Annotated in this window: 57 protein-coding genes, 1 pseudogene and 2 riboswitches (1 of these 60 cut by a window edge); of the genes and pseudogenes, 31 read left to right on the top strand and 27 right to left on the bottom strand. The window is 48.4% G+C overall.

Features of this window, described 5'->3' with window-relative positions; all coding sequences use genetic code 11:
* From ABCW45_RS08070 to ABCW45_RS08050, 5 genes are all read right to left on the bottom strand, one after another.
* On the bottom strand, window positions 1-705 hold the 5' portion of the coding sequence (locus tag ABCW45_RS08070; RefSeq protein WP_054705769.1) for a DUF1266 domain-containing protein. Its footprint begins 222 nt before the window's first position; only the first 705 of its 927 coding nucleotides appear in the window; the start codon lies at window positions 703-705; the stop codon falls past the left edge of the window.
* A 32-nt stretch (window positions 706-737) separates the two neighbouring features.
* Window positions 738-1,628: a DUF3137 domain-containing protein gene (locus ABCW45_RS08065; protein ID WP_242849615.1), complete on the bottom strand. Its 891-nt coding sequence runs from the start codon at window positions 1,626-1,628 to the stop codon at window positions 738-740.
* A gap of 116 nt (window positions 1,629-1,744) precedes the next feature.
* A complete protein-coding gene (locus ABCW45_RS08060; protein ID WP_195633617.1) occupies window positions 1,745-2,488 on the bottom strand; it encodes a LemA family protein in 744 nt (247 codons plus the stop codon).
* Between the two features lie 123 nt (window positions 2,489-2,611).
* Window positions 2,612-2,935, bottom strand: a complete 324-nt coding sequence (locus ABCW45_RS08055; protein ID WP_054705774.1) for a winged helix-turn-helix transcriptional regulator — start codon at window positions 2,933-2,935, stop codon at window positions 2,612-2,614.
* Window positions 2,936-3,118, bottom strand: a complete 183-nt coding sequence (locus tag ABCW45_RS08050; RefSeq protein WP_009260699.1) for a hypothetical protein — start codon at window positions 3,116-3,118, stop codon at window positions 2,936-2,938. It abuts the gene before it with no gap.
* Window positions 3,119-3,650: 532 nt separating this feature from the next.
* Here ABCW45_RS08050 and ABCW45_RS08045 point away from each other — a divergent pair.
* Window positions 3,651-4,466 carry a helix-turn-helix domain-containing protein gene (locus ABCW45_RS08045; RefSeq protein WP_054705780.1) on the top strand — a complete coding sequence of 272 codons (816 nt, stop codon included), beginning with the start codon at window positions 3,651-3,653 and terminating at the stop codon, window positions 4,464-4,466.
* A gap of 162 nt (window positions 4,467-4,628) precedes the next feature.
* Here ABCW45_RS08045 and ABCW45_RS08040 read toward each other — a convergent pair whose 3' ends face one another.
* The 9 genes and pseudogenes from ABCW45_RS08040 to ABCW45_RS17920 form a co-directional block, all read right to left on the bottom strand.
* The gene (locus ABCW45_RS08040) at window positions 4,629-4,874 is read right to left on the bottom strand and encodes a helix-turn-helix domain-containing protein (RefSeq protein ID WP_054705783.1); all 246 of its coding nucleotides are present in this window, start codon (window positions 4,872-4,874) and stop codon (window positions 4,629-4,631) included.
* A 139-nt stretch (window positions 4,875-5,013) separates the two neighbouring features.
* A pseudogene (locus tag ABCW45_RS08035) lies at window positions 5,014-5,166 on the bottom strand (Maff2 family mobile element protein); the annotation flags it as partial.
* A gap of 95 nt (window positions 5,167-5,261) precedes the next feature.
* A complete protein-coding gene (locus ABCW45_RS08030) occupies window positions 5,262-7,097 on the bottom strand; it encodes a VirD4-like conjugal transfer protein, CD1115 family (RefSeq protein ID WP_117461865.1) in 1,836 nt (611 codons plus the stop codon).
* Window positions 7,084-7,473 (bottom strand): PcfB family protein, encoded by a 390-nt coding sequence (locus ABCW45_RS08025; RefSeq protein ID WP_179964669.1) that lies wholly within the window; start codon window positions 7,471-7,473, stop codon window positions 7,084-7,086. Before ABCW45_RS08025 ends, ABCW45_RS08030 begins: the two co-directional genes overlap by 14 nt.
* A gap of 133 nt (window positions 7,474-7,606) precedes the next feature.
* Window positions 7,607-8,320, bottom strand: coding sequence for an antirestriction protein ArdA (locus ABCW45_RS08020; RefSeq protein WP_117461867.1), 714 nt, complete (start codon window positions 8,318-8,320; stop codon window positions 7,607-7,609).
* Window positions 8,320-8,661: a DUF7768 domain-containing protein gene (locus tag ABCW45_RS08015; RefSeq protein ID WP_003020223.1), complete on the bottom strand. Its 342-nt coding sequence runs from the start codon at window positions 8,659-8,661 to the stop codon at window positions 8,320-8,322. Before ABCW45_RS08015 ends, ABCW45_RS08020 begins: the two co-directional genes overlap by 1 nt.
* 282 nt (window positions 8,662-8,943) lie before the next feature.
* Window positions 8,944-10,389: a ParB/RepB/Spo0J family partition protein gene (locus ABCW45_RS08010; protein ID WP_117461868.1), complete on the bottom strand. Its 1,446-nt coding sequence runs from the start codon at window positions 10,387-10,389 to the stop codon at window positions 8,944-8,946.
* Between the two features lie 324 nt (window positions 10,390-10,713).
* Window positions 10,714-11,055: a hypothetical protein gene (locus ABCW45_RS08005; RefSeq protein WP_117471253.1), complete on the bottom strand. Its 342-nt coding sequence runs from the start codon at window positions 11,053-11,055 to the stop codon at window positions 10,714-10,716.
* A gap of 358 nt (window positions 11,056-11,413) precedes the next feature.
* Entirely contained in the window at window positions 11,414-11,557 is a 144-nt protein-coding gene (locus ABCW45_RS17920; RefSeq protein ID WP_425518598.1) for a Ppx/GppA phosphatase family protein, read from the bottom strand.
* A gap of 199 nt (window positions 11,558-11,756) precedes the next feature.
* Here ABCW45_RS17920 and ABCW45_RS08000 point away from each other — a divergent pair, with 199 nt between their 5' ends.
* From ABCW45_RS08000 to ABCW45_RS07955, 10 genes are all read left to right on the top strand, one after another.
* Window positions 11,757-13,097 (top strand): MATE family efflux transporter, encoded by a 1,341-nt coding sequence (locus ABCW45_RS08000; protein WP_343220625.1) that lies wholly within the window; start codon window positions 11,757-11,759, stop codon window positions 13,095-13,097.
* A gap of 112 nt (window positions 13,098-13,209) precedes the next feature.
* Window positions 13,210-14,469 (top strand): DNA polymerase Y family protein, encoded by a 1,260-nt coding sequence (locus tag ABCW45_RS07995; RefSeq protein ID WP_343220624.1) that lies wholly within the window; start codon window positions 13,210-13,212, stop codon window positions 14,467-14,469.
* A gap of 46 nt (window positions 14,470-14,515) precedes the next feature.
* Window positions 14,516-14,622, top strand: a riboswitch (TPP riboswitch).
* Between the two features lie 465 nt (window positions 14,623-15,087).
* Window positions 15,088-15,606, top strand: coding sequence for an energy coupling factor transporter S component ThiW (thiW, locus tag ABCW45_RS07990; RefSeq protein WP_118297772.1), 519 nt, complete (start codon window positions 15,088-15,090; stop codon window positions 15,604-15,606).
* Between the two features lie 11 nt (window positions 15,607-15,617).
* Complete coding sequence (gene thiM / locus ABCW45_RS07985) at window positions 15,618-16,439, top strand: hydroxyethylthiazole kinase (RefSeq protein WP_343220623.1); 822 nt, start codon at window positions 15,618-15,620, stop codon at window positions 16,437-16,439.
* A 67-nt stretch (window positions 16,440-16,506) separates the two neighbouring features.
* The gene (locus ABCW45_RS07980; protein ID WP_118515504.1) at window positions 16,507-17,052 is read left to right on the top strand and encodes an RNA polymerase sigma factor; all 546 of its coding nucleotides are present in this window, start codon (window positions 16,507-16,509) and stop codon (window positions 17,050-17,052) included.
* Window positions 17,042-17,410: a DUF4179 domain-containing protein gene (locus ABCW45_RS07975; protein ID WP_343220622.1), complete on the top strand. Its 369-nt coding sequence runs from the start codon at window positions 17,042-17,044 to the stop codon at window positions 17,408-17,410. The genes ABCW45_RS07980 and ABCW45_RS07975 overlap by 11 nt, the downstream gene beginning before the upstream one ends.
* Window positions 17,394-18,020, top strand: a complete 627-nt coding sequence (locus ABCW45_RS07970; protein WP_343220621.1) for a histidine kinase — start codon at window positions 17,394-17,396, stop codon at window positions 18,018-18,020. Before ABCW45_RS07975 ends, ABCW45_RS07970 begins: the two co-directional genes overlap by 17 nt.
* Window positions 18,017-18,640: a PrsW family glutamic-type intramembrane protease gene (locus ABCW45_RS07965; RefSeq protein ID WP_343220620.1), complete on the top strand. Its 624-nt coding sequence runs from the start codon at window positions 18,017-18,019 to the stop codon at window positions 18,638-18,640. The genes ABCW45_RS07970 and ABCW45_RS07965 overlap by 4 nt, the downstream gene beginning before the upstream one ends.
* A 154-nt stretch (window positions 18,641-18,794) precedes the next feature.
* Window positions 18,795-19,094: a hypothetical protein gene (locus ABCW45_RS07960; RefSeq protein WP_343220619.1), complete on the top strand. Its 300-nt coding sequence runs from the start codon at window positions 18,795-18,797 to the stop codon at window positions 19,092-19,094.
* Window positions 19,095-19,110: 16 nt separating this feature from the next.
* A complete protein-coding gene (locus tag ABCW45_RS07955; protein ID WP_343220618.1) occupies window positions 19,111-21,702 on the top strand; it encodes an S-layer homology domain-containing protein in 2,592 nt (863 codons plus the stop codon).
* 252 nt (window positions 21,703-21,954) lie between these two features.
* On the opposite strand, the gene phnE is transcribed toward ABCW45_RS07955, so the two are convergent.
* The 3 genes from phnE to ABCW45_RS07940 form a co-directional block, all read right to left on the bottom strand.
* A complete protein-coding gene (phnE, locus tag ABCW45_RS07950) occupies window positions 21,955-23,517 on the bottom strand; it encodes a phosphonate ABC transporter, permease protein PhnE (RefSeq protein WP_343220617.1) in 1,563 nt (520 codons plus the stop codon).
* An 87-nt stretch (window positions 23,518-23,604) separates the two neighbouring features.
* A complete protein-coding gene (gene phnC / locus ABCW45_RS07945) occupies window positions 23,605-24,363 on the bottom strand; it encodes a phosphonate ABC transporter ATP-binding protein (RefSeq protein WP_343220616.1) in 759 nt (252 codons plus the stop codon).
* 49 nt (window positions 24,364-24,412) lie between these two features.
* The gene (locus ABCW45_RS07940) at window positions 24,413-25,513 is read right to left on the bottom strand and encodes a phosphate/phosphite/phosphonate ABC transporter substrate-binding protein (protein ID WP_118607036.1); all 1,101 of its coding nucleotides are present in this window, start codon (window positions 25,511-25,513) and stop codon (window positions 24,413-24,415) included.
* A gap of 634 nt (window positions 25,514-26,147) precedes the next feature.
* A riboswitch (TPP riboswitch) is annotated at window positions 26,148-26,255 on the top strand.
* A 358-nt stretch (window positions 26,256-26,613) separates the two neighbouring features.
* On the opposite strand from ABCW45_RS07940, the gene thiE reads away from it, so the two are divergent.
* The 11 genes from thiE (at window position 26,614) to fliB (ending at window position 38,067) form a co-directional block, all read left to right on the top strand.
* Window positions 26,614-27,249 (top strand): thiamine phosphate synthase, encoded by a 636-nt coding sequence (gene thiE, locus ABCW45_RS07935; RefSeq protein ID WP_343220615.1) that lies wholly within the window; start codon window positions 26,614-26,616, stop codon window positions 27,247-27,249.
* A 375-nt stretch (window positions 27,250-27,624) separates the two neighbouring features.
* Window positions 27,625-28,434: a bifunctional hydroxymethylpyrimidine kinase/phosphomethylpyrimidine kinase gene (thiD, locus tag ABCW45_RS07930; protein ID WP_015554066.1), complete on the top strand. Its 810-nt coding sequence runs from the start codon at window positions 27,625-27,627 to the stop codon at window positions 28,432-28,434.
* The gene (gene tenA, locus ABCW45_RS07925) at window positions 28,431-29,093 is read left to right on the top strand and encodes a thiaminase II (RefSeq protein WP_117485368.1); all 663 of its coding nucleotides are present in this window, start codon (window positions 28,431-28,433) and stop codon (window positions 29,091-29,093) included. Before thiD ends, tenA begins: the two co-directional genes overlap by 4 nt.
* Before the next feature lies 1 nt (window position 29,094).
* Window positions 29,095-29,847, top strand: coding sequence for an ABC transporter ATP-binding protein (locus ABCW45_RS07920; protein ID WP_343220614.1), 753 nt, complete (start codon window positions 29,095-29,097; stop codon window positions 29,845-29,847).
* 68 nt (window positions 29,848-29,915) lie between these two features.
* Window positions 29,916-30,656 carry an ABC transporter permease gene (locus tag ABCW45_RS07915; RefSeq protein ID WP_117485407.1) on the top strand — a complete coding sequence of 247 codons (741 nt, stop codon included), beginning with the start codon at window positions 29,916-29,918 and terminating at the stop codon, window positions 30,654-30,656.
* 73 nt (window positions 30,657-30,729) lie between these two features.
* Window positions 30,730-31,809, top strand: a complete 1,080-nt coding sequence (locus ABCW45_RS07910) for an ABC transporter substrate-binding protein (RefSeq protein ID WP_343220613.1) — start codon at window positions 30,730-30,732, stop codon at window positions 31,807-31,809.
* Window positions 31,810-32,367: 558 nt separating this feature from the next.
* Window positions 32,368-33,591 carry a hypothetical protein gene (locus ABCW45_RS07905; RefSeq protein WP_343220612.1) on the top strand — a complete coding sequence of 408 codons (1,224 nt, stop codon included), beginning with the start codon at window positions 32,368-32,370 and terminating at the stop codon, window positions 33,589-33,591.
* A gap of 128 nt (window positions 33,592-33,719) precedes the next feature.
* The gene (locus ABCW45_RS07900) at window positions 33,720-34,256 is read left to right on the top strand and encodes a methylated-DNA--[protein]-cysteine S-methyltransferase (protein WP_343220611.1); all 537 of its coding nucleotides are present in this window, start codon (window positions 33,720-33,722) and stop codon (window positions 34,254-34,256) included.
* Between the two features lie 152 nt (window positions 34,257-34,408).
* Window positions 34,409-36,121: an AAA family ATPase gene (locus tag ABCW45_RS07895; RefSeq protein WP_343220610.1), complete on the top strand. Its 1,713-nt coding sequence runs from the start codon at window positions 34,409-34,411 to the stop codon at window positions 36,119-36,121.
* Window positions 36,122-36,302: 181 nt separating this feature from the next.
* Complete coding sequence (locus tag ABCW45_RS07890) at window positions 36,303-36,818, top strand: hypothetical protein (RefSeq protein WP_343220609.1); 516 nt, start codon at window positions 36,303-36,305, stop codon at window positions 36,816-36,818.
* Between the two features lie 73 nt (window positions 36,819-36,891).
* Window positions 36,892-38,067 carry a flagellin lysine-N-methylase gene (fliB, locus tag ABCW45_RS07885; protein ID WP_343220608.1) on the top strand — a complete coding sequence of 392 codons (1,176 nt, stop codon included), beginning with the start codon at window positions 36,892-36,894 and terminating at the stop codon, window positions 38,065-38,067.
* Window positions 38,068-38,450: 383 nt separating this feature from the next.
* Here fliB and ABCW45_RS07880 read toward each other — a convergent pair whose 3' ends face one another.
* Window positions 38,451-38,852 (bottom strand): MerR family transcriptional regulator, encoded by a 402-nt coding sequence (locus ABCW45_RS07880; protein WP_343220607.1) that lies wholly within the window; start codon window positions 38,850-38,852, stop codon window positions 38,451-38,453.
* A gap of 141 nt (window positions 38,853-38,993) precedes the next feature.
* Between ABCW45_RS07880 and ABCW45_RS07875 the strand changes: the two genes are divergently transcribed.
* From ABCW45_RS07875 to tnpC, 8 genes are all read left to right on the top strand, one after another.
* Window positions 38,994-39,836 carry an aldo/keto reductase gene (locus ABCW45_RS07875; RefSeq protein ID WP_343220637.1) on the top strand — a complete coding sequence of 281 codons (843 nt, stop codon included), beginning with the start codon at window positions 38,994-38,996 and terminating at the stop codon, window positions 39,834-39,836.
* A 103-nt stretch (window positions 39,837-39,939) separates the two neighbouring features.
* The gene (locus tag ABCW45_RS07870; RefSeq protein ID WP_117471233.1) at window positions 39,940-40,749 is read left to right on the top strand and encodes an epoxyqueuosine reductase; all 810 of its coding nucleotides are present in this window, start codon (window positions 39,940-39,942) and stop codon (window positions 40,747-40,749) included.
* Window positions 40,750-40,911: 162 nt separating this feature from the next.
* Window positions 40,912-41,196 (top strand): class I SAM-dependent methyltransferase, encoded by a 285-nt coding sequence (locus ABCW45_RS07865; RefSeq protein ID WP_117471232.1) that lies wholly within the window; start codon window positions 40,912-40,914, stop codon window positions 41,194-41,196.
* Window positions 41,197-41,368: 172 nt separating this feature from the next.
* A complete protein-coding gene (locus ABCW45_RS07860) occupies window positions 41,369-42,166 on the top strand; it encodes a hypothetical protein (protein ID WP_117504723.1) in 798 nt (265 codons plus the stop codon).
* A 233-nt stretch (window positions 42,167-42,399) separates the two neighbouring features.
* Entirely contained in the window at window positions 42,400-42,690 is a 291-nt protein-coding gene (locus ABCW45_RS07855; RefSeq protein WP_147324218.1) for a hypothetical protein, read from the top strand.
* 674 nt (window positions 42,691-43,364) lie between these two features.
* Complete coding sequence (tnpA, locus tag ABCW45_RS07850; RefSeq protein ID WP_118600186.1) at window positions 43,365-43,733, top strand: IS66 family insertion sequence element accessory protein TnpA; 369 nt, start codon at window positions 43,365-43,367, stop codon at window positions 43,731-43,733.
* Entirely contained in the window at window positions 43,723-44,085 is a 363-nt protein-coding gene (gene tnpB, locus ABCW45_RS07845) for an IS66 family insertion sequence element accessory protein TnpB (RefSeq protein ID WP_343220606.1), read from the top strand. The genes tnpA and tnpB overlap by 11 nt, the downstream gene beginning before the upstream one ends.
* A 298-nt stretch (window positions 44,086-44,383) precedes the next feature.
* Entirely contained in the window at window positions 44,384-46,015 is a 1,632-nt protein-coding gene (gene tnpC, locus ABCW45_RS07840) for an IS66 family transposase (RefSeq protein WP_343220605.1), read from the top strand.
* Window positions 46,016-46,323: 308 nt separating this feature from the next.
* On the opposite strand, the gene ABCW45_RS07835 is transcribed toward tnpC, so the two are convergent.
* The 7 genes from ABCW45_RS07835 to ABCW45_RS07800 all read right to left on the bottom strand — a co-directional run bounded on the left by ABCW45_RS07835 (window position 46,324) and on the right by ABCW45_RS07800 (window position 53,398).
* Window positions 46,324-46,959 (bottom strand): hypothetical protein, encoded by a 636-nt coding sequence (locus ABCW45_RS07835; RefSeq protein ID WP_343220604.1) that lies wholly within the window; start codon window positions 46,957-46,959, stop codon window positions 46,324-46,326.
* A gap of 16 nt (window positions 46,960-46,975) precedes the next feature.
* A complete protein-coding gene (locus ABCW45_RS07830) occupies window positions 46,976-47,347 on the bottom strand; it encodes a DUF2500 domain-containing protein (RefSeq protein ID WP_343220603.1) in 372 nt (123 codons plus the stop codon).
* A 290-nt stretch (window positions 47,348-47,637) separates the two neighbouring features.
* Window positions 47,638-48,138 carry a hypothetical protein gene (locus ABCW45_RS07825; protein WP_139009366.1) on the bottom strand — a complete coding sequence of 167 codons (501 nt, stop codon included), beginning with the start codon at window positions 48,136-48,138 and terminating at the stop codon, window positions 47,638-47,640.
* Between the two features lie 62 nt (window positions 48,139-48,200).
* A complete protein-coding gene (locus tag ABCW45_RS07820) occupies window positions 48,201-48,629 on the bottom strand; it encodes a hypothetical protein (RefSeq protein ID WP_343220602.1) in 429 nt (142 codons plus the stop codon).
* 614 nt (window positions 48,630-49,243) lie between these two features.
* Entirely contained in the window at window positions 49,244-51,148 is a 1,905-nt protein-coding gene (locus ABCW45_RS07810; protein WP_343220601.1) for an ABC transporter ATP-binding protein, read from the bottom strand.
* The gene (locus ABCW45_RS07805) at window positions 51,145-52,878 is read right to left on the bottom strand and encodes an ABC transporter ATP-binding protein (RefSeq protein WP_343220600.1); all 1,734 of its coding nucleotides are present in this window, start codon (window positions 52,876-52,878) and stop codon (window positions 51,145-51,147) included. The genes ABCW45_RS07810 and ABCW45_RS07805 overlap by 4 nt, the downstream gene beginning before the upstream one ends.
* A gap of 97 nt (window positions 52,879-52,975) precedes the next feature.
* On the bottom strand, window positions 52,976-53,398 hold the full coding sequence (locus ABCW45_RS07800) for a MarR family winged helix-turn-helix transcriptional regulator (RefSeq protein WP_117504714.1): 423 nt from the start codon (window positions 53,396-53,398) through the stop codon (window positions 52,976-52,978).
* Between the two features lie 594 nt (window positions 53,399-53,992).
* Here ABCW45_RS07800 and ABCW45_RS07795 point away from each other — a divergent pair.
* Window positions 53,993-54,475: a DUF2798 domain-containing protein gene (locus ABCW45_RS07795; protein WP_117513903.1), complete on the top strand. Its 483-nt coding sequence runs from the start codon at window positions 53,993-53,995 to the stop codon at window positions 54,473-54,475.
* Window positions 54,476-54,785: 310 nt separating this feature from the next.
* Here ABCW45_RS07795 and ABCW45_RS07790 read toward each other — a convergent pair whose 3' ends face one another.
* Window positions 54,786-55,472, bottom strand: a complete 687-nt coding sequence (locus tag ABCW45_RS07790) for a DUF6198 family protein (protein WP_343220599.1) — start codon at window positions 55,470-55,472, stop codon at window positions 54,786-54,788.
* Between the two features lie 480 nt (window positions 55,473-55,952).
* A complete protein-coding gene (locus ABCW45_RS07785; protein ID WP_343220598.1) occupies window positions 55,953-56,522 on the bottom strand; it encodes a GNAT family N-acetyltransferase in 570 nt (189 codons plus the stop codon).
* Window positions 56,523-56,663 lie beyond the last annotated feature (141 nt).

The raw sequence follows: 56,663 nt of genomic DNA, 5'->3' as shown, positions 1-56,663 counted from the left end.
GCTCTCCATCATTTCTTCCCAGTTCTGAAAAAAAGCCTGCGCCTTTGTCCCGGCATCTACACACAAATCCAACATTTCCTTCATATTGATGTAGCCTGCCAGATAGCAACATTGCGTGATATATGCGCAGCGTCCCATATCCCAGCCTAACAGGGCATTTTCCCCATAACGCCGCCATGCTGTCAGCATTTTCGGCAGATAGCTAGCTTCATCGGCTTTTGGATTAGTTTTGCGGGCCTCCTCAATGAGCTGGACTTCTGTAGCATCCTTATATTTATGCGACAAGAGTTCCATTTTCCTCCGATAGCTGGCACGCATTCCCTCGTCGATCAGGCTGCGCATTTCCTTTATAGCTGTCTCATGTCCTTGAATGCCCCAATAATCCCACAGCATTGTTTTAATACTTTCCCGGTCAAATTCGTTATTGTACCGCCAGCCAGCCAGTAGATGAAAATTTGTATGTTGACTTGCGGCAATCAGGATCGACCCTGCGGCATTCATCCAGCGCAATGTAGGGGATAGGGGATTATACTTCTCCATCCGTCTTTGCTTCGATTTATAGATATGATACAGAATACCGGCAAGACCAAGCCCTATGACTAAAGTAGCAGCCAGGGCGATAAAAGCCGTCATATCCCCCGTCAAAAAGCAGAGGATGCCTATTCCAATAACAAGCAGGATAACGAACACAATCGTACATCCCATATGATACCTACCTCCTTTCAGGGACTGACTTCTTATTTCGGACTGCTTTGTCCGGCTCTAATGAGAATTTCCTTTGCGCTGCGGAGAATCGCCGTATCGCCGGCAATCTTTTGACGCTGTTCTTCAACAGGAATATCTATGTAAATATGAAAAGGATTGCGAAGCTGGCTGCAAGTTACATACAGGGATTTTTCAGAAAAGGAAAGATAAACGTTTCCTTCCATAGCTTCCTGAAAAGCTGTAATCTGCTCCATCACCTGGGGTGTCAGGATGTAAAAAGCATTCTGCTCGTTCTCTGCAAACACCGCAAAATTTTCATTGAATACACTGTTTTCTGTCTGAATTGGCAACGGGACTCTGGTTTCCCTGAGTTTAGACAGAGCTTTTTTGGAAAACACCTGAACAAAACCCTCACTGATCTTCCGATTATCAAAATAGGAAAAAACAATAACCTGTCCCTCAAATAGAATTTTGGGGGTAGAACTTCTTGCGGAAGCTTTTTCGCCAGTGCAGACATTGACAGCCCGGAAGGGGACTCCATCCAACTTGCCGGACAGTTCATCCGACGATTGATAAAAGACCGACTGGCCTCCGGGGATTAACTTTAAACGGTTCATTTCCTCATAAGAAAGACCGCCTCCGGCATTGTAGCGCAGTTCGGAAAAATCCGGCAGTTGTCGGAGAGTGTCCAACACATATTTGTTTTTGAAATTGATACAAAAGAGGTCATAAGCTTTTTTATAGACCAGCATATAGTAAAAAACAAAAACAGCACCCGCAAAAATCACACTGAGCATCATGCCTCCGATCAGACCCCAAAAGGCCCCCTGAGTTGCTGGGTCTCCAAAGCCATATTCGCTGATGGAGACAAACAAAAATCGGTTTTTTACCAGTGTCAATCCTATAAATAAAATCAGGCACACCGGGAGCAGCTTCCGCAGAATCTTATGCTTTTTAACAGCGTTCTGCCGCAACTGTTCCAGCTTGACACCGCTGATATTTTGTTCCACCATTTTCATACATCTTTTTTCCTTTCTTCTCAAAACTGCACCTTAAAGTCTTTTTTCTTTTCTTCCACAGTATAAAACTTCGCTTCTTTCATACCATGAAGTTTTGCTAAAAGCAGATAAGGAAATGTGTTAATTCTCTGGTTATACAAAGATACATTAGAGTTGTACAACCGTCTCGCCGCTTGTAAGTGTTCTTCTGCGTCAAAAATATCCTGCTGAAAATGCTGCATGGACGCATAGGAATAAAGAGTTGGGTATTGCTCAGCCAGTGCATTGATGGCAGAGTTGACCCCGGTGAGTCCCTGCTGGGCGGAAGCAAGCAAGCCAAGTTTCCGATCCAGACTTACCTGATGTCCGATCAGCCCGTCGCCTCCCATACCCGGTGTTTCCGCTCCAAGAGAGTTATCTTGCCCTCGCTGCTGATCCAACTGCTGTCGGATTGTTTCCATCTGCTTTTGCTGTTCGGTAATCGTCTCGCTGATTGCTTTGACCGCTTCCTCAGACAGTTGTTTCTTTTCCTGAAATATGCTTTCGTTCAGTTTTTTTCCCGCGCGGGTAGATGTGACTTCTGTGTAGATTTGATACTCATGTGCCAGATACTTTTTTACTGCTTCAATTTCTTCTGACAGCATATCGTAGCGTTTCTCCAAAGCAACATCAATGCCTGCGCTGCCTTCCTGCACCTTGACGGAAAGCCGCCGCAAACGGTTATAGAATTTAATGTAAAGAATGAGTAGTACTGCGATGACTGCCACTAAAATAAATATCCACATTATGAACCCTCCCGTACATTGAAATGTTTTAATTAAACGCTCAATTTCATGTGTTTATTATAACAAACCTGAGATCTTTTGTAAAACGGTTTTGGGCGGCTTATTCTTCTGTTTTTCAACGGTTTAGCTTCTTGGAATGAGGACATAAATCCGGTTCGGCGCTCCAATCTCCCGGCGCACCCGTAGGAGCAATCCGGCGTCCTCCAATTCCCGCAAGGTTCGCTTGCAAGTCTGCGCGCTGCGCCCCAGCGCCGCCGCCAGTTCCACAATGGGAAATTGAACAAATAAAATTCCGTTGATGTCCTCCGTCCCCGCCGTATAAATCTCCCCCAGCAGACGGGCATACATAACCTTGGCGGTGCTGCTCACCGGCAGCCCCAGCATGGCCCCCGGCAGGGGCAGACAGGGCGGCAGGTTGGTGTCGGCGGTCATAAATTCCGTATTCATTCAGGTGTCCTCCTTTCCCTTGGCCCGCTTGGAATGGTAGTGGGGGCAGAGGATCACAATGGCCCGGAAGCTCTGTTTGCAGGCGTGGCGGCATTTCCGGCAAAGGCTGTTGTACGCCACCCGCCCGCGCTCGTTGAGGAAAAAGGATAGCTCCAGCTTCCTCTTTTTTGACATTCTTGGCATATTGGCTCCTTCATCAAAAAATCCGCCCATTTCAGCCGTAACAGCCTGAGTGGACGGACAGCAGGTTTTTGTGTTGCATTTCGGGGCGATTTTCAAGGAAAAAACAGCCGTAGAGCCGTTCTGAAATCCCCCGCAGTAGTACGGATAGGGTAAACTATGCCCTATCGGATTGTTGTGTTTCGGTATCAATTCGGTGTCCATATTTGCCGGTTCTCCCTAATGTCGTTCCTGCCCCTGGCTTTTTCAGCGGCGTTTCGCCCCCGTTGGTACGCTCGCTGCGGTCAAGGTTCCTCCACTTCCTCGCCGCAGGTCGCCGCGCTACATCGCCGGGGGGCATATCCCATACAGGCCGGTCATTCGATTGGATTTGATCCATCGATGAACTACCCATATCATAGACCATTTTTGTCCCCCCGCCCGTATGTCCATAAAGTAGGAAATCGACTCCAAAAACGAAAAATTCCACGATTGCGGAATGGTATGCTATAATGGAAGAAAACGGCGGCGCACAGGCGCAGGAAGGGGTGGCGATATGAAAACCCGCATTTCCGTACAGGAACGGTTGAAGGATTTAAGGGTGGAGAAAGGCTTGAAGCTGGAAGAACTGGCGGAACAGGTCGGCCTTTCAAAATCCGCCCTCGGCAGCTATGAGAATGACGAGGACAAGGAGATCAACCATGGCAGCCTCCTAAAACTGGCCGGATTTTATCAGGTGACGGTGGACTACCTGCTGGGTCTGACCGACAACCGAGCGCATGAAAACACGCCCCTTGCGGAGCTGCACCTGACGGATGAAGCGGTGGCCCTCCTGAAAAGCGGGCGGGTCAATAACCGGCTGCTGTGTGAGATCGTCGCCCATGACAAATTTGCGGAGCTGCTGGCAGACGCGGAAATTTATGTGGATGGGATGGCGACCATGCGCTTTCACGATATGAACACCGCTTTGGCCGCTGTGCGGGCTATGATACTGGAAGCCCATCCCGAAGCCGCCGCAGACCGCTATCTGAAAATCTTGGAAGCCGGACAGATACAAGAGGAAGATTTTTTCTGCCATGTGACGCACAAAACATGGGACGCCATTCTGCAAGACATTCGCAAAGCCCATGAGAATGACAGCGAAAGCGCCCCGGATACCACGCCCGCCGATGAGCTGATCCGGGAAGTCCAAAAGGCCATGCAATCGCCGGGGGACAGGGTGCAGCAATTTACGGAGCTGTTCTGCAAGGCGTTCCAGCTCAAATATAAGCGGCTCTCGGAAGAAGAACGCACCACCTTGAAAAAGCTGTTCCGCAAGTCCCCGCTTATCAAGCACTCCGGCATGAATTTCCGGCGCAGGGGGTGGAAATAAAAAAGCAGGGAACCGAAGTTTCCTGCTTGGGTGGATCTGTATTCTGTTGCCGCCGCCCGCTGGCGGGACAAAGTGTCCAGAGGTTTGGGGTGGGCGGTCATGCCTCCAGCTTTGGGACAAAGTGTCCCAGCAGGGGGTGCGTCTATGGCTGGCCGCTTCGGGTCAGGCTGGCCCGGAGTTACCGCGCCGCCCCAGCTCCGGGGCCTCGTCCCGCTCCAAAGCAATTACATCGGAAATGTCGCAGTCCAGCGTTCCGCAGATACGCAGCAGCGTTTTCATGCTGATATGCTCCCCCTTGCCCATGTTGGCGATCATATTGGTGGTAAGACCGGCGGCCAGCCGCAAATCCTCTTTCCTCATGCCGCGCTCTTTCAGGGTGTCCCATAGCGGCTGATAGCTAATGTGCATAGGCTCCCGCCTCCTTCTCTATTACCAAGTGTTCTCCATCATTATAGCAGAAACCTTGTGTTTCCACAATATTTCTTGACCGTACCGCTGGTTCCGTCTGGATTGTGCTTTTCCTTTCTTGATTTTGTTACATCTACTTCGCCATAAACTGCTTCATGCCCTGGGACTTGGAGCCCGGGTTATCCGAGCCGTAGCCCTCCAGCAGATTAACCACGCCCCACACGCCAAGGCCAGCACCGAGAGCAATAACGAGGGTCTGTAAAGTGTCGATTGCAGATGAGAAAAATGCCATATAAGCCTCCATTTCTCCGGGATTTTCCCGGTAACAAAAAAGCCGCCCATGCAGGCGGCAGGTTACAAACTTCGGGACACTTTGTCTCGAAGCATTTATGCAAAGGCGTCTGGATCGTCGATGTCATCATAGTTGAGGATGTCCTCGTCCTCTTCCGTGAGTGCATCGTCCGGCACAGTCACCTCATACATCGTACACGCCTCGTTCAGACCGGGCCGCCTGCGGCGGTTAATGAGCCTGTCGAGGTCAAAAGCGTTTTTCTGTTTATCGGCCTCCGCCGTATAGCGGTAGTTCGGATGCCGTTTCAGATCATACTTGGGAGAGAAGAACGGGGGCAGGCCCCGAAGCTGCAAAATACATTTATCTCCCGGCATGGTTGCAAGTTCGGCTGGGGTCATCAGTTCCCGGCCCAGCCGCTGGGTATTTTGACTGTAGCTTTCCGACTGACCACGGGAGCGGCTGTCGGTCTGCATACTGATTGTGGCTTTTCCCAGCCAGTTCTCGGATATTTCCTTGATGGTGCTGGCTTCGCGGCCACCAAGGAACACCACGCTGTCCATGTTGCCGAGGATTGTCTCGGCGTGCTTATCGTAAATGGCCTTGCACTGTGCCAACTGCTGATACAGCAGGCAAAGACTCACCTCGCGGGAGCGGATAACCGCGACCAGCTTTTCGAGCTGGGGCACCTGTCCCGTGTTGGCTGCCTCGTCCCACAGCACCCGTACATGGTGCGGCAGGCGGCCACCGTGAACATTGTCCGCCCGTTCACACAGGAGGTTGAACATCTGCGAAAATGCAAGTGCCACTAAAAAGTTGTAGGTCTGCGTGGTATCGGAAATGATGAAGAATACCGCCGTTTTCCGATCTCCGATGCGGTCAAGCTCCAATTCGTCATAGGCCATGACTTCACGAAGCTGCGGGATGTCAAAGGGAGCCAGCCGCGCACCGCAGGAAATTAAAATGCTTTTTGCCGTCTTGCCGCTGGCCAATTTGTACTTTTTATACTGTTTGACCGCAAAGCAATCCGGCTTGCGCTTTTCAAGCCCGGCAAACATATAGTCCACCGCGTTCATAAAGTCCTCGTCATCCTCCTTGACCTCCATGCCGGAAATCATATCCACAAGGGTATTCATGTTCCGATCCTCGGCAGGCCCCTCGAAAATGATGTAGGCAATCAGGGCGCAGTATAAAAGCGTTTCCGATTTCGTCCAGAATGGATCGCCTTCCTTGCCTTCGCCCTTGGTGTTGGAAATCAGGGCATCCACGAATTTCAGAATATCGGCCTCGTTGCGGATATACGCCAGCGGGTTATAGTGCATGGATTTTGAAAAATCTATGCTGTTGAATACCTTGATTTTGTACCCGCGTTTTTGCAGGAAAGCTCCGACCTGTCCCAGCACACCGCCTTTGGGATCGACCACCACATAAGAGGAATGAGCCTGTAAAAGCTGGGGCGTGAGCCAGAAGCGGGTTTTGCCGGAGCCGGATGAGCCGATAATGCAGCAATTCAGGTTTCGGGCATTTGCGGGGATTTTAGGGCGGGTGTTCATCGTGAGAAACTCCGTCCCGGTCAAAATCACGTTGTTTTCAAACTTCGGATCGACAAACGGTTTGATGTCTTTTTCCGTTCCCCATCGAGCGCTGCCGTATTCTGCATCCCGCCGAAACTTCTTAGCGTTCTTGCTTTTGAAATAGATCAGCAGCCGGAAACCAACTGCGCCTACAATACCGACAAGCCAATCCAGCGGGGCAAGACCGGGTGCAAAGTCAGCAAAGGCCGGGCCAATCGTCTGGCCCAGTCCGATGAGCTTATGTGCAAAATCGTTACCCGCTGCCAGCCGGTAGGCCGTTCCCAGCTTGAGGAACGCCCACAGGATGAACAGATAGGGAATGTTCGGAATGAGATATTTTCTGATCTTATCTGTCCTCATGGGCCACCTCCTTTGCACGTTCTTTCTGCTTCGGCTTTTCTTTGGAAAGCTGATCTGCCGCCTGTTGCAGTTGTTCCCGGAGGGGAACACGGTTCGATTTTGCTTTGCTTAACACCTTCCGGGAATACTCAGAAAAGCAGGCGGTCATTGCGTCTGCCTGTCCAGCCTTGAAAAACAGCAGGTATTTGTCCGGCCCGGTTTTATAGAACGCATAGTCTACATTCCATTTCCGGGCCACGCGGTCAAAGGACTTGGCATCCCCGGATAGCTCAATGCTGTTGGTGGCTGTACCGTGGGCCATGAGCTTTCGCACACTTTGTTTTCCATGCGGTACTTGCCGCCCACGGTATGCCTTGCGGATCTTCCGGCCCACCATGCCCAGCACATACGCCAGTCCCCGCGCCGTCAGCTTGGTTGTTTTTACGGATATGGCTATCGTGCGCCGGGAAATATCTTCATCAATCAGTTACACCGCCTCCTTCCTTGGGACAATTTGTCTCGAAGTGCCATCATCGATCCCCACGGTCTTTTTTCTGCATTTGACGGTAGCCCTCCAAAGAAGAACCGTCTATGATTTCCTGATAAGCGGCCATTTGCTCCCGGATAGAGAGCTTCGGGAAAGAGAATACCTTATGCTCCTTGGGAATATCCTGCAAGCCGTGATACACTTCCACGAAATGATCGCTTTCTTTGACAACATAGCCGCCCGGGGCAAAATGGCCGTTTTCGTGGATGCAGGCATCCCGGCCATACGCCTCATAATCGAAATACGGTTTTACCTGATCCGGCACATCCAACATTTCCAGATCGTCCACATAAATACGCCCCAGCGTTTCCTCATCGGATACGCCGGGGTAAAAGCCGTAACAGTCCAGATTTTGTGTCAGATTGATGATGTCCCGCACCGAAGAACAGTGATCGCCGCTGTCGAGGACGGCCTCCAGTGTTTCCAGCTCCGATGAGGTAAGCCCGGAAAGCAGGCAGGCCAGATGATTAAGCTCGTCCAGATTTTCATACTCGCTCAAATGGTCATAGAGCCCCAGCACATCCCCATCGAAAGAGGTAATAAAAATTTCCTGATAGCGGACGCCATCCACGCCGATCCGTTTCAAGAGAGCCTCCACCTCCTGGGCGGTTGTGGGAAATTTCAGTGTTTCACCCACAAGCTGGCCCTCGCTGTACTTTCCGACGTTGGTAACGTAGGCTTCAAACAGGGTTGCCATTAGCGGCGGCCCTGTCCCTTGACGGTCAGGATGCCCTCAAGGGTTGTTGCCGTAATTCCCAGCCGCTGGGCCACGGCAATATCATTTTTCATGGCTTCGGTCATACTGTGCCCGCAAACAACCAGCACATGAGAACGGCGGAGCAGGTCACGGCTCATGTCGATGCCGCTTTTATGCTCCTCGGGAACAGCATCATTGAGAAACAAGGGCAAGTACAGGGGCGGGCAAATAGGAGAAAAGCCTGCCTCATACACGGTGCGGCAATACTGCGCCGCCAGTTCTGCGTTTTCGCTATCGCCGCCGAGCCATGCAGCGGTGATATAAGCAAGGGGTCGTTTCATCGTTCATACCTCCGATATTTTAATAAGAAAGTTCAACCCAAACCCCACGCCCTTTCCCAGTCTTGGGAAAGGGGGCGGCTCTGGAGGATATACCCCCGCCGCTTGCCGGGGAAATAGCACAGCCGGGGCAGACCGTCAAGGGCGAGCCGCCGAAAACGGCGGTGCGCTGCACCCTTGACGGCCCACTCCCGGCTGTACTAAAAAACAGGCGGCGACGGGTATATATACCACCAGAGCCTCTGCGCGAGGGCGGGGCCCTCGGGACAAAGTGTCTCGAAGTTGTTACTTGTCAAGTTCCTGCTTTTTCGGGGCTTTTGCCAGCTCCGGCGGCTGTTTTTCTTTCCAGTCATCCAGCAGGGACATAATCTGTTCTTTCATTTTGGCGGGAGTGACCTCCTTGCCAAAATACTTTTCCAGTTCCGCAGTAGAAATAATCACGCCTCGATCCTCCTTTTTCTGTTCTGATAAGATACCGTCAATGACATCGCCATTGAGTTTGCCTTCCTTATCCAGCTCCCGGAGCCGTTTAGCCTGGGCCAGTGAGGGCGATGCCTGCTCCCCGTCAATGGAAACAGCGATAAGCCTCTGATTTTTCGGTTTGATGTAGGACAGCTCCACGGCAGGCATGAAGCCCATCTTTTTATCGTCTACCTTGTCCAGAAGCTCCGGCACAAGGGAGTTGAGCCGCAAGTAGCGCATGACCTTTTTATAGTTCATTTCATGCGCCTCGCCCACAATCTCAACCGAGCGTTTCCCGACATCGCCTTCCGCAACGCCTTTCAGCCGCCCGCCCTGGTGCTTGATGTCCTCCACTTCCAGCTCCAGCAGGGCGGCCAGTTCGCTGGGGAGCGTCTGATCCCTCTGCTTGTTGCTGTCCTTCATGGCCTGAACCGCTTCGTGGTCGGTCATTTCACGGACGATAAAGGGCATTTCATCCAACCCGGCCAGTTCACTGCCGTGGGTACGGCGATGACCCGCTACAATTTCATAGCCGTTTCCATCTTTCTCCGGGCGGGCAAGACCGGGAACCATTACACCATTTACGCGGATAGAAGCAACGATTTCCTGCATCTTCGCATCGTCCCGTACCTTAAAGGGGTGCGGACGGAATGTGTGAAACGGATGAACCTCGGAAAGTTTCAGATAAACCAGCTTGCCTTCCTCAACCGGGCGGGGCGGTGTAGTCGGCTCGGGAGCTGTCTGTTCCGCAACAGTCTCCTTCGGTGCCGTATCTTGTGCGGGCTTAATGGGCTCCTTGGCATCCGGAGCCTTTCCATCACTTCGGGACACTTTGTCTCGTTTGGACGGCTTGGGCTTGTCAGGGGCCGCCTTATCCGCCTTGGGTGGGCGGCCCTTGCGGGCCCCAGCCGATTTCTCCGCTTTCTGATTTTCAGTCGCAGCCTTTTCCGCTTTCGGCGGACGGCCACGGCGCGGCTTTTTCGGTTCCTCCGTATTGGCGGGCTGCGGTGTTTCTCCGGGGGCTGCCGCCTCTGGCGTTTCGGGGGTTTCCGCCTTTTCGACTTCGGCGCGGGCATTCTGCCTCTTTTCCGCCATAAGCTCATTGATTTTGTCAAAGGACACAACCACATCGCCGGACTCAGGTATGGCAGGCCCGGTCTGTTCCTGCCGGGGCTCAGACGCTGCGGCCTGTTCGGGTGTGGTGATAGGCCCGGCGGCCTCCGGGGAAGTATTCTCCGCAGGGCCTGTGTTCAGTTTTTCATCGGCCATTTACGATCCTCCTTTTCGTTAAAGTTGCACAAATTTGAACGCTAAAATTTTGTAGTTATTTTTGTGCCTCCTTTCCGTCTATCCACGCAAAAAAGCCGCCCGTTTTTCATGCCGGACGGCTTTTTGCGTAATGTGATAGATCAAATATTATTTTTTCTGATTTGTAGGCTCCGAAAAGCCTTGTATTTACAGTGTTCCTAATAGGAAGTAATCATACGTTGATTATAATCATGTTCGTCCACACAGTTATAATGGTTATCGAACCCCATATGAAGCAAGGACGGCAGCATAAATTGATAAGCACTATTTTTTTAGCCACAAGTGTTACAAAAAAGCTTGACCACAACAATAAATATTTTCCATATTACTAAGAATAGTTGATATAGTAGTACGTGCATCTCCTTTTTTTGTCTCATTTAAAATAAAAGTAACAATAGCTGTAACTATATTTAGTAACCGAAAAAGTATATTTTTGCCTGTTTTATGTTTTAATTGGCTAAAACTTAATATTTTTGCTTTATTGAAACGCGAAGAAAGAGCATATTCTGAACCAAAATGGCCTATATGGTTATAAAATATAATGTGATTAGATTGCTTTAAATTATTGTCCACATATTCAATAAACTGTGCTTGTGAAGTGCATAGAGCATCCCATTCTCTCTTCATATTTTTCTATTTCTCCAATATATCTATAAAAATTTCTGCACTATCTTTCAAATTTTGCTTTTAATTATTTATCCGTTTCCCGCTAATTCTATGGATAACACCAAATTATTCATTCCATACCAATTTCATTTCCGACGGATAACCTTTGATTATCCATTCCTTAATTCGCCAATCTAAACCCAGCGGATAACACCAAAATATCCACCCCATAATTCCTAATTATCGTTACCATATTAAAAAATGAAAATTTTTTCGGCAGCCCACTTTACCTAGCGGCAAATTAGGTGAAGGGGTTTTCTTTTGTCTAAAAATATTCCACTGTTACTTTGCCGCGTAAAATAAGGCTTTGCGGGCATTATTAATGTTTCAGCACCCCCTCACACAAATACCCCTCCCGCACGCCATACTTGCTGACGATCATCTGCTGTGCCTGAAAGAGATGGAAGACGTGCTGCTGGACTAAATGTCCTGGGATCAGGGTGTGGATACGGTCGGCTTCCAGCTGGAGGATCAGAGGTCACTGGAGGCTTTTTTCCTGCTGCAGAGAAACTCGCAGAGAGCGTCAAGCTGTTCGGTGGTGATGCTGTGGCAGCTGTCGGAGATATTGTAATGAAATTTTTATAGATGAAATTCTGCAGGAAACCATGTATAATAGGGATACTGGATCAGCGAAAAATAAAACGAATGAGGGAATTTGGGGTATGGAAGGAAATTTAACAAAGGGACCTATCATGAAGACCCTGGTGAAGCTCGCTGTCCCGATCATGGCATCGGCATTTCTGGGGACGCTTTACAACATTACGGACATGGCATGGATCGGCCTTCTGGGATCAAAGGCAGTAGCGGGAGTCGGCGTCGGGGGAATGTTTACCTGGCTTTCGCAGGGGCTGGCGTCCATGGCGAGAATGGGCGGACAGGTTCAGGTGGCACAATGTATCGGGCGAGGGGACAGGGAAAAAGCCCACGGATTTGCCCAGGCTGCAGTGCAGCTTTCAGCGGCAATGGGAATCGCGTATGCGGTCTTCTGTCTCATATTTGTCAATCAGATGGTGGGATTTTTCAGACTTGAGGATGCGGAGGCCCAGGCGGCAGCGCTGGCTTACACAAAGATCGCCTGCGGACTGATCGTATTTTCATTTTTGACATTGACACTCACGGGACTCTATACGGCTCAGGGAGACTCAAAAACGCCGTTTATGGCAAATCTTATCGGACTTGTGACAAACATGATCCTGGATCCGGTCCTGATCCTCGGACCGGGACCATTTCCGAGACTTGGTGTGACTGGGGCAGCGATCGCTACGGTGACGGCCCAGGCGATCGTGATGAGTATCATGATCCTTGGGATCATTGCGCGGAAGAAGGAGAATGTGTTAAAAGGAACCCGGCTCTTTGCGAAGATCCCTGCTGAGTTTTTAAGGGGGATCTGCAGGATCGGAATTCCAACCGCGATTCAGGGCATGGCGTACTGCGGAATTTCCATGATCTTAACGCGAATGGTGTCCGGATACGGTGCGGAGGCAGTGGCAACGCAGAGGGTCGGCGGTCAGATCGAATCGATCTCCTGGAATACGGCTGATGGCTTTGCAGCTGCGTTAAACGCGTTTGTGGCCCAGAACTATGGGGCCGGGGAGAGAGAACGCGTCCGGAAAGGATATCAGGTATCCCTGTGGACGGTCGGAATCTGGGGAGTGCTGGTCTCTGCCGTATTTATCTGTTTCCCAAATGCGATCGCGGATATCTTCTTTCATGAGCCGAAGGCGGTTGCGACAGCTGTGGGCTATCTCGTGATCATTGGATTCAGCGAGGCATTTATGTGCGTGGAGCTGACGACGATCGGAGCACTGTCGGGACTCGGAAGAACGAGACTCTGCAGCGTGATCAGTATTGTGCTCACGGGGGCCAGAATACCGCTTGCCATCGTTCTTAGCGGTATCATGGGGCTTGATGGAATCTGGTGGGCACTTACGTCCACGTCGATCGTAAAGGGAATTATATTTACATGTACGTTTTTCTGGATCATGAGAGAAAAAAGCGTGTGAGCAGGCAGTGCGGCAGGATGATCTGAGACATGATATAGAAAGGTTTCCTTTGCAGTGCCTGACCGAATGAGGAGACGGAAGTCCTGGAAAGTTCTGGTATGAGGAAAACAGTATGGAACGGTTGATATTTCATGTGGATGTGAACAGCGCCTTCCTCTCCTGGGAGGCGGCGAAGCGCGTAAAGGAGGGGCTGCCGGATCTTCGGGAGATCCCGTCCTGTATCGGTGGGGATCCGAAGTTAAGGCGCAGCATCGTTGTGGCGAAATCGATCCCGGCGAAAAAATATGGGGTGACGACAGGGGAACCTGTGGCTCTGGCGTTGCGGAAATGTCCGGATCTCGTGTGCGTACCGGGTGATTTTGCGCTGTATCAGAGGTGTTCCCGGGCGTTTAAGGAAATCTGCGCATCCTATGCGCCTGCGATGGAATCGTTTTCGATCGACGAGGTGTTTCTCGATATGACCGGTACCCATCTGATCTATCCGGATCCGGTGGCGGTGGCCCACGAGATCAAGGATAAGATCCGGGATGAGCTGGGCTTTACGGTGAATGTCGGGATCGGAACGAATAAGCTGTTGGCGAAGATGGCATCGGATTTTGAAAAACCGGATAAGGTACATACATTGTTTCCGTCTGAGATCCCGGAAAAGCTGTGGTCACTTCCGGTGCGGGATCTTCTGTTTCTTGGAAAGGCGTCGGAGCAGAGACTTTTACAGGAAGGGATCAGGAGCATCGGAGATATGGCGCGGAGCGGGGAAGCTGAGCTTAAGCGGATCCTGGGAGAAAAGGCCGGGCATCAGCTTTACCGGTATGCCAACGGCATCGACGATTCCCCGGTGCGTGCGGAGCGGGAGGAAGCGAAAGGCTACAGCGCGGAGACGACCGTGGAAGAGGATCTTGTGACGTATGAGCAGGCACTGGCGCTTCTGCTTGCCCAGTGTGATGTGGTGGCTGCAAGGATGCGCAGAGATGGGAAAAAGTGCAGCTGTGTGGCGGTGACCTATCGGACACTGGATTTTAAGACGAGGTCACATCAGAGAGCGTTTGAGGATCCCACGGACGTGACGGAGGAGATCTTTGCGCAGGTGAAAAAGCTGTTATATGAATGTTGGAAGTGTGAGCCTTTGCGGCTGATTGGAATGGCGTTGACGGATCTTACAACGGATGACTTCAGACAGATCTCCCTGTTTGAGAATCCCAAGGAGCGGGAAAAACAGAAGAAAGCAGATGAGGCGTTCGACGATATCCGCAGGCGTTTTGGGAATGGAATGATCGTCCGGGGCAGTACGATGAGTACGGCTGGGAAGGTTGCGAGAAAGGCGAAAGCGCAGATGGATCAGGATGTGCGGATAAAGAAGGAAAAAGAAAAATAGAAAATTCTTTACTTGCAAATTTTCAAAGATGCGCTATAATAAGTCTTACAAAAAACAGGGGAGCTCGTTGGCGGGCTGAGAGGAAGTGCTCAAACTTCGACCCTTTAACCTGATGCGGATAATGCCGCCGTAGGAAGTCATGATATGAATTTTTACAGGGGACGTGCCGCTAGGGGTGTCCCCTGTTTTGCTGTCATCTGACTTAAAAAGTCAGGAGCAGTGTGTTTCCGAAACAGGTGGCAGAAAAAACCAGTTACTGTTCAAGCCCTGCGCAAACAGTAACGAAAACCATACTTTGAGAAAGGAGGAAACGGGATCCGCCAGCAGGCGGCGGGCCGAGGGGGAGCGCCTTGGGCCATGTATGAGATCAGCGATGGGAAGCCGTGTTCCGGCGTGAGAGGATGCCAGTAAGCATCGACCGCCTTCCATACAGTGATCCGGAGAGGGGAACTGTACATTTTTATGTGGAGTACATGGTACTTCGCCTGTGGAAGCGCTGTTGTCGTACAGACGTTTCCTAAAAATGCGGCTGCACAGGGAAGCTTTGCGGCTGCGGAAAATTTTCAAAGGAGGAATGTGTGACGGTCCGAAGGAAGGACCGGTCACGCGGAATAAGACATGAAACAGACAAATACGAAAAAATTAGCGGTAGCAGCCGTTTTCTGTGCTGTCGCAGTGGCAGGAAGCTTATTTTCATTTCCGGTATTCGGAAGCAAGTGTTCTCCGGTACAGCATATGGTGAATATTCTCTGTGCAGTCCTCTTAGGACCGGGGTACGGACTGGGTGCGGCATTCGCGGCGGCGCTGATCCGGAATCTTCTGGGACTTGGAAGCCTGATGGCATTTCCGGGCAGTATGTTCGGCGCGCTGATCTGCGGACTTGTGTATCAGAAGACGCAGAACATTCCAGCGACACTGATCGGTGAGGTATTTGGAACCTCTGTTCTTGGCGGACTCACGGCCTATCCGGTAGCGATCTTCCTTATGGGAAAGAGTGCGGCAGGTCTGGCATTTTACGCATATGTGATCCCGTTCCTTGTTTCAACTGCCGGAGGTGCAGTGATCAGCGGTGTGCTGATCTACAGCTTAAAGAAAGCCAATATCCTTGCAGGTATGCAGGAAGCAATGGGACAGTAGAGGAGAGAAGCATGTTAAAACAGATGTTTGATCAGGTGCGGGAGAAGAACCCGCTGATCCATAATATTACGAACTATGTGACGGTCAATGACTGCGCGAATATGGTTCTGGCCTGCGGGGCATCCCCAATCATGGCGGACGACAAGGAGGAGGTCGCGGAGATCCAGACGATCTGCGCAGGCCTCAATATCAATATCGGTACGCTGAACAGCCGCACCATCGAGTCCATGAAGATCGCGGGAAAGCGGGCCAATGAGCTGGGACACCCGGCAGTGCTGGATCCGGTGGGCGTCGGGGCATCGATACTCCGGACATCGACAGCTAACGAACTCTTAAAAACGGTAAAATTCACCGTGATCCGCGGAAATATCTCTGAGATCAAGACGCTTGTGGTGGGAACAGGGACCACAAAGGGTGTGGATGCGGATATCGCAGACCGTGTAACCGAAGAGAACCTTGACGAGGCGGTGGCATTCGTGAAGAAATTTGCGGAGAGGACAGGGTCAGTGATCGCGGTCACAGGCGCTATTGATATCGTGGCGGACGCAAAAAAAGCGTACTGCATCTACAATGGCCATCCGATGATGTCCTCCATCACGGGAACCGGCTGCCAGCTCTCAGCGCTCACAGCAGCATTTGTGACTGCGAATCAGGATCATCCGCTTGAGGCGGCAGCGGCGGCAGTCTGTGCCATGGGACTCGCGGGGGAGATCGCCCATAAACGGCTGACACCACAGGATGGGAACGCAACATATCGGAATTATATTATTGACGCGATCTATCATATGGATGGGGATGAGCTGGAGCGCGGGGCGAAGTTCGAAGTAAAATAGGACTTGAAATTATGCCGATGCCCACATATACTGTGTATAGTATTTCAGACAGAAGGAAATGAACAGCATGGTCATTGATGAAGAACTTTACAGACAGTATCTGCGCGGCGATGAAGCAGGGCTTGAGGCTTTAATGAGAAAATACGGTAACCCGTTGACCCTATACATCAATGGCTATCTGCATGATGTCCACGAAGCGGAGGACCTGATGATCGAAGTCTTTTCCTATCTGTTCACAAAAAAGCCACGCATCCGGGACGGTGGTCTTAAGGCTTACCTGTATAAAGCAGCGCGGCACATGGCTCTGCGCCATAAAAGCAGACATCGGCTTTTCTTCAGCCTCGATGACTTGACGGAAGAGCCGGATGGAAAGACGTTGGTGGAAGAGGTCATTCGGACAAAGGAACGGGATCAGATCCTGCATATCTGTATGGATGAGCTGAAGGCGGATTACCGGGAAGCTCTTTATCTGACCTATTTTGAGGGGATGAGCTATCAGCAGGCCGCCGAGGTTATGGGAAAAAGCGAGAAGCAGATCACCAATATGGTATACCGGGGAAAAGCGCGTCTGCGTGGATTGCTGGAGCGGGAGGGAATTACCAATGCGAAGTAATGAGGAACGGATCGCGGAAGTAAAACGTCGTATTGCGGAAAAAGAATACAAAAAAAGACTGCGGAGAGAATGGGCTGCAGCAGTTTGCTGCGTGGCCGCATGTCTTGCGGTGATCGTAGGTGTTTCCCTTTCCATGCCTGATACTGTCAGCCGGATTGAGATGGGAACTTCCTCTGGCTTTGAAACAGCGGCGACGATGTTGGGCGGCAGCACCGCACTTGGATATATCGTGGTCGGACTGCTCGCTTTTGTTCTCGGCGTGTGCGTGACGGTGTTATGTTTCCGCATCCGTAGACTGAACGAAGAAGAACAGACAGGGGAGCAAAAGGGGGAAAATGCAGATGGAAGTCATCAGTAACCTCTTGCAAGCCGCGGTTACCCTGTTAGGCTTTTTCCTGGGCGGTATCCGGTATCTGAAAAGCCGGAAACAGGAGTATTTCCTGCTGACCTGCTTTTATGGCTGTTTCTTCCTTGGATCCTTCTACTGGACGATGTATCTGCTCTTATTTTCCAAAACACCGCAGGTCTTTTATGTGTCAGAGTTCGGCTGGGTAGCAAGTGTCATTTTCCTTTCCATGCTGCAATACGCGCTTTCTTCGGCAGAAGAAAGGAGATTTCCGTGCAGGAAGGCCCTGAGTGCCGTCCTGATCGGTGTTCCACTGTGTATGTTTTACTGCACATTTGGAGATATCCTCTCCAATCTGCTCTGGTGCGGTATGATGATCATTGTTTCCTGTTTTTCTATCCGGGGACTTGCCTATGCCAGAAGGCAGAGAGGAACTGCAAATAGTATGAAATATTTTCATATTTGGGTCCTTTGCTATGCGGCATTAGAATATGCCCTCTGGACTTCTGGCTGCTTCTGGCCGGGAGATTCCATTTTCAGCCCATACTGCTGGTTTGATCTTCTGCTGGCAGGCTGCTTGTTCGCTTTGCTGCCGGCAATGGGAAAGGCGGTGCAGGAATGACGTATATTGAAAATGTTTTTATCTGTATGGCATCGCCGTTACTGATCGCCGCCCTGTGCATGGGAAAACAACAGACAAAATTCTTTCTGTTCTGCCTTGCAGGAATGGGGGCGTGTCTGCTTTCCGCTTATATCAATACCTTTTTTGCCGCGCTTTATGGTGCGGATAACCTTGCCGCCACTGCGGAGATTGCCCCGGTGGTGGAGGAGGTCATGAAGCTTCTGCCTCTGCTCTTTTATCTTCTGATATTTGAGCCAAAGACGGAACAGATCAAAATCTCCGCTGTGATCACAGCTCTTTCCTTTGCCACCTTTGAAAATATCTGCTACCTGATCCAAAATGGAGCCGGACATTTTTCCTTTATTTTTTTCCGGGGGATCGGAACAGGAGCGATGCATGTGATCTGCGGAGCCATTGTAGGCGGAGGAATTGCGTATGTGTGGCAGCGGACCTGGCTGAAGATTGCCGGAACCTGCGGTCTGCTGGGAGCAGCCATCACGTTTCACGCGCTCTATAATCTGCTGATCGCTTACGGCGGCGCAGTGCAGTATGCTGCCTATGTTCTGCCTGTAGTGATTTTGGCAGCGGGAAAGCTGATTGCCCGCCGTCTGACACTGTAATATAATTTTATTTTGTGATTTTTGGGAGCTGTTTTTAAGCAGCTCTCATTTTTTTTGAAAAATCTGCTTTCCGGGTGAGAGTTTTTCCGGATTTTTGTACCTATATAAGTGAAAGGCCTTTAAGCTGAGTTTTCAGAAAGGAGGTTTTGTGTGCATGTACGATACACAAAAGCGTGTTGCACTGGCAAAGGAGCGGATAGCGAAATCTCGCCGCCGACAGGCGCGGCGAAGCATTCGCAGTCTGTCGGCACTGTGCGCTCTGCTGTTTTTGTCTCTTCTGGGAACGGTAGGGACGGTGCAGAGCCAGCCGATGGATGCCGCGGGAATGTACGGGGCGATCCTGCTGCATGAGGGTGTGGGCGGATATGTGTTGGAAGCGGTCATTTCCTTTACCGCGGCAGTTGTGCTCACTGCTTTATATATCAAGTTCAGAAAAAGGAAACAGATAGCATAGAAATGGGGGAAAATCAATGAGAAATCCAGAAAAACAAAAGAAACAAAGAGAACGGATCTATGCGGCACTGCTCTGCATCTGTACGATGCTTTCTTTAGTTTCTGTGCCTGTATTGGCGGCAGAAATGAGAAAAGGAGCGGGCAGCCATAAACATACCCCGGAGTGTTATACGTGGATGGAAAAATGTGTCCATGAACATACGCTGGAATGTTATCCGCAGAAGGAGATAACGGAATCTGCGGCCACCTCATCTGATGCGGTGGAGGCCACCGAGTGCCGCCATGTATGCAGTGAGGAAAGCGGCTGCATCACAAAAGAATTAAATTGTCAATATGACAGCGAAAGCACTCCAATAACAGCAAAAGCGCTTATGAAAAATAAAGCGATCGCCACCCGGTCCAATGCGCGGAAAGTCTCTTCTATCGATCGCGCACAGGAAATGATCGATGCATTGCCGGACGTAACGGATATCAATAACGATAACATCGAGGAGGTAAGGCTTCAGTTTAAGGCTGTTGAGGACGCAATGATACAGCTTTCCGTCGAGGACTCGGTCGTACTTGATATCGCTCGCTATCTGAAGGTTGCCGCGGTGCTGTATGGACCGTTTCCTGACATCCAGAATCCTATCCTCGGCACAGATATTAAATGGACGATCAGCAGAGACAATAAGACCATTACGATATCCGGTAAAGGGGAAATGCCTGATTTCGACAATACTAGTTCCGGTAAAAGGTGTCCCTGGGAGGACAAAAAGTCTGAGATTGACAAGGTGGTCATAGAGGAAGGAGTGACAACGATTGGACAAAATGCATTTAGTAAATGCATAAGACTCAGTGAGGTGCAAATTCCAAAAACAGTCAAAACAATAGGGAGTGCCGCTTTTAAGGGCTGTAACACCCTCAGGCAGATTGATATTCCCGGTAGTGTCAAATCTGTGATGCCCTTCGCGTTTCATGAATGCCCGCAACTTGGGCAAGTTCACACCCATTGGAAAGATCCGGATGAAGCAGTCTTGTCATTTGCATTTTATCTGCCCGGTGAATCATGGCCGGAGAATCTGAAGATATACGTTCCTGACGCGTATAAAGAAATATTTGCAGCTGCATGGACAAACTGGAAGGTAATGGGCGAAACTTACACGGTCTCTTTTAATGGAGACGGAGCACCGGGATATATGGAGTCAGTTGAAGGCATATCCGGGGATTACGTTCTTCCGGAGTCTGGTTTTTCATATCAATCAGCGATCCTTGATTACTGGGCGCTGGATAATCCTGATGGAGAGGAAGCGGGCTGCCCGGGAGACATTTTTCCTGTTACGGAGAATGTGGTGTTTTATGCCAGCTGGAGACTTGTGATCGTGATACCGGAGCCCGAAAATCCGGATGTGTGTATTCACGCATGGGGCGAATGGCAGAGCAATGCCGATCAACATTGGAAGAAATGCATCCACTGTGAGGCAAGTGACATCAGGGAAGATCACTCCGGCGGAACAGCCACCTGCAAAGATCAGGCGGTGTGTTCTGTCTGCGGCGCGGCTTATGGGGAACTGAATCCAGATCATCACACGGGCGGCACCGAGGTGCGCGGCAGAGTTGAGGCCACCGCCAGCGCAGATGGCTATACGGGGGACACCTATTGTAAGGGCTGTGGTATCAGAATTGCGGCAGGACAGGCTATCCCGAAGGATCCTACGACCCCGACGACACCTACGACCCCGACGACACCTACGACCCCGACGACACCTACGATTCCGACGACACCTACGATTCCAACGACACCCACGGTTCCAACGGTCCCGACGACCCCGAAAAAGGACAGCAGCAGTTCCGGAAGCAGCGATGATACCACAAGCTATATGCTGAACTTCCATGCGAACGGTGGCGGCGGCATAAGTGCAATTGGGGGAACCTACGGTAAGACGGTCAGCCTTTCCGATTATATTCCGACCCGTGAGGGCTATGATTTTACCGGCTGGTATTCCGACCAGGCATTGACACAGAGGATCACGGAACTCAGGATGATCGGAAACAGGACGGTTTACGCCGGCTGGATAAAGAGCGATCCAGACGCAGGGACGAATCCATTTACAGATGTGTATGCGAACGATTGGTTTTATAAGGTTGTGATGTTTGTCTATGAGAAGGGATTGATGTCCGGAATCAGCGCAACGACCTTTGCACCGAACACCAATATCACCCGTGCCCAGATCGCGGTGATCTTCTACCGTATGGCGGGCAGCCCTGCCGTTGAGGGAAAGAACCACTTTACGGATGTTGAGTACGGTCCCGGTACCGTAGGGGTTTACGATGCGGTAACCTGGGCACAGCAAAACGGTATTATGGGAGACTCTGACGGCAAGAAATTTGGTCCGGATGATCCTGTTACGCGTGAACAGCTTGCATCGATCTTTTATCGCTACGCACAGGTCAAGGGTTATGATACTACGCAGAGTGGCATGGCAGCCGGCATCGATCTTCTTGATCTGAAGGGCACGGTTACCCGCGCTGAGACTGCGGAGATGCTCCATCAATTTGTAGAAAAACAGGGACTGAAACCTGTTGCTGCGTCGACAGGCGCGACAGAATGGAGGAAACCGACGAGCTAAGACAATATATATGGCTAACTATCCGGTAGAAGGTGAAACCTGAGCACAGGCGGCTGATGACCTGTGTGTCCGGGTCAAAAAATGAATAAAAGACCTTTTGACATCGTTGATTATTTTGTGTCAAAAGGTCTTTTTACTATTTATAAAATCTATGTAGTTCATGCTGGACGTCAGTTGTAGAAAGCATATTTCTGGGCAGGATGGAATTTCTGCAAACAGTCCTAAAAAGAGATGAAAGAGCAGGGATTTATTTTATCTGCGTGAAGACAGAATATCCACGCCCCACACAAGCAGAATCAGTCCCAAAAGGATCGCTCCAGCCTTATTCCAGTCATACTGGTTCATCGCGAAGATAAGCGGTGCGCCGATCCCGCCTGCGCCCACGAGTCCGAGAACGGACGCCTCACGGATATTGACGTCAAAGCGGTAGAGGACGGCGGAGCAGAATGCTGGGGCGAGCTGCGGGAGAACGCTGTGGCAGACGGCTGGAACCGGGTGGACACCCATGGCGAGGAGCGCCCGGTACGGGCCGGGATCGATGGCCTCCAGACATTCGGTGAAGCGCTTTGTGAGAAGTCCGATGCTGCAGACGGCTAACGTCAGGACACCTGTGAAGGCGCCGGGACCGGAGACCCGGATAAAGATCAGACCATAGATCAGAAACGGGATCGACCGGATCGCCATGAGGATCAGGTTAAAGAAAAAAACGGTCGGAGCAGGGACAAAGCGTCTTGTGTTGAGAAAGGCAAGGGGTGCGGCAAGGAAAGCACCGATGGCTGTTCCGACAATGGCAATGCAGATGGTCTCAAGAAGCAGATAGCCGAGCCCGTCTTTCTTTGCGGAGAAAAAGAAGCTCCAGTCCGGATGCGTGAGTCCGGCTGCCATACTTTTTAACGCCGCGGCACTTGTCCTTGAAAAATCCGGCGGGGTCTGGGCCGCGAGGCAGAAGAGGAAGAGGGCAGTGAAAACGAAAAGGATCATCCGTACAGAGACACAGGCTTTTTTAGACAAGGCTTTGCTGCCTGAAAAAAGTTCTGTAATCTGTCCGCTGTGGATCACAGCTGTAAAATACCGGTTTGCGTACTCGATGACACAGACGGTGAGAAAGAGCAGCAGCAGGATCGTTCCGACCTTGTGGAATTCCCTCCAGGAGATCTTTTCGTTTAGGATCAGGCCGATCCCGCCTGCCCCTACGTATCCGAGGATAGAGCTGTGCCGCACATTCGTTTCAAAGAGGTACAGGGCGTTTGTCAGAAACGCGGGCAAAATCTCCGGCAGGACGGCATGGATAAATGCCGGGAAACGGGCGCAGCCCATAGAGATAAGGGCCTGATAGGGGGCTGTGTCCGTATGTTCCGCATCCTCGTAGGTGAGCTTAGTCATGATCGCAAAGGTGTAGAGAGTGATCGCGAAGGTTCCCGCAAAGGTTCCGAGTCCGAAGAGAAAGGTCGCGGCGAGCGCCAGGATCAGCGCCGGAAAAGACCGGAGTATCTGGATCAGGAGACGCAGCAAACGCCTTGCCCAGGACGGAAAATGCAGGGGCACAGCGCCGAAAGGGGAAACGATCAGTGCCAGAGCGGATCCTGTTACGGTACCAGTAACGGACATCTGGATCGTGTAAAAGAGCGGCAGCAGGATCTTTGGAAAATAAGAGAGATCCGGCCGCATCATGTCGGCCGCCAGATCTGAAAGATGGGAGCTCCTTGAAACAAAAAGAGCCGGATCACATCCGGTGAAGGACGCGGCGGCGTAAAAGCAGAGAAGGAAGAGGATCCAGCCGGCAGGTTTTATATAATTTTTTCGATTTCTGTACATGGATTGCTTCCTCCTCTGAAATGCTTCTCTGCAAGGATCCGTTGGGATGGATAAATGCATAAATAGCAGAGTCCTATTATTCATAACCTAAGACAGGTGGGAGTCTTCGAGACTAAGATAAATGTTTCTCAAGATTTCCTCATTCATTTCCGATGGCGTTCCATCAAAAACCACATTTCCGTCCTTCAGCCCGATGATCCGGTCGGAAAACTCCTGAGAAAATTCAAGGTTATGGCTGTTCATAAGAATCGTGACGCCATCCTTTTCCTGAATCTCCTTTAAAAGTGTCAGGATCTGCCGCCCAGTGACCGGATCCAAGGAGGCGGCGGGCTCATCAGCCAGCAGTATTTTTGGATGACGCATGAGGGCTCTCGCGATGGCGGCGCGCTGTTTCTGACCACCGGAGAGATTTTTTACCGGTTCTTCTGATTTTTCCAAGAGTCCCACGCGGTCAAGAAATTTCAGTGCTTCTGCCCGGCGCTTTTTTCCATAGATTCCGAACACAGCGGGGAAAAATCCCATATCCGGCAGACAGGCAGTGAGCACATTTGCAAGGCAGGTGGAATTTTCCACGAGACAGAAATCCTGATAGATGGTGCCGATGGATCTCTTTACATTCTTCCTGGCGGTTTCGGACATGGACGATATGTCGCTGCCATCAAAAAGGACAGCCCCGTCCCCCGGCGTCTCCATGCCGTTTAAGATCCGGAACAGGGTGGTTTTTCCAGCTCCGGACGGACCGATCACGGAGACGAACTCGCCCTGAGGGATGGTAAAGGTTACATGGTCCAGGGCGCGTGTCCCGTTTTTAAATTGTTTTCCAATGTTCTGAAGAACGATTTCCATGAAGATACCTGCCTTACAAATAATGAATCAGTAAAAAACTGGAACCTGTTTAGTTCATAGACTTTAACATTTCCTGTGCGGCGCGTTCCCCGTCATAGTTCGCGTCATCGCCCCACTCGTAGCCGACCTGACTGAAGACTTTGATGATGTCTTTGCCTTCATCAGTTCCTGCGATCTCGATGAAGGAATCACCGAGAGCCTGACGGAAGTCAGCGTCCTGCATAAGGTCGGAAGTTTTGCTGTATGCGATCATATCGTTGTAGATTCCCTCTGTGACGCCGATGATGCCTGTCTGCTTTACCATATCATCAGTGCCGCCGAATTTCTCTTTCCAGTCCGGCGCATATTTTGTGCGGATATGGCCGTAGGAGACCATGAGGTCTGCCTGTCCGGAGGCGAGGCGGGCAAGGGAGGTGGTGTAGGAATCAGACTGGACCGCATTTGCGAGGTCAGCGATGGTCTTTCCGTAGCGCTCGTTTAACCATAAGGACGGATAAATGTAGCCGGACGCGGAGGTCGGTCCCATGACTGCCCAGGTGGCGCTGTTTAAGTCATCCCAGGTAAGTTCCTCGCCGTTGTTGACCTTTGCCAAGAGCTCCTGACCTTTTTCACTCGGTCCTGCGAGAATGATGGAGCGGTAATATGTGCTCATTTTGTCTGTGTTTTCCTCGATGGTGCCGTCGTTCCATTCCTTCGGATCTTCGGAGTCCTTGTTGATGGCGTAGCGGAGAGCCGTGAGGAGAACGTCGCAGTCATCGGAGAACAGGACATAGTTTCCTCCGGAGATAAATCCGATATCAGCGCTTCCTGCGCTCAGTGCCTCACCGACAGCAGTGTAGCTTGTTCCGACGGTCATGTCGATGTCTTTGACATCGTAGCCTTTTTCAAGCAGTGTTTCTTTTAAAAGGTTCTCTAACGGCTCTGTTGCTGTCGTGATCGTATCTGCGTCCGCGTACGGGGAGAAAGCGATCTTTAAGGAATCGATGGATTTTGTCTCTGCGGAAGCGGCTGCTTCAGAAGTGCTTTCCGCAGAAGCGGCAGCTGTGGTCTCCCCGGTGGAAGCAGCCGGTGCGTCCGTTTTGGAAGAACATCCTGCAGTGAGTCCGAGGCAGAGCGCCAGGGAGAGAGCGGGTACAACAAATTTTCTCATGATAATACCTCCATAGCCCGTCAGGGCAGAATATATTTTCTGCTGAAAGAATGGGACACCGGGAAATACGGTGAAATAGTTTCAATATCCGCCAATGGTCAGGACGCTGTGGGAGCGTGAGTGTTCCGAATAAAATGAAATAGAACGCGTTCAGCTGCCATAGATCCTGAAGATACAGGCGGATAAAGAAAAAGGCATGCCTTCTGCAGCATGCCGTAAAAATGACTTTCAGGCAGAATGCTGACAAGCCGCGGACATGGATCCGCGGCATGGGACGGTCGATCCTTTCTGGGATCCTCTCAGCCCGGAACACGGACTCCCTCGCAATCTGGTCTTCGTCATCAAGTAATTGAATTGACCGCAGCACCAGGGCGCTCCCCCTCATGCTGCATTCCGTTAACCGTTATGGATTGTAGCACAGGAGAGGGAAAAAGGCAAGAGAGGAAATTCCTGGAAGGTCCGCCGGAAAAAAGATAGACGGGGAACACAAGGCTGTAAGCAGGCTGCACTGACACATGAAAAATATCGATGGATCCATGCGAAATTCGCAGCCTTGAAAGCATGTACGAAACCGGGTGCAAACTTGACTTTTCCGCGCGGAAAGTATATAGTAAGTCTTGTCAGAAAAAAGAAAATAAACAGACCGGGGAGCCTGACAGATCAGGCTGAGAGTTGGCTGCATCGCCAAGACCCGTATACCTGATTTGGATCATGCCAACGTAGGAAGCTGCTGAAGAGAAAGAGTAGAAGTGGAGATACCTGCGGGTGTCTCCTTTTTTTACGCGAACAACGAGCCAAAGTCCGCACTTGCGCGAGACCTTGGCGACTGTCGCGATAACAAGGGGAAACTCGCGAAGCGTGTTTTCACTTGTTATTACAGGAAATTCCGGGGAATTCCCTGTTACAAAAAAGGCACTAACGTGCCAATGCTGCGCACTCGTGCGAAGATGCAGATCGTCGCAAGTGACCGCGCGGGGCGCATCCTTTTTATGATATGCATTCGAAAGAATCTGCTGATGACAGGTCGGCAGGTAAATTGAAAGGCAGAATGGCTTGAAAAATATGTCTGGTGCGTATTTCGATTTTTTAGGAGGTAAGATATGAACTGCAGACCGGAAGATATGCTGCTCTACGCGGTGACAGACCGCGCGTGGTTAAATGGTGAGACTCTGGAGAGCCAGGTGGAAAAGGCTTTAAAGGGCGGAGCAACATTTGTTCAGCTGAGGGAAAAAGAGCTGGATGAGGAGATGTTTTTAGAAGAGGCGAAGAAGATCAAAAAGCTTTGTGCCGAATATCATGTTCCCTTTGTGATCAACGACAACGTGGATATCGCCCTTAAGGTGGACGCGGACGGCGTTCATGTGGGACAGAGCGATATGGAAGCGGGAAAAGTGAGAGAAAAGCTGGGACCGGATAAGATCATCGGTGTTTCCTGTAAGAATGTGGAGCAGGCGCTTCTCGCGAAAAAGCACGGGGCGGATTACCTCGGCGTCGGAGCGATGTATCCGACAGGAACAAAAAAGGACGCAACAGCGGTGACACCGGAGGCGCTTTCTGCGATCTGTCAGGCGGTGGATATCCCGGTAGTCGCCATCGGCGGGATCAATAAGGACCGCATAGAGCCCCTTAAGGGAACCGGTGTGGATGGCGTCGCAGTCGTCAGCGCGATCTTTGCGGCAGAGGATATTGAGAAGGCGACACGAGAACTGAAAGAGGCGGTAAGAGAAATCTTATAAGACTTAAAAGAGTTGTAACTATTCAGTACCTTCATAGTTACGTGCAAAAATCCATTCCAGATCAGCTTTGCTGATGGGATTTTTGCCTTCCAGCCTATGTTTTCTTACGGTCAGCGCAGCAAGTGCGCAGACCTGCTGAACAGTTGCAATAATTTCAAAAAACATAATTTTTTAAACATTATATTCAAACGCGCCAATAAGCCAGAAGAAAAATACTACCTGCCTGAAAATATGAATTCTAAATTCACAGAGCAGCAATTTTCCCTCTGGGTTTTGGAATAGATTAAGCGGAAAACATTTCCGCGGCGGCACATTGGGGGCACCACCTTGCGTCGCCTAATAAAAAGTTATTGATGCCTGAAAGGAGTTTTTATGATGAAGACAGCATTAACGATCGCTGGAAGCGATTCCAGCGGAGGCGCCGGCATCCAGGCCGATTTAAAGACGATGATCGCAAACGGAGTATACGGAATGAGCGCGATCACAGCACTGACGGCCCAGAATACGACCGGCGTCCAGGGGATTTTCGAGGTAACACCGGAATTCCTGGAACAGGAGATCGACAGCGTATTTACGGACATCCGTCCGGACGCGGTAAAGATCGGAATGGTTTCTTCTGCGGGACTGATCAAGTCCATCGCAAAGAAGCTTCATGAACACAAAGCAGAAAATATCGTTGTGGACCCGGTCATGGTGGCGACAAGCGGATCAAAGCTGATCAGCGACGATGCCATCGGCACATTAAAGGAATACCTGTTTCCGATGGCGGCGGTCCTGACCCCGAATATCCCGGAGACAGAGGTTTTATCAGGGATGGAAGTAAAGTCCGCCGAGGACATGATCGCGGCGGCAAAACAGATCAGTGAGACCTATCACTGCGCGGTCCTCTGTAAGGGCGGTCATCAGTTGAATGATGCCAACGACCTGTTATACCGCGACGGCAGCTACCGCTGGTTCAACGGTAAGCGTATCGACAACCCGAACACCCACGGAACCGGCTGCACCTTATCGAGTGCCATCGCTTCCAATCTGGCGAAGGGTTATGACCTCGATACGGCAGTGGAACGTGCGAAAGCTTACATCTCCGGAGCGCTGGCAGCCATGCTGGATCTCGGACATGGATCCGGACCGATGGATCACGGATTTGATTTTCGCGGAAAAGGATTTGCGGAGGAACAGGCATGACGATGACAGAACGCCTTTTAGAGGCAACAAAGGAGATCTGGGACGGCTATAACGAGACGCCTTTTGTAAAGGGAATCGCGGACGGCAGTCTGGATCATGAAAAATTCAAATATTATATGATACAGGATTATCTGTATCTTCTTGACTATACAAAGGTATTTTCCATCGGCACGGCGAAGGCGAAAAACCTCGACGCTATGCGCCTGTTCGCGGGTTATACCCATTCGATCCTGGACGGTGAGATGGATATCCACCGCGCGTACATGACGAGACTCGGAATCGCGAAGGAGGAGGCGGAGCAGACACCGGTCGCTCTTGATAATCTGTCCTATACCTCTTATATGCTTCGTGTCGCTTACGAGGAAGGAGAGGCGGAGGTCATGGCGGCGATCCTTTCCTGCGCGTTGAGCTATGAGTTTATCGCGAAGAAGATCCTTGCGGAGTATCCGGCCGCAGATAAGCATGAGTTCTATGGGGAATGGGTCAGCGGATATGCGTCCGATTCCTACCACGAGGACAATGAGGTGCTGGCAGACCTGATGAACCGCCTGACGGAGGACTATTCCGAGAAGCGGAAACAGCATCTCGTGGACATCTTTACAGCATGCTCCCGCTACGAGGCGGCATTCTGGGATATGGCATGGGAAATGAGGCAGTAGGATGCTGAAATTTGACAATGTAAGCTTTCAATATGATGTGGAAGATTTCTCCATCATTGACCACCTTTCCTTCGAGGTACAGGACGGGGAATTCGTGTCCGTCATCGGCGCTTCCGGCTGTGGTAAGAGTACGATCTTCCGGCTTGTGAACAAGCTCCTTCTGCCGGCTTCCGGCGAGATCCTGGTGGACGGAGAGTCCATTGAGAAGAAGAGAAACTACTGTGGATACATGCCGCAGCAGGATCTTTTATTTCCATGGCGGACCGTGAGGGAGAATCTCCTGCTGCCGATGGAGATCCGGGGCGGATATTCGAAAACGGAGATGAGAGAGAAAGCGGACGCGGCGCTGGAATCTGTTGGTCTTAAGGACTGGGGTGATAAGAAGCCGAAGGAGCTTTCCGGCGGCATGCGCCAGAGAGCGGCGTTTGCGAGAACGGTGCTCACAGGTTCCGAACTTCTGCTCCTCGATGAGCCATTTTCAGCCCTCGATTACCTGACGAGGATCTCCATGCGGGAATGGCTTTTAGAGCAGTGGGAGAGGGAGAAAAAGACAGTCCTTTTTATCACGCACGATGTGGAGGAAGCGGTCTTTTTGTCCAGCCGGATCCTGGTTGTAGAGGAATCACCGATCACCCATCTGCGGTCCATTGATGTTCCGGCAGAATATCCGAGATCCAGGGACGAGCTTCGGAAACCGGAGATACTGTCCCTGAAGGAGGAGCTGATCGGTATGCTGAGGAAGGAGACGTCATGAGTAAGAAGATGAAGAAGGATCATGCGCGGGTTCCTTCCGGGGCTTCGCGCGGACAGACCCATAATTTTCTGAGTACAAACCTTCCGGCGGCGATTCTGGTGGCAGCTCTGCTGATCTTCTGGCAGGCGGCGGCTATGGGAATCGACGCGGCGTATATCCTGCCGTCACCGACCCAGGTGGTGGTACGGCTCTGGGAGCTTAGAGGTCCGTTATTTAAGGCACACCTTCCGGCAACGATGTCGGTGGTGGGGATCGGACTTCTGATCTCCATTATTCTTGGCCTTGGTCTGGCCGTTCTGATGGATGCCAGCGAGACAGCGGAAAAGGCACTTTATCCGCTTATCATCGCGTCCCAGACGATCCCGACGACAGCTCTGGCACCGCTTTTTGTACTCTGGTTCGGATATACGATCTGGAGCAAGGTGCTTGTGACGGTGCTGATCACATTTTTCCCGATCACGATCACGGTATTCGACGGATTTAAGTCGGTGAAGACGGAGATGGAAGAGCTCTTGTTCACCTTTGGCGCGGATAAACGCCAGATTTTTATGAAGTTAAAGGTTCCGGCTGTCCTGCCCTGCTTTTTCTCAGCGATCAAGATGGCGGTTCCGTTATCGATCATCGGAGCGGCCATCGGTGAATGGCTGGGAGCTCAGAGCGGACTTGGATACTTCAGCAGGAGGATGATGACACAGCTTGATGGAGCCGGAGTGTTCGCACCGATCTTATTGTTATCGGTGGCGGCGATGGCGGCTGTCTGGGTGGTCACACTGCTTGAAAAACGGATCATTCACTGGAGAAATGAGTAGAAAACACAACATGAAATTCTGGCTGACCAGTGAAAGAGCAGGACAAATTATTTTGATAACGAAAGGAAATGACATGAAAAAAGGAATGAGAATCGCTGCAGCGGCGATGGCTGCGGCTTTCAGTATGACAGTACTTGCAGGATGCGGTAAGAGTGAGACAAAGACAGCGGAGACGACGGCAGCGGCTTCAGCGGACAACAGCAGCGCGGCAGAAACAACAGCAGCTTCCGGTGAAAAAAAGGATCTCCGTGAGGTCAACGTGGTATTGGACTGGTATCCGAACGCGATCCACACCTTTATTTACACCGCCATCGAGCGCGGATATTATGCGGAGGAGGGACTTGATGTGAAGGTCCGCTTCCCTGCGAACGCGAATGACGCGCTGGCACTTGTCGCTGCCGGCAAGGCGGAGATCGGAATGTATTATCAGCAGGATGTGATCCAGGCGGTTGCAAATCAGGGAACGAAGATCAAGTCCATCGGCGCGATCGTGCAGTCTCCGTTGAGCATTGTACTTTCTTTAAAGGATAAGAATATTACAAGCCCGTCCGATCTTGTCGGAAAGACAGTTGGATACGGCGGAACAGCTCTCAGTGAGTCTATTGTGAAGACCATGATGGAGTATGTGGGCGCGGACGCGTCAGATGTAAATCTGATCGACGTTGGATTTGACCTGATGAGCTCCATGACTACCGGCAACGTGGATGCCACCATCGGCTGTCTTGTGAACCATGAGGTTCCGCAGCTGGAGGAAGAGGGCTTTGACGTCAATTATTTCATGGCAAATGGATATGGCATTCCGAATTATTATGAGGAAGTGTTCCTCGCAAATAATGAGATGATCGAGAGTGAGCCGGAGGTCTTAAAGGGCTTTTTACGTGCATCTGCAAAGGGCTTTGAGGACTTTAAGAAGGATCCGGACGGCTGCCTCGCGATCCTCATGAACAACCAGAATGAGGAGAATTTCCCGCTGACACAGAGCGTTGAGGAGAAATCCTGTGAGACTCTGCTGCCGCTTATGGAGACGGAGGATGCTCCGTTCCTGACACAGACGGAGGAGTGCTGGCAGGAGAACATCGACTGGATGCTTGAGAGTGGATTGATCGATCAGAAGGTTGAGGTTTCTGATGTGATGGTGGACCTCGGGGAGTAGGTTCCTTGGGGAAATCTTATAGGAATTGAGAAATACCGGGATGGCGGGGAGACTGCTGTTCCGGTATTTTTATGGTCTGAGTCAGGAAAAGAGAGGTTGGGGCAACCTGGCGGAAGTACGCGCAGGTCAGCTTCCGGCTCCTGGTGCTGTCGATTTCCAGGCGGTTCCTCTATGCTTGCAGAAAAATGCTAAGGGCGGAGAAAATGGGACGCAACTCGCTTCGCTCAGACAAGCGCCCCATTTCCTCCAACGTATTTTCCTGCGAGCCAAGAGGAAGCCAGGCCTGTAAATCAGGCACCCGGTTCCGGAGGCTGACCTGCGCTGGGGATTGAAGATTTAAGTATAGATCTGGATGATGTATATAGTTGTTACTGTGGAAAAGAACGCTTGTTCATATGAACGATATGTATTATAATTGAGGTTAGATAACGTTTTTTCGAAGAAAAAAGAGATGTCTGGATGGAGGAAAACTGTACTGTTTCGGTTTTTGAAAATCAGTCATCGCGTCCAGAGGCAGTCCTGTGCTGGATATTGACGAGATTAAATGGGAGGAAGGTTATGGCGGAACAGATGAAGAAGGAGAGGGCAAGGCGGCTGTTTTTGATCGCTTTCGTCCTGTTTACGTTTGCGAACGGATTTGGCGGCAGTATTATCTCGAACTATTTTAAGGGCGTGTATCAGGTGGACTCGGTGCAGAGGGGGCTTTTGGAGATCCCGAGGGAGCTGCCGGGAGTTGTGGGAGTGTTTGTGATCGCGGCACTGTCGGGATGTGGGAATCTGACGTTGGCGATGATCAGCTTCTGCCTGTACGCGGTGGGAATGTTTGTCCTTGGACTTTTATCTCCGGGATATCTCTTAATGCAGCTGTTTGTGTTTACCTATTCTCTCGGGGATCATATTGTCATGCCGGTCCGGGATGCGATCGCGATGGATCTCGCGGATGAGGGGAAGACGGGAACGTTTCTCGGAAAATATCGGGGATATGCGACGATGGGATCTATGGCGGCATCGCTGCTTGTATTTATCGGATTCCGGTACGGGGCGTTCTGGTTCCGGGCGGACAGATCAGTCGTTCCGTCGTTCTGCGTGTCACTTGTAGTCGTTGCGGCGGCGTTATTCTTCCTGTGGAGACTGAGAAGAGAGGTTCCGGCCCTTGATGTGCGGAAGCATGATGAGAAGAAAAAAGGACTGCCGCTTAAGAAGAAATACATTCCTTATTATATCGTTACGGGGGTTTATGGTTTCCAGAAACGGATGCGTCTGGTGTTTGCACCGTGGATCATTATCGAGCTCCTTGCGATGGGGGCAGATACGGTGGCGCTTCTTGGAATCGTGGCGCATTTTGGCAGCAGTATGTTTGCTCCGCAGATCGGAAAATTTCTCGACCGGTATGGTGTGAAAAAGGGACTTGTTCTGGAGAGTGTGACGATCGGGGCGATCTTTCTGTATGCAGCCTGGGCGGTCCATGGGATCACGTCAGGTGTGTTTACGGGGAGAGTGGAGCAGATCTTTGCGTTCACGGCATATATTTTTATTATGATCGCAGATCATTTTAACGCGGTCCATGTGATGTTAATGAAAAAACTCAGCGACTCTCCGGCGGACGTGATGGAGAACCTGTCGTTTGGGCTCAGTGTGGATCATGTGCTGGCAGTGACGGTCTCCGGGCTTTTAGGCGCTGTCTGGAAGTTTGTCGGTCCGGAGTGGGTGTTTGTATTGGGAGCTGCGGTCTGTCTGGTGCATTTCGGGGTGGCTGTATGGCTTGGAAAGAGAGCAAATTAGATTTCCATTTTTGCAAAGAAGTTTTGGGGGAACGTGGTATGATAGATTCAGAAACTTGGAAATCATGTGACAGGTAAAGAAACTGCGGAATGACTGCTTCAGAGGATATATTTGGGAGGAACGAGGATATGATCTTTGTATCACACTATGATTCACCGCTTGGAATGATCTATATGGCGGCGGATGATGACGTATTAAAAGGAGTCTGGTTTGAGGGGCAGAAGTACTTTGCTTCTGGATTGGATAAGAAAGAGACGGAAGATAAGGAGACGCCTGTTTTGAAGCAGACGAAAGAGTGGCTGGATCTTTATTTTGCCGGGAAAGAACCGGAGTTTCTTCCGCCGCTGGCGCCGGAGGGCTCAGAGTTCCAGAAAAAGGTATGGAAGATCCTGCTTATGATCCCGTATGGAAAGACCATGACATACGGGGAGATCGGCAGGAAAGTCGCTGAGATGTCCGGGAAAAAGACCATGTCTGCCCAGGCTGTTGGGGGCGCGGTCGGTCATAATCCAATCTCGATCCTGATTCCGTGCCATCGGGTGGTCGGAACGAACGGCAGCCTTACTGGGTATGCGGGCGGAATCGAGAAGAAGATCGGGCTGCTGAAACTGGAACGGACGGATATGTCTGAGATGTTTGTGCCGAAGAAAGGGACGGCGCTGTAGCGGGAAAATATGAATAAACAGCAGGGCTGTCGTTGCGGCAATTTTTTGCGGAACGACAGCTTTATCTATTGTAAAGATGGATAGCGATTGCTTTCATAATAAATTTCTGATAAAGTGTAATTAGCTGCAAAGTAACGGAAGGAGCTGATATCATGGATGAATTTTTAAAACTGCCGGTTGGCATCGATAATTTTGAAAAGATCCGTCGAAATGGATTCTACTATGTCGATAAGACGAGCTTGATCGAGCAGCTCTTTTCGAATTGGGGGGAAGTTAATTTATTTACCCGTCCGCGCCGTTTTGGAAAAACACTCAATATGAGCATGCTGAAATATTTCTTTGAAATCGGGACGGACCGGTCGCTTTTTGACGGACTCCATATTTGTGCCAATGAAAAGATCTGTTCTGAACATATGGGAAAGTACCCGGTGATCTTTCTTTCATTAAAAAATGCAGAGGGATTGAATTTTGATACAGCGAAATATCAGATGGTCGAACTCATTGCGAGGGAGGCAGAGCGGTTTCCTTTTTTGGCAAAGGACACAAATTTATCGGATCGTGACAGGGAAAAGTATAGAGTGTTGACTGCATTTGCAGATGGACATTATCAGATGAGTGATGATGTACTGTACGGTTCTCTGCAGACGCTTTCCGAACTTCTGTATAAGCATTTTAATCAGAAGACGGTTATTCTGATCGATGAATATGATGTACCGCTTGATAAGGCATTTCAGCATGGTTATTATCGGGAGATGGTCGCTTTGATCCGGGCGCTGTTCGGAAGGGCACTGAAAACAAATGAGGCTTTAGCCTTTGCAGTATTGACTGGATGTCCCAGGGTTTCTAAAGAGAGTATTTTTACGGGATTAAATAATTTTAAGATCCTGTCGATTACGGATTCGCGGTTTGATGAACAGTTTGGTTTTACAGATAAAGAAGTACAGAAACTTCTCGCAGATTATCACTTGGAAGCGAGATTTTCGGAAACGAAGGAATGGTACGACGGTTATCGTTTCGGCAATGTTGACGTGTACTGTCCGTGGAATGTCACTAATCATATCGACCGAATCAAGGACGATCCGAATGCAAGACCGGAAGCATACTGGATCGATACCAGCGGAAATGACCTTGTAAAGCGCTTTGTAGACAAGGCAAACAGAACAACCCGGAATGAGATCGAACAGTTGATTGCCGGGAATGCAATTGAAAAAATGCTCCGTCTTGATCTCACATATGATGAGATCGATAACAGCATCGAAAATCTCTGGAGTGTTCTATTTACCACTGGATATCTCACGCAGGCAGGGATGACAGAGGATGGCGCGTACAGGCTCGTGATTCCAAACCGGGAGATCCGTGAAGTGTTTAAATTGCAGATCCAGGAGTGGTTTAAAAAATCAATTTTCAGCAATACGGAGCAGCTAACTGCTTTCTGGAAAGCTTTTGAAGAGGGAAATATGGATGGAGTTGAGATGTATCTTAATCGGATCATGAGCAATTCCATCAGTGTTTTTGACATAAAAACTGGAGAAGAAAAAAAAGAAATCTCATACCATAATCTTCTCGTGGGTATTTTAACGGGGAACGCAGACTGGCTTGTGAAATCTAATGTTGAGGCGGGAGAGGGATTTGCGGATATTATCGTGGAAACGGAGGATCCGAATGCAGGTATTGTTGTGGAACTGAAATATGCGAAGGATTACAATAATATGGAACAGGCCTGCAGGGCGGCGCTGGATCAGATCAATGACCGGCGTTATCAGGAATATCTTTTAAATGATGGTCGAAAAGATATCACTCTTTACGGAATTGCCTTCTGTAAGAAACGTTGTAAAGCGATGGTTTCCGGAAACTGTTCTCGGTGAAGATGCAGGGGGTTACAAACAACCGTGTAAGACGTCCGAATGTGTCAAAGTATATTCTTTTTTATAATTGATTGGTGTTAATGATGGATGGGTGTAGTGTAGAAATGTGAAAATTTTGCATTACACCTGTTTTTTATGATATTATGGTAGCGGAAGAATTTAGATTTCGTTGAGGTGCTGCATGAAGATACAGAAAAAATGGCTCTATATACTGCTAACTGCAGCAGGTGTGTTCGGTGTGGTCACAATTCTCTTTTTTTCAGGCGAAAAATGGCTGCGTGATGGCTGGTATTATATCCCTGACAGGGCGATCGCCATTGCACTTGGGCTCTGCGTGTTCTGGCAGATCGTGCTGACAGCGGGGACATGTTTTTTGCTGGCGTGGAACAGAAAGAAATTCGACGGCTGGATGAGAAGGATTATCAGGATATCGGTGATCGTGGCGGCGGTTTTTCTGTTCCTGTTTTTTGCATGGAACTGGTTTCTTTACAGTCTTGGATTTGAGCAGAAAGTGGAACAGTATGATGAACACATTGCCCTGTATGTAACGAATACATTTGTGAGAACGAGATTTCGGTATCCGCATTATATGTATGAGGAAAACTGGCTGTTTATGAGGAGTCTGAGTGATGAAGAACAGCAGGAAGCTGTTTTAAAATACGGAGATCCGGATGATTATTACAGGGAATATCATTAACGGCAGATGCAGATATGCGCCGGAAGAAAAGCTGCAGTTGGAGAGTTATGTGATTCAGAAAGGAAAATAAACGATGCGATATTTAAAACCACACTTTTACGATAAATTTGTCTGTACGGCCGGAGACTGCCCGGATACCTGCTGTGCGGGATGGCAGATCATGATCGATGATGCTTCTCTGGAGAAGTATAAAAACGTGCAGGGGGAGTTTGGAAAACGCCTGCATGGGTCGGTCAACTGGGAAGAGGAGTGCTTCTGTCAGAATGAACGGCGGTGCGCATTTTTGAATGATGAGAATCTGTGTGATCTCTATAAGGCACTGGGACCGGACGCGCTGTGCGATACCTGCCGCCTTTATCCGAGACACACGGAGGAATTTGAGGGACTCAGGGAATTATCCTTATCCCTTTCCTGCCCGGAGGCGGCGAAAATCATCCTTTCCTGCAAGGAGCCGGTCCGGTTTCTTGAGGAGGAGACGGACGAGGAGGATGATTTTGACGAGTTTGATTTTATGATGTTTTCGAGGCTGGAAGACACCAGAGATGTTCTTTTCTCTGTTTTACAGGATCGAAATCTGCCGCTGACACTGCGCATGGCAGTGTGCGAGCAGCTGGCGGAGAGATACCAGATCTGTATGGAGGAAGGAAGAGAGTTTGAGATCGATGATCTGCTTCAGGAATGCGAACGCCATCACAGGGAGGGAACCTTGCGGGAGTTTATATCGGAAAGTCTCTCAGAAAAGGGCGTGGATGCGGCATCTTTTCATCAGTGGGAGTGGCAGAAGGAAGAACTTCAGGTGCTTTATGGCCTGGAACGTCTGCGCCCGGAGTGGGATCAGGTGCTTGACGGGGCGGAAAAGTGGCTGTATCAGGGAAGCAAAGAGGAATATTTTAAGATCTGTGAGGAATTTCACCGGATGTATGGGGCGCTGAGCAGCCATAAGGAAGAGTGGGAAAATCTGGGCGAGCAGCTTTTGATGTTCTTTGTGTATACATATTTCTGCGGAGCCGTCTATGACGATATGGTCTGTTCCAAACTGGAGCTGGCGCTGTTCTCTGTCCGGTGGATTCAGGAATTTCTGATCGTCCGGTGGCTGGAAAACGGGAAGAAGCTGTCCATGCAGGATGTGGAGGAACTCTCCTGGCGGTACGCGAGGGAGATCGAGCACTCCGATGATAACCTGAATGCGCTGGAGGACTGGCTGTTTGGGATGTATGCGCCGGAAGGATGTATGTTGGAGGATGAATAGAGATGATTTCATCCGGTCTTTTCGTGTGATCGGAGCCGGACATATCGCTGCATTTTGATCTGGTTCTGAATGATTTTGTTTTTGGGGGATTTCAATATTAAGGAAACGAGTTTGCTTTCTTTATACATTTTTTGCAAGAGGTACGCGCCAATGAGTCTCCGGGCGCAGACGCTTAGTGGGATTCCGGAAGGGTTCCTCTAAGCTTGCAGAAAAATGCTAAGGACGGAGAACAGGGAACACAACTCGCTGACGCTCAGACAAGTGTTCCCTGTCTTCCAACGCATTTTCCTGCGAGCCAAGAGGAAGCCAGCTCCCGGGATCCAGGCGCGCCTGTGCCCGGAGACTCATCGGCGCTGGGAATTGACTGAGCTGAAAGCGAGGGGTTATTCTCTTAATTCAGGCAGTAAATTACTATAATACATCATTTCCCCAGACAAGACTTTATCATAGAAGCTCTGCTTCCAGTCAATAAATGCGACAGCCTGCTGCAATTTTTCGATAGACTGAAGCAGAGCTTCTCTTTTATTTTGCAGAATAATTTTTCGCGTTGGAATAGATTTTTCTCCTTCAAGGCAAAGTGCGAGATACTCTTTCATTTCAGCAATGCTTATACCGCAATTTTTCAGGCAGTTTAAACTCTGGATCCATTTAATATCGTGATCATCAAACACCCGATAATTTCTTTTATCCCTTTTTACATTGGAAACAAGTCCTTCGTTGCAATAAAATTTCAAATTTTCGTAGGTCATATCGGTTAATTTGCAGGCCTCTTTCATGGAATACATAACATTCTCCTAAAAACATAAAATTAAATTCAAAATGCTGAATTTAACAGCTTGGATCTCAAAAAGTCCTTGACCGGTAGCAGCTACCGGCTGGTAGGATTATAGCATGATGAAAAAAATGAATCAACAGGCAGGGGGAGAATAAATGGAATATATCAGGTTACGAAAGATGAGTGTGAACGATGCGTGCGGGATGCATTGGAAGTGGGATATCGCAGCATTGATACTGCCCAGAGTTATTTTAATGAAGAGGAGGTTGGAAAGGCTATTGAAAAGTCAGGAATTGACAGAAAAGAAATATTTTTAACCTCCAAGGTATGGATCGAACATTTCGGATATGAAGAGTGTAAAAAATCTGTGCTGGAATCTGTGGAAAAACTGCGTACAGATTATCTGGATCTGATGCTGCTGCATCAGCCGTTTGGTGATACTTACGGCGCATGGCGTGCTTTGGAAGAACTGTACAAAGAAGGAAAACTCCATGCAATCGGTATCTCCAATCATTATACAGACCGCATGGTAGAATTTGCAAACTTCACAAATATTAAGCCAATGGTAAATCAGATGGAAACGCATCCCCTTAACCAGCAGAAAACATTAAAAGAATGGGCAGACAAATATGATATCCGGCTGGAAGCGTGGGCACCATTTGGCGAAGGAAGAAACGGTCTTTTTGAGAATGAAGTCCTGAAAACGATTGGACAGAAATATGGAAAAACAACAGCCCAGGTAATGCTCCGCTGGCATATCCAAAGAGGTGTGATCGTAATTCCGAAGTCTGTACATAAAGAACGTATGATTGAAAACTTTAATGTATTTGACTTTGCGCTTGATGAGAATGATATGAACCAGATTTCACAGATGGATACTGCCACAAGTGCTTTTTTCTCACATCAGGATCCAGCAATGGTGGAGTGGTTTGTAAAAATGGTTGAGGAGCGCAAATCGCAGCATGACAGCAGCAAAGAAAAAAAGAACTGGTAAAGCTGCTTATGAGGTGAGTACGCACTTTTTTACTGCTATTGTCACCGGAAGCTGCCGGTGGCAAACTCAGTTGGAAGAAAAAGAAATTAGGTGGGGACAAAGAATGAAAGGCCGTGTTGCAAAATATTATCTGACAGACGGAAGAAGACATACAGATTCAGAAGGTTATAAGACAAGCGTGGCATTTGAAAAATACCTTGCAGACTGCGGTCTTCAGGTGGCGACTGACAGAGACTTTGGAATTACAGCTCTGCGGTGGGCAGGAATGAAGGCGGGAATTGGAATCATACGAAAAAACAATTTCTTTTATACCGAGAAAGGGTCTTATCAGTATCTGGAGGCTTTTTTAATTGATGAGCCGCTTCAGTACATTGTGGAGAATCAGATCAGACCATGCGCTGAGAAATGTAACCTGTGCATGCGATCCTGTCCGACAGAATCATTGGAAGCGCCGTACATGATGTGCAGAAACACCTGCGTTTCCTGCCTGACAACATGGGATGGCTGGGATCTAAGGACGGAACCGCTGCAGAACAAATTCGAAAAATGGATCTACGGCTGCGATGCCTGCCAGGATGCATGGCCCCATAATAGAAAAGCATGGAAAGATACAGAAGAATTCCCAGAACTCGAAGCGTGGAGCAGCCATTTTACGGATACAGAGATCGTTCTGGCGGAATACAGCTGGCTGCGATCCGTCGTGCAGCCCAAACTCTGGTATATTCCGCAGGGGAAAGAGTGGCGGTATAAAACGAATGCGCTGAACGCGATGTTAAATAACTATGATCCGAAATACCTTCCGGTTATTAAAAAAGTATGTCAGGATGAATATTGTGAGGTTCGTGATATGGCGGAGTGGGTGCTTGAAGAGATTGAAAGGAAAGGTATCGGTGAATCGGAAAATGGGCAGTGATGTTGCATATAGAACATAAAATTACAGATAATTAACTAAAATATAAATAATATATTACAAATTATGAAGATATACGGAAGTATATTGAAAAAAACAGCAATTGAAATATAATTTAAATAAGAGAAAAGCGCAAAGTGGACTGCCCCCCGGAGAGGAGGCAGTATGAGCAAGAAGAAAATTAAAATAAGATATATCATTTTTGTTCTGATCATCATAGGCATAGTAGTTTTTGTTGGAAAAATAACTAAGCTTGATGATTTAAACGCAGAAAAAGTCACCGAGATCATACTCGTATCCCCACCTTATAAAAAGAGAATAACAGACCGGCAGGAGATCGAAGAATTTACGAGTCTGTTTAATGAAAGAAAAAAGAAACCTGTATTTTCAATCATCAACTCATCTGGCTGGAGCAAAAGAGCCATTATAACAACGGAAACATATCAATAGGATATTATTTTTTGCGGGGAAAACATCACAGTGAACAGGCAGAAATATGTCATGGATGAATCGATTGATTCTGAACTGGAACAGTTTTATCAGTCCCTGAATGAGACAGAGGAAAAATATAATTAACAAAGCCCCGTTAAGATGAATGCCCCCGGATAAGGAGGTCACTATTATGGATAAATCAATAAAAACATGGAGAGTTTTTCTTTTTGGGATGTGCTGTATCTTGGTGAGCCTGTATATAAAAAAAATTTTACTCTCATTAGAAATAATAAAAGGTGATTTTTTATCCAATAGTATTGTTGGGGTTGCGGTGATCTGGTTCATAGCCGGTATTTTTCGCCTATACCATTTAAAGCGAACATATCCTGAACTTAAAACAGTCTTATCGAAAGATAAATGGTGCATAGCAGAATCTATTCTTATTTTCATTCTAGCAGTGGGATTAACATTAACTGGTGTAGGAGCGCACAATACCCAGATGTTATCTGAAATATTTCAAAGAGATGAAGATGAGAATATCACAGAATCTATAGTAAACACAGAGTATGGTTCTATAGAGGATTTTTCAGCAAACAACAGCATGGATATTTTTGTGCTTAATTTTAACAAGGAAAGCAATTTAGATAATGGATCGTTCAGCGCAGTAGATAAAACTGTTTCTGTGGCAAAGAGCTATACGGCAGTAACATATGAATGTGAGATAGATAGCGATAGATTTCAGGTAAAGTTGGCAACATATGATTCGGACAATGGCGAAGAACAACTGAACGCTGTAATAAAAAGCAATCCGGACATATTCACGAAAAAAGATATTGGAGGAAATTCCACATATTATTGCCCGGGATCAAAATATGACTGGTCGGACTGTTATGCAATGGTAGTAGATCATAAATTACTCGTGGTTAATATAGAAAAAGAATATGATCAATACATTGAATGGGTGTTAGGGCATATCACATTACAGTAATAAAGAAAGTAATTACTTTTTGTAATATTACAAGGAGCTAGTTTATGCAGATTATATTTCTGCCTGGTGATGAACCATTTTCGCAGTATCCTAATCATTATGTCGTTACTTCTAGTCTTGAAAACGTGATACTCACCATTTAAAGAATGGAGATGATCCTGATTAAAAAGATACGCATAATTGCATTAATATCTATTCTGTGCCTACTGATAGTTTATTTGCTTTGGAATAACATGAGTTTAAAAGGAAATTGGCCGGATGATTCTGATACCGTTTCCATTGAATGGTATGATTATAAAGGAATCTATCACAACCAGACTTTGACAGAAGAAGAAAGAAGCGGACTTACTCAATTAATAAAGGATATAACCCCAAAGAAAATATACATAACTCCGCAATCACGTTCAGGAGAACAAAGTTATAATATTGACTATTCTGGCAAGCGAAGTGTTCGTTATACTGTAAAAAGTTCAGGTTTAATTATTATTTTGAATAATGAATTTCCATTTCAACATTCGGTCTGAAATAGGAGATGACGCGGTAATTATTCAATACATAAATAGTATGGTTGATAGATGAGCAAAGAAGAAAAAACGCATCACCATAAAAGCTGTTTGATCGTGATATGAATGGAGAACTTGTACACTGGTTCACAAAATCAAAGGGAAATGGAGGGGACAAAATGAAAAAACATTGTATACTATGGACTGTAGTAATAACTCTTATTGTTTCCTGGTTTTTATTTTTCCCGTGGAGCAAACAAGTATTAGAGGATGGCGGGACTATTGTCTATTCCAGTTTCACATATAAAATTTATATATGGAACTCAATAGGAGGAAAAAATACGACTGAGATATATTATTTCCCATCTAATTTTAAGTATAGGAGTGGAACATTAAATTAATAATCAAAAGTCAATGATAAACCCTTGAACATTGTTTGTGTGTCTGTCATCGAATATTTTCAACTGGTGAAAGTCTGGAAACTGCTTGGTAATGGGAAGGGGGAGGAGAAAAATGTTGTCCTCTCAAAAGAAATATTTTATTACGATTATTATATATGTTGCGCTTTACCTTTGTAAACGCTCCATAGCAAGTACCTGTTCCTCCACTCCTTTTTCTGCCATAATAGTCTCACACTATACAGAGTCAAAAAAGTTAAGTACTCAACTTTTTTGACCGCCTATGGAGGCCTAGCTATGAGCAGTCAAACAAGTTTAGTTGCTGAACAGGTTCGGTTGCAGCAATGGGCGGCACAGATCCAGGATTGTAAAAACCGCCCTGCAGATATGAAAGTAGAAACCTGGTGCAGTGAGCATGGCATCACAAAAGCGAATTATTATTATCGTCTGAAAAGAGTCCGCAAAGCATGTTTGGAGGTCTACAATCCAGAACCGGCGTTTGTGGAACTTCCTCAGCCGACAGAGAAAGCTCTGCCCCGGGAAGACAGCAGCTTAAAACCGACAGCTATTCTGCGAAATTCCAGAGGATTGGCACTTGAAATTTATAATCCTGTCTCTAAAGATATGCTTCAGTGTATCCTGGAGGTGCTGTCTAATGCTGAATGACGCCACAGGTCTGAAAAAGATCTATCTTGCAGCTGGTTATACCGATCTGCGGAGAGGAATGGATGGTCTCGCAACGATCATCCGGTTCCGGTTTCAGCTCGATCCGTATGATAAAAATACGCTCTTTCTTTTCTGCGGGAAGAAGACGGACCGGATCAAGGGACTCTTATGGGAAGGGGATGGGTTCCTGCTTCTTTACAAGAGACTGAGCAACGGTGCCTTCAACTGGCCACGTTCCGTAGAAGAGGCGTTGGAAATATCCCGGGAACAGTATACGATGCTGATGCAAGGGCTTGAAATTCTCCCCAAACATCCGATCAGGCCAAATGATCCGCCTAAAAGATTGATGTAACATTTGTGCATTATGGAGAAAAGAATTTCCATATTTCACAAAAGAAAAGCGAATCTCTTCCGTTTCATAAAGCTTATCCACAGAATTCAGTCCGCAGGAATCAAACCACACGGTTTCGGGCAGAAAAATCGTTCTGAATCTGTGGATAGCAGTACAGAACATCTGGAATCCTGAAAAGCTATCCCAGGTGCTCTGTACTGTTATCCACCGTCATTATGCCGAAAGGAAAACAGGCGCCAAGTGGCAGAAAACGTACAGATCTGGTACAATGGACTCATTAAGGAAAGGAGTTCCTGCCATGGCGATGAAGTTCACAGAAGAACAGTTAAACAGCTTTGATAAATCTATGCTGATCCAGTTATTTTTGAATCAACAGGAACAGTTAGAAAAGGTCAGTGCCGACCTGCATTCCCTGGATACGAAGATGCAGGCAATGATGGAACAGCTGATCCTGGCTAATAAGAACCGGTTTGGACGTTCCTCTGAAAAAATGGAGGATGCCCAGCAGCTCCGTTTTGCAGCAGTGGATGGAACCATTGTGTTTTTTAATGAAGCCGAAGCTGTCTGTGATCTGGAGGCACCGGAACCAGAGACTCTGGAGCCGGCACCGGAACGCAGAAAAAAAGCAACTGGTAAGAAAGCACAGGATATGTCCGGGCTTCCTACAAATCGGATCGACCACTACATGACCGAAGAAGAATTAACAGCAGAATTCGGTGCAAACGGCTGGAAACAGCTTCCAGATGCTATTACACGCAGATATCGTTTCATTCCGGCAAAAGTCGAGGTGGATGAGCACCATGTTGGTGTATATGCCAGCAAAACAGACGGGCACATGATAAAAGCAAAGCATCCCAAAAGCCTGCTTCATGGAAGCCCCGTATCCGTTTCGCTCGCTGCTGCGGTCATGAATGGAAAATACGTAAACGCGGTCCCTCTTTATCGCCTTGAACAGGAATTCCTTCGATATGGTCTTGCCATAACCAGGCAGAACATGGCGAACTGGATGATCCGGCTGGGAGAAGAATATCTCGCCGTTTTGTATGATCACCTTCATTCGCTGCTTTACAGCTATCATGTCATCCAGGCTGATGAGACACCGGTATTGGTAAACCGGGATGGCCGCAGTGCCGGTTCCAAGAGTTATATGTGGGTGTACCGTTCCGGTCACATGTATCCGGAAAAACAGATCATCCTTTATGAGTATCAGAGGACAAGAAATGCCTCTCATCCCCGGGAATTCCTAAAGAATTATTCCGGTATCTGCGTGACGGATGGCTATCAGGTCTACCATACACTGGAAAAAGAGCGTGAGGACCTGACGATAGCCGGGTGCTGGGTCCATGCCCGCAGGCGCTTTGATGAAGCGCTTGCAGTAGTACCGAAAGAACGCCAAAAAGAATCCGCATCCTATCTGATTTTAAAGCAGATCCAGACGATCTACAGAAAAGAAGGAAAGCTAAAGGATCTCTCATCGGAAGAACGGCTTTCCCGGCGTCAGGTGGCTATAAAGCCACTGGTAGACGCCTTGTTTGCGTACCTAAAGCAGCATGAAAGCGAGGTCGGAACAGAAAAGCTGAAGGATGCCTTCAGTTACGCTCTGAATCAGGAAAAATATCTCCGGGTTTTCCTGACAGATGGGGATGTCCCTATGGATAATAACGCCTCTGAGCGCGCGATCCGCGGATTCTGTGTTGGAAAGAAGAACTGGCAGATGATCGATACGATCAATGGTGCGAAATCATCCGCGATTATTTACAGCATCGCAGAGACAGCAAAAGCGAATAACCTAAAACCATACGAATACTTTGAACACCTTCTGACAGAGATCCCAAAGCACATGGATGACAGTGACCGGTCATTCTTAGACGACCTGCTTCCATGGTCGGAAAAGCTGCCGGACGTTGTCAGAAAACCGAAAAAGCAATGAAGCAGAGCCGCGGAAGCGGCTTTTAGCTTATAGGGTACTTGGTATGGAGCGTTTACTTACCTTTTGTCCCAAACTGTTCTTTCCAAATTATATTTGTTTCAATGGACAGCAACACACCATTATTTATATGTTTGGATTTTCTCCACTGTACTGCTTTATTGTAAGAAATATATAGTTTCATTTTCAATAACATTTGGAAATTTGTTTGGAATATTAATTGGTCAATTTTTTGGAGATTGCATTAAGTATAAGAACATATTAAAAATAACAGCAGAAATGTCCTTGGAACAAAAATATTCACTTTACCATCATCCATGCGTAGAGTATTGGATTGTAACTATTATTATTTTTACAGTAGTTGGCATATTAGTGAACAAGCGCAGATATGTCAGGGATGAATCTTGAACTGGATCAGTTTTAGCTATTGTTGAATGAAACATTGGAAAAGAGTGAATGCATCGGCGAAATTCATGGAGGTGACGGCTATGAGGAAAATAAAGGAGCTTATATTTTCTGAGAATGGTATGAAAGCAGTTAACACCTTGTTCTTTTCGGCGATGCTTTTTTATAGGAGCGTCCTGCTGTTTGTCGCTTATATTGTCTGGATCTGTTATCTTGTGTTTTGCATTAGAAATACGGAATCCAGGGGGAGCAAGGTGGTTTATTCGGTGTTTGTTGGAATTGCAGTTGTTATGATCGGAGTGAATCTGTATGGTTTGATACGAGGATGATAGATCATCCGGATTTCCTTTTGAACTTCCAATTTTCAGCGACTTTACTGCTACCGATGCATCTTCTGCACGTTCTTCTTTATTTGTCTCTGTTTCTTCATGTGCAGAATCTGCAGGGGCAATCGTAGTTATTTCCGGTATCGTCTTCTGAGCAGTCTGGCAGCCGGTCATAAACAAGCAGACAATCCCGAGCATTATAAATCGTTTTTTCATGTTATCACCTCCTGAATCACACGCGCTCAAATGACAGATATCTCGTCCTTTGAAAAGTGAGTTTTCCGATATTTCCTTCCGCCAGCATTCCATATTCTCTTCCTGAAACCTGTAGTTCCATCCGGTCACCGCTCTCTACCTGAAACGTGACATAGTAGCTGGTACTTGAAGTCGAATGAAAGCCATGAGCTCCAGACAGGTCACCCGCATTTGCATGGCTATGATGTGTGATATTTTCACGCTTTGCGACGATGGTTGCACTCACCGACAGACGCGGTGACTGATTGTTTTTGTGCCATGTTCTGATTCCGGTCACAAACTGAAAGATGATCATACCGAAAACGATCACGAAGATAATTGGAAACATATATTCAAACAGCATAAACATATCACTCACCCCTTCTTAATCTTGCGTCTAACGATTCCCCTGAGCACAGCATATACAACAATCACGAAAAGCGAGGCAGCGCTATACAGTAATGCTTCTGTATACCAAGGCGCAGAATTCTGTTCGTATAGTTTCGGAAAGCGCTTGTACTCATAGAAATCCATACTCGTTTTAATCACAATCACATAAAAACTCGCATAGATCATACATTTTAAGAAATCGTAGAGTTTATTCATATCATCACCTCCGCGATACACTGCTCAATTCTTTTGACTTCAACAAATTGGAATTTATTTTGGCAAATCATCTTCCGCTTTAAAATTCACATTACTGCCATCGATCGAGATCGTGATCGTGTAGTTATAGATTATACCATCTTCTGTTTCCAGCTTAAATGTTACCGCACCACCTCCGAGATACTGAAAATCAGGTTCGTCAGACATTCTTGCATATGTGCCATACTGTTGAAAGTATCCGTCTGCATCAAAGAACGCAACATTGCTTGATTGCTCCTTATCGTTCCGGAAGAGTACTGCACCAACACGGTCACTGGCATGATCTGGAATTAAAACACAGTCTATGTATTCCCAATCTGTTTCTTGCACAAGAGAGAACATAGACACAATATTTTGTTCAGACCAGATTTTTCCTCCATTCAGATTACTGATATCTGTATTCTGAACCGGATTGCTGGCAGAATCTGATGTTTCTGGCATGGCGTCTTTGCTGCTACAGGCGGACATTCCTAATACACAAACCGTCATGAAAATAAAAAGCAATGCTCTCTTCATATGAATACCTCCTCAAATTCCGATTTTTCGTTCTCTGCGACTTCCCAATAAACGGGAAGTTGTTACTCTGATTTCCGCCAGAACAATCCTTCTGAAGCTGCAATTTTCTCGAACAACATACACATTTCTTCATCTGGATTATAAATGTTTATATTTAAGCAATCCCATCCAAACTGGAGAAGCACATCTTTACTTGTAAATAATATATTTACATCACCAGAATGGCTTTCCAGCATAGTATCAATGATTTTTGTTACTTGTTCGGGGGTTGGCTGTTCAATCCATTTGCCCCATTGAACAGATGCAGGATAATAACACATCGCTTTCAAAATAACGCCAACAAATCTATCTCTTAACCCACAGTAATCATAGTGGTTGAGTAGATAAGTTTCTACTTCAAAAAACTGTCCACCACAATTCATGGGTACTTGTTTAGGGAGGAAATCCATTATATAGCACGGGGTTTCCAAGAGTTTGTCAATTATGTTCACTTAATCACGCTCCTTTAACAAATTCCGATTAGTTACTCACATAATATCATGTTTTTTCTTCAATTACATCTACATAATTTTAATAAACTGCCATTCGGTTTGCTTCTGTAACCAGCGTCCGGTTAATCTTCTCCTGCATTGTTTCCCTTGCATCTTCGTTGAAATGATAACGGATGACAGAGACTGTCCAACTCATCGATACGCTCTTTGGGAATACAAGGCTGTTCGGATATATCCTCAATGTATTAGATATCATCCGCAAAATGGGATTCCAGTATTACTTCCCGCATCGTACATCCCATCCCGGCGCATTGCATTTGACGATTAAACTGCCGGACGAACAATCCTGCCCTCCGCCCTTAGCATTCTCCTGCAAGCTTAGAGGAACCCTCCCGGAATTCCTCAAGGCCCGCTCCCGGAGGGATACCGGCGCGTCCCCGCAACAATGAATCAACATACAGAACCTGCCACCGACATCTTCTCCCGGTTATATGGCCAACAAAAAAGGGCCTGCTGCACCAGCAATCCATTGCCAGTGCAGCAGGCCCTTTAAAATACGTTCTAAATTACATTCTAAGTCAACATCTAAGCTGAAATCTACAGGCCAAGAGCCATCACTCCAACTCAAACGCCCCAGTATACAACTGATAATACACACCCTTCTGCGCGATCAACGTCTCATGATCCCCGCGCTCAATGATATGCCCGTGATCTAAAACCATGATCGCCTTACTGTTGCGTACCGTAGAAAGTCGGTGGGCGATGACAAAGACGGTACGTCCCATCATCAGGTTATCCATGCCCTCCTGAACCAGCGCCTCCGTTCTCGTATCGATCGAACTCGTCGCCTCGTCAAGGATCATCACAGGAGGATCAGCGACAGCTGCTCTCGCGATGGAAATGAGCTGTCTCTGCCCCTGCGAAAGGCTGGCGCCGTTGCCGGTCAGCATCGTATTGTAACCTTCCGGAAGTCTCTGGATAAAATCATCCGCATTCGCAAGCCTTGCAGCCGCCATGCATTCTTCATCGGTGGCATCCAGCCGTCCATAACGGATATTCTCCATAACCGTACCCGTAAAGAGATTCACATCCTGAAGAACAACGCCGAGAGACCGCCTGAGATCCGGTTTCCGGATCTTTGTGATATTGATCCCATCGTACCGGATCTTGCCGTCCGGAATATCATAAAACCGGTTGATCAGGTTCGTGATGGTCGTCTTACCGGCACCTGTGGCGCCGACGAAGGCGATCTTCTGACCGGGCTTCGCGTAGAGTGTGATGTCATGAAGCACAAGCTTCTCCGGCGTGTATCCGAAATCCACATCCTCTAAACGGATATCGCCCTTTAAAGGAGTATAAGTGACGGTTCCGTCCGCCTTGTGTGGGTGCTTCCAGGCCCAGATTCCGCTCTTGTCGTTTGTCTCTTTTAAGACGCCGTCAGCGCCCCATTCCGCGCGTACAAGAGTCACATAACCCTCATCTTCCTCCGGTTTCTCATCGATCAGTGCGAACACACGGGAAGCGCCCGCAAGACCCATGGCGATCATGGCAACCTGCATGGAGGCCTGACCGATGGTCTGGGAGAGCTGTCTTGCCATACCGAGGAAGGAGACGATCACACCGATGGTGACAATACCGGAACCGCTGAGACTTAAGTTCGGGGCTTTGAGATATACGAGGAGTCCGCCGACAATGGCGAGGACCACATACATCAGGTTGCCCACGTTATTTAAGATCGGCATCAGGGAGTTGCCATAACGGTTTGCCTGCTCACCGTCGGAGAAAAGCTGCTCGTTCAACTTGTCAAAATCCTTCTTACATTCGTCCTCATGGCAGAAGACCTTGACGACCTTCTGTCCCTGGATCATCTCCTCGATGAAACCTTCCTCCTTCGCGAGGGATCTCTGCTGTGCCATCATGTAGCGGGAGCTTGCGCCGCCGAATTTCTTCGTGACGGTCAGCATGAGAGCGGAGAAGAGGCACACAACGAGAGTCATCCACACACTGTAATAGATCATCATGAGAAGCATGACCGTGATCGTGAGAGAAGACTGGAAGACCATCGGAAGCGACTGGCCGATCAGCTGGCGGATTGCGTCCGTATCGTTTGTGTAGGTACTCATGATATCGCCGTGGGCGTGGGTGTCAAAATATTTGATCGGCAGGGACTGCATCTTATCGAACATGTCCACACGCAGGTGCTTTAATGTCCCCTGTGTCACGGTCGCCATGAGGTGGGTGTAGGTGAAGGCTGCCGCGACACCAAACACATACAGGGTGACCATCGAGAGGATCGTCTGCATGAACGGCTGCCGGATGCTCTCAAATCCGTTCTCCAGTCCCGGAAGAATGCAGGTATCGATGAGCCGTTGTAAAAATACGGTCTGGACCACGGAGGCAGCTGCGGCGATGATGATGCAGATGATCACGGTGATCATGTACACCCGGTAGTTCTTGTAAATGTAGCGGAGCAGGCGGCCGAAGGTGCCATTTTTCTTATTCTGTTTTTCCATGATCATGCCTCCTTGCTCTTTGTCTGGGAATCATTGACTTCTCTGTAAATGCCGTTTAAGGCGAGAAGTTCTTCGTGGGTTCCGGATTCCACGATCCGCCCGCCATCCATGACGAGGATGCGGTCTGCGTCCTGAACAGAGGAAACACGCTGGGCGATGATGATCTTTGTGGTGTCCGGAAGCTCATGTTTAAATGCCTGACGGATCAGGGCATCAGTCTTTGTATCGACTGCGGAAGTCGAGTCGTCCAGGATCAGGATCTTCGGTTTCTTTAAGATCGCTCTCGCGATGCAGAGACGCTGTTTCTGGCCGCCGGAGACGTTCGTTCCGCCCTGTTCGATGTAGGTGTCATATCCATCCGGGAATTGTGTGACGAACTCGTCCGCCTGCGCTAATCGGCACGCGTGGATCAGCTCCTCGTCTGTGGCGTTCTTATTGCCCCAGCGGAGGTTTTCCTTGATCGTTCCGGAGAAGAGGACGTTCTTCTGGAGAACGACAGCCACAGCGTCACGGAGGGCCTGAAGATCGTACTCCCGCACATCGCGTCCGCCGACCTTCACCGCGCCCACCGTCACATCGTAGAGACGTGGGATCAGCTGGATCAATGTTGTCTTTGCGGAGCCGGTACCGCCGATGATGCCGATGGTGGAACCGGACGGAATCTTAAGATCAATGTCAGTCAGGGCAAATTTCTTGTTCTTTCCGGAATAGCGGAAGGAAACATGGTCGAACTCGACGCTGCCGTCCTTTACATCCGTTGCTCCGTTTTCCGGGGATCGTAAAACGCTCTCATGATTCAGGACTTCGGCAATACGGTCGCCGGATTCCTGGGCCATGCTGCACATAACGAATACCATGGACAGCATCATCATGGACGTGAGGATCTGGACGCCGTAGCTGATCAGGGAAGAAAGTTCCCCGGTGGAAAGCTCGCTGCCTCCGGTGCCGATGATGAGCTTCGCGCCGAAAAAGCTTACTAAAAGCATTGAAACATAGATGCAGAAGGTCATCACCGGGTTATTTAAGGCGAGGATCTTTTCTGCCATCGTGAAGTCTTTTCGCACCTCCTCGGCAGCGTTTTCGAATTTCTCCTTCTCGTAATCTTCGCGGACGAAGGATTTTACGACACGGATGCCGCCGACGTTCTCCTGTACGGAGTTATTTAAGGCATCGTATTTCTTGAAGATCCGCTTAAAGATCGGGTGGACATAGAAGAAGATGCCAAACAGTGCCGCTGCAAGAACCGGGAGAAGTGCCAGAAAGATGAAGGACATCCGGACATTGATGCTCATGCTCATGATGACGGAAAAGACTGTCATAAGCGGGGCACGGACTGCCATACGGATCAGCATCTGGTAGGCGTTCTGAACGTTCGTGACATCCGTCGTCATCCTCGTAACAAGAGAGGAGGAGGAGAACTTGTCGATGTCTGCGAAGGCGAAGTCCTGGGTCTTAAAGTAGAGATCTCTTCTTAAGTTCTTCGCGAGTCCGCACCCGGCTGTGGCAGCCGCTCTCGCCGAGAGAACGCCGAAGAGCAGGGAAAGGGTCGCAAGGACCAGTAAGAGGGCGCCGTATTTTAAGATCGGTGCCATGGAAGATCCGGTCATGTCATCGATAAGCTTAGACATGATGAGAGGAATCGTACATTCCAGAATGACTTCCATGGTGACAAACAGCGGTGTCTCGATGGACACGCGTTTGTACTGGCGCACGCTTTTTAAAAGTGTTTTAACCATGAATGATTTACCTCGTTTCCATATAAAATTTGCGATCCCGCAAAAGCTCCTGATGCGGAGAACATGCAGGTTCTGCAGGTGGGACCCGTCCGGATATTCAGGACATATTTCGGATCATCTGGTTGATGACCCTGAAAAACACGGCGAGATCCTGGGGAGATATTCCGGAGGTCAGACGATCTTCGGTTTCTTCCAGACTCTGGTGGATCAGTTCCTGATACTGCATGGCTTTTTCAGTAGCGACAATGCGTTTTAGGCGGGCATCATAAGGAACTGCCTCACGGTAGATCAGTCCGTTTTTTTCCATATCCTTTAAGAGCTTTGTGGCGGTCGGTGGTCTGAGACTGTACTCCTCTTCGATATCTTTCTGGAAGACATCGCATTCCTGCCCGCGCGCCAGAATAAAATGTAGCGTTTTTCCCTGTGCGCCGCTTAATGTACCATGAAAAGAAAAGGTACTGAAGTGCCTGCGGATCAGGTTGGAGAGCATTCCCACACTGCGTCCAACGGTTTCTTTCATAGATCAAGTTCCCCCTTATACCCACCACCCAAAAGAGGTGGGAGTCTTCTCGACAGAGATAAAAAGCTGTGATTTGATCGTCTGCCGGATACTTAGCAAACTAAATTATTAGCTTGCTAAGAATAATAAGGCTTTTGTGGGGGAATGTCAATGGGAAAATTGTGAAGAAACTGTGATCGATGATGAAAAAGCTGAGGTTTGCGGAAGAAAGTGGGGACAGCTTAAGAATTCCATGGACGTCACGATGGGGGATAGGATGAATGTGAATAATGAAATGATAGAATTGGGCTAAAGTTTTGTGCAAGTATACAAAATTGGTGTTTTGTGGAAAAAAGTACTTACGAAGCGATATAAAAATATTGTATACTGCGTTCACATAGAGATTGAGAACGCAGTGAGATGTACACGAAAAGAGCAGTGGAGTCGCAACGAGTTTTGTTGGCTTCGCTGCTTTTTTCTGTCATATGCCCGGAAGAAACGGTCAGAGACGGTTCTTACAGATGATGATCTGAGTGAAGAAGTTCTGATACGGCTTTCGGGGAAATATCCACATCGTTTTCACAGAAATTTATAGGTTGAAAAAGGAGAAGATGTATGCCAAGAAATAAGAGAGAAAGTCTGATCTACACAGTATTAATGTGTTTTACCATGGTGCTCTGGATGAGCATCTACAACGTAACACTTCATATGGGAGCGTTAAACCTCACAACGATCCGTGAGGCCTGGATCGGATTCCCGATTGCCTATGTGTTCGCGATGAGCATGGACTGGTTCGTGGTCTCCGGACCGGCGAAGGGATTTGCGTTCCGCTTCCTCGTAAAGCCGGAGAGTCCGGTGCTCCACAAGGTGCTCGCAGTTTCCTGTTCCATGGTGGTTCCGATGGTGATTATCATGTCCCTCTACGGTGCCCTCGAGGGATGTGTAAAGGGCGGAAACTTCGGCCCTCTGCTGATCATCTGGCTCACGAATATCCCAAAGAATTTTGTAATGGCACTGCCGTTCCAGCTCATCATCGCAGGACCGCTCGTCCGCAAGGTGTTCCGTGGCGCATTTCCGGAAGGGACTGTGTTAGCGTAAAGAATTCAGAAAAGAAAGCTGCGGTACAAATTGCGGCGTAGATAAGAAAAGCCGTGTGGTCTTTCTCTGTGATAGGATTATGAACCTATGGGGGAAAAAGCTCAGGCGGCTTTTTATATAGAAAATTTAAATGTATTCACTGAAAAATTTCTTTAAAACGGACTGCTTCCTATTTTAAATTGGAGAGCTGCAAGAGTGGGCTGCTTTATGATTCTGCCTAAAATTATGAAGTTTAAATGCGAATTCGTAAGCATATGGAAAATTATAAGGTAGGAGGAGCAACATGAATACAGACAAAGTAATACAGGACCTAAACCGCAGATTTGCTGCGTTCTGTGAGGAATGACACAAACCGGAAGTGTCTATCCAGTATATTGCCTATCATGCCGATGACCTTACCCATCGTGAACGCAGCGAGGATCGTTCCGATTCCAAGCCCTTTGATATGACCGAGGAAACAGAAAGTCAGTCCCGCGGTCACGGCGAGGCAGGTCACGTCGAAGGTGATCTTGACTCTGGAGTATGGAACCTTCAGAATATCGGCCATTTCTCTCGGAAAGAGGTCTGTCGGGATGATCGGAAGTCCGCAGCGGTTGGAGAGGGCGATTCCGAGGCAGATGACGAGATAGCTCACGATAAAATAGACGATCTGGTATCCGATCCCCATCGTGAGGTCCGCGAGGGCGGTCTTATATACATCTAACATCTTACTGAAGGCGAAGCCTACAACGAAGCTGAAGAGGTATGTAGGAACAAACTTTTTCCGTAAGATCATGAGGGCCGCTACGAGAATTCCCTGAAAGATATAAGTCCAGGTTCCGAGTGTCAGAGCCGGGAAGGATTCAGAAAAAGCGTACGGAACGCTGGAAATCGCCGAAATTCCGGCGCCGGAGTCCAGCATTAAGACAACACCGAAACTGTTGATCAAAATCACAATAAGAAGAGCAAGTTCACCGCGCCAGACAGGGCGCTTATTAGTTCGTTCATTCGTATTCATGTCACATCTCCTGTTAGCTTATATTATGTCAAAATCGAACGTTTACCATTGTAGCGTGCTAAAACAAGATGTGCAAGTCTTTTTTTCATCTAACCAGTATATAGTGCAGAGAAGACTCCAGATATAGACCACATGAATGAAAAGTGTTTGTAATTCCGTTCTTTATCCAGTTAATTCTCAGTATGGAGAAAGCAATTAAGCACAGGACACAAAAGCAGAGAGAGTCAGTAATTTCTTTCTTAATTCAGCCAATACACAGCGCAGGGAAGACCTGGGGCACGGACCGCCTGGGTGAAGGGAGCTGGCTTCCTCTTGGCTCGCCGGAGAGTGCGTTGGAGGACATGTGCCACTTGTCTGAGCGAAGCGAGTTGTGGCACATGTCCTCCGTCCTTAGCATTCTTCGGCAAGCTTAGAGGAACCCTCCCGGAATCCCTCAAGTGTCCGCGTCCCAGGTCTTCCCTGCGCGTACCTCTCGCCAAATTATTCACTATAGGAATATGGCTTCACCGCCGCCTGATCCAACGTATGTTCCCCAATAATCTTCTCCATCCAGATCATATCATACCATCGATTAAACTTATACCCGCAGTTCTCAAAAGTCCCGCAAAGCCGGAACCCAAGATGCTCATGGAACTGGGCACTGTTCTTATTTAAATACTCGTCCTCAACCTTCGGGTATCCGATGCAGGCATAAAGATTCAGAACGCCCATATCTTTGAGGCGATCAGCCAGAGCTTCATAGAGTTTTCTGCCAAGCCCGCATTTCTTCGCGTTGTGATCCAGATAGATCGTGAGCTCACTGGCCCAGTCGTAGGCGGCGCGCCCAACGAAAGCATGGGCGTAGGCGTAGCCTTCGATCCTGCCGTCACGTTCGATGACGAGATAAGGATATTTTTTCATGATATCGATCATGCGGTTCTCAAATTCTTCAAGGGAAGGAACATCGTATTCAAAGGTGATCACGGTGTTTTCTACATAATAGGTGTAGATCTCAAGGATTCTCGGAGCGTCGGATAATTTTGCGTTTCTTACTGTGATGTTGGCTTCCATGGTGGGACCTCCTTTGTGAGATGGTATAAATTGGGGTTATTGTACCACTAATAGGGAACGGTGACAAGATTTTATATCCGGATGCGCAGGCAGAAGGGAGATGGATTGGTTACTGTACACGGGTAGGAATTTTCTGAACTG

The organism is Pilosibacter fragilis (assembly GCF_032490495.1).
Taxonomy (GTDB): domain Bacteria; phylum Bacillota; class Clostridia; order Lachnospirales; family Lachnospiraceae; genus Pilosibacter; species Pilosibacter fragilis.
Note: the sequence above shows the minus strand (reverse complement) of the source record. Positions and strands in the feature narration are given on the sequence as shown.

What these genes read in the sequence shown, in the direction of transcription:
- ABCW45_RS07900 (WP_343220611.1), top strand. Translation starts at nt 33,720, where the DNA reads ATGATCTTTGTATCACACTATGATTCACCGCTTGGAATGATCTATATG.
- ABCW45_RS07880 (WP_343220607.1), bottom strand. Translation starts at nt 38,852, where the DNA reads ATGTATTCCATGAAAGAGGCCTGCAAATTAACCGATATGACCTACGAA.
- ABCW45_RS07895 (WP_343220610.1), top strand. Translation starts at nt 34,409, where the DNA reads ATGGATGAATTTTTAAAACTGCCGGTTGGCATCGATAATTTTGAAAAG.
- tnpA (WP_118600186.1), top strand. Translation starts at nt 43,365, where the DNA reads ATGAGCAGTCAAACAAGTTTAGTTGCTGAACAGGTTCGGTTGCAGCAA.
- ABCW45_RS08040 (WP_054705783.1), bottom strand. Translation starts at nt 4,874, where the DNA reads ATGCACATTAGCTATCAGCCGCTATGGGACACCCTGAAAGAGCGCGGC.
- ABCW45_RS08055 (WP_054705774.1), bottom strand. Translation starts at nt 2,935, where the DNA reads ATGAATACGGAATTTATGACCGCCGACACCAACCTGCCGCCCTGTCTG.
- ABCW45_RS07860 (WP_117504723.1), top strand. Translation starts at nt 41,369, where the DNA reads ATGGATAAATCAATAAAAACATGGAGAGTTTTTCTTTTTGGGATGTGC.
- thiW (WP_118297772.1), top strand. Translation starts at nt 15,088, where the DNA reads ATGAAACAGACAAATACGAAAAAATTAGCGGTAGCAGCCGTTTTCTGT.
- ABCW45_RS07795 (WP_117513903.1), top strand. Translation starts at nt 53,993, where the DNA reads ATGCCAAGAAATAAGAGAGAAAGTCTGATCTACACAGTATTAATGTGT.
- ABCW45_RS07835 (WP_343220604.1), bottom strand. Translation starts at nt 46,959, where the DNA reads ATGAAAAAACGATTTATAATGCTCGGGATTGTCTGCTTGTTTATGACC.
- tenA (WP_117485368.1), top strand. Translation starts at nt 28,431, where the DNA reads ATGACGATGACAGAACGCCTTTTAGAGGCAACAAAGGAGATCTGGGAC.
- thiE (WP_343220615.1), top strand. Translation starts at nt 26,614, where the DNA reads ATGAACTGCAGACCGGAAGATATGCTGCTCTACGCGGTGACAGACCGC.
- ABCW45_RS07870 (WP_117471233.1), top strand. Translation starts at nt 39,940, where the DNA reads ATGAAAGGCCGTGTTGCAAAATATTATCTGACAGACGGAAGAAGACAT.
- ABCW45_RS07960 (WP_343220619.1), top strand. Translation starts at nt 18,795, where the DNA reads ATGTACGATACACAAAAGCGTGTTGCACTGGCAAAGGAGCGGATAGCG.
- ABCW45_RS07970 (WP_343220621.1), top strand. Translation starts at nt 17,394, where the DNA reads ATGGAAGTCATCAGTAACCTCTTGCAAGCCGCGGTTACCCTGTTAGGC.
- ABCW45_RS07980 (WP_118515504.1), top strand. Translation starts at nt 16,507, where the DNA reads ATGGTCATTGATGAAGAACTTTACAGACAGTATCTGCGCGGCGATGAA.
- ABCW45_RS08005 (WP_117471253.1), bottom strand. Translation starts at nt 11,055, where the DNA reads ATGAAGAGAGAATGGGATGCTCTATGCACTTCACAAGCACAGTTTATT.
- ABCW45_RS07955 (WP_343220618.1), top strand. Translation starts at nt 19,111, where the DNA reads ATGAGAAATCCAGAAAAACAAAAGAAACAAAGAGAACGGATCTATGCG.
- ABCW45_RS07810 (WP_343220601.1), bottom strand. Translation starts at nt 51,148, where the DNA reads ATGATCATGGAAAAACAGAATAAGAAAAATGGCACCTTCGGCCGCCTG.
- ABCW45_RS07905 (WP_343220612.1), top strand. Translation starts at nt 32,368, where the DNA reads ATGGCGGAACAGATGAAGAAGGAGAGGGCAAGGCGGCTGTTTTTGATC.
- phnE (WP_343220617.1), bottom strand. Translation starts at nt 23,517, where the DNA reads ATGTACAGAAATCGAAAAAATTATATAAAACCTGCCGGCTGGATCCTC.
- ABCW45_RS07830 (WP_343220603.1), bottom strand. Translation starts at nt 47,347, where the DNA reads ATGTTTATGCTGTTTGAATATATGTTTCCAATTATCTTCGTGATCGTT.
- ABCW45_RS07790 (WP_343220599.1), bottom strand. Translation starts at nt 55,472, where the DNA reads ATGAATACGAATGAACGAACTAATAAGCGCCCTGTCTGGCGCGGTGAA.
- ABCW45_RS07800 (WP_117504714.1), bottom strand. Translation starts at nt 53,398, where the DNA reads ATGAAAGAAACCGTTGGACGCAGTGTGGGAATGCTCTCCAACCTGATC.
- ABCW45_RS07920 (WP_343220614.1), top strand. Translation starts at nt 29,095, where the DNA reads ATGCTGAAATTTGACAATGTAAGCTTTCAATATGATGTGGAAGATTTC.
- phnC (WP_343220616.1), bottom strand. Translation starts at nt 24,363, where the DNA reads ATGGAAATCGTTCTTCAGAACATTGGAAAACAATTTAAAAACGGGACA.
- tnpC (WP_343220605.1), top strand. Translation starts at nt 44,384, where the DNA reads ATGGCGATGAAGTTCACAGAAGAACAGTTAAACAGCTTTGATAAATCT.
- ABCW45_RS08020 (WP_117461867.1), bottom strand. Translation starts at nt 8,320, where the DNA reads ATGGCAACCCTGTTTGAAGCCTACGTTACCAACGTCGGAAAGTACAGC.
- ABCW45_RS07890 (WP_343220609.1), top strand. Translation starts at nt 36,303, where the DNA reads ATGAAGATACAGAAAAAATGGCTCTATATACTGCTAACTGCAGCAGGT.
- ABCW45_RS07855 (WP_147324218.1), top strand. Translation starts at nt 42,400, where the DNA reads ATGAGTTTAAAAGGAAATTGGCCGGATGATTCTGATACCGTTTCCATT.
- ABCW45_RS07805 (WP_343220600.1), bottom strand. Translation starts at nt 52,878, where the DNA reads ATGGTTAAAACACTTTTAAAAAGCGTGCGCCAGTACAAACGCGTGTCC.
- ABCW45_RS08015 (WP_003020223.1), bottom strand. Translation starts at nt 8,661, where the DNA reads ATGAAACGACCCCTTGCTTATATCACCGCTGCATGGCTCGGCGGCGAT.
- ABCW45_RS07995 (WP_343220624.1), top strand. Translation starts at nt 13,210, where the DNA reads ATGGAACGGTTGATATTTCATGTGGATGTGAACAGCGCCTTCCTCTCC.
- ABCW45_RS08025 (WP_179964669.1), bottom strand. Translation starts at nt 7,473, where the DNA reads ATGGTGGGCCGGAAGATCCGCAAGGCATACCGTGGGCGGCAAGTACCG.
- ABCW45_RS07785 (WP_343220598.1), bottom strand. Translation starts at nt 56,522, where the DNA reads ATGGAAGCCAACATCACAGTAAGAAACGCAAAATTATCCGACGCTCCG.
- ABCW45_RS07965 (WP_343220620.1), top strand. Translation starts at nt 18,017, where the DNA reads ATGACGTATATTGAAAATGTTTTTATCTGTATGGCATCGCCGTTACTG.
- ABCW45_RS07825 (WP_139009366.1), bottom strand. Translation starts at nt 48,138, where the DNA reads ATGAAGAGAGCATTGCTTTTTATTTTCATGACGGTTTGTGTATTAGGA.
- ABCW45_RS08000 (WP_343220625.1), top strand. Translation starts at nt 11,757, where the DNA reads ATGGAAGGAAATTTAACAAAGGGACCTATCATGAAGACCCTGGTGAAG.
- ABCW45_RS08060 (WP_195633617.1), bottom strand. Translation starts at nt 2,488, where the DNA reads ATGTGGATATTTATTTTAGTGGCAGTCATCGCAGTACTACTCATTCTT.
- ABCW45_RS08045 (WP_054705780.1), top strand. Translation starts at nt 3,651, where the DNA reads ATGAAAACCCGCATTTCCGTACAGGAACGGTTGAAGGATTTAAGGGTG.
- ABCW45_RS08050 (WP_009260699.1), bottom strand. Translation starts at nt 3,118, where the DNA reads ATGCCAAGAATGTCAAAAAAGAGGAAGCTGGAGCTATCCTTTTTCCTC.
- ABCW45_RS07975 (WP_343220622.1), top strand. Translation starts at nt 17,042, where the DNA reads ATGCGAAGTAATGAGGAACGGATCGCGGAAGTAAAACGTCGTATTGCG.
- fliB (WP_343220608.1), top strand. Translation starts at nt 36,892, where the DNA reads ATGCGATATTTAAAACCACACTTTTACGATAAATTTGTCTGTACGGCC.
- thiD (WP_015554066.1), top strand. Translation starts at nt 27,625, where the DNA reads ATGAAGACAGCATTAACGATCGCTGGAAGCGATTCCAGCGGAGGCGCC.
- tnpB (WP_343220606.1), top strand. Translation starts at nt 43,723, where the DNA reads ATGCTGAATGACGCCACAGGTCTGAAAAAGATCTATCTTGCAGCTGGT.
- thiM (WP_343220623.1), top strand. Translation starts at nt 15,618, where the DNA reads ATGTTAAAACAGATGTTTGATCAGGTGCGGGAGAAGAACCCGCTGATC.
- ABCW45_RS07940 (WP_118607036.1), bottom strand. Translation starts at nt 25,513, where the DNA reads ATGAGAAAATTTGTTGTACCCGCTCTCTCCCTGGCGCTCTGCCTCGGA.
- ABCW45_RS08030 (WP_117461865.1), bottom strand. Translation starts at nt 7,097, where the DNA reads ATGAGGACAGATAAGATCAGAAAATATCTCATTCCGAACATTCCCTAT.
- ABCW45_RS07865 (WP_117471232.1), top strand. Translation starts at nt 40,912, where the DNA reads ATGAGCAAGAAGAAAATTAAAATAAGATATATCATTTTTGTTCTGATC.
- ABCW45_RS08010 (WP_117461868.1), bottom strand. Translation starts at nt 10,389, where the DNA reads ATGGCCGATGAAAAACTGAACACAGGCCCTGCGGAGAATACTTCCCCG.
- ABCW45_RS07910 (WP_343220613.1), top strand. Translation starts at nt 30,730, where the DNA reads ATGAAAAAAGGAATGAGAATCGCTGCAGCGGCGATGGCTGCGGCTTTC.